Origin of the sequence: Chromobacterium sp. S0633 (assembly GCF_024158805.1) — a bacterium.
In the GTDB taxonomy this organism is placed as follows: Bacteria; Pseudomonadota; Gammaproteobacteria; order Burkholderiales; family Chromobacteriaceae; genus Chromobacterium.
Window position 1 is genome coordinate 55075 of record NZ_JAMZGH010000023.1, and the last position, 55417, is coordinate 110491.

Below are 55417 nucleotides of genomic sequence, written 5' to 3' on the forward strand. Positions count from 1 at the left end.
TCGCCGGCAAACACAGAGGAGCCGAGCATGGCGGGCGCGAAGCGCGCGCCTTCTTCATTGGTCCAGCAGGCGATCTCGAGCGGACGTCGCGTTTCGACATCATGGTCGTTCAGCGCGCGAATCACTTCCAAGGCGGCCAGCACGCCGTAGACGCCGTCAAAATTGCCGCCTTCCGGCTGGCTGTCCAGATGGCTGCCCATCATCACCGGCGCCAGTTCGGCGCAGCGTCCCCGGCGGCGGGCGAAGAGATTGCCGACGGCGTCGCTCTCCAGGCTCAGGCCGGCTTGCCGGCACCAAGTGGAGAACAGCCGCCGGGCGGCGACATCCTCGGCGCTGAGCGCCAGGCGGCAGACGCCGCCGCGGCCGGTGGCGCCGATTTGAGACATGGCAAGCAGGCTTTGCCATAGGCGGGCGGAGTCTATGTTCAGCATGGAGGGGCCCCTCAGGCTTGGTCTGCATGGAGGTGGCGCAGGCGGTCCAGCGCCACGACGGACAGCAGGGAGACGGCGGACATCAGTGAATAGAATATCGCCAGCGGCCACCATTCGCCGTGGTAGCGCTGGGCCAGCATGGTGCCTATCAAAGGCGTCAGACCGCCGGCGATGGCGCCGCAGACTTGGTAGGACAGGGAGATGGCGGTATAGCGCACCCGGGTTTCGAAGATACCGCTGACGAAGCCGGCGATCACCGAGTAAAAGCTGGCCATGCAAATCACGCAGATGGCGATGCCCATCACCATCAACCAGGCATTGCCGCTGGCCGCGCCTTGCTTGACCAGCACGAACATCGGATAGGGGGACAGGATGGCCAGCGCCGCGGCGATTTTCAGGAAGCGGGCGGCGCCGAATCTTTGGCCCAGCCAGGCGGCCAGCGGCTGGATGGCGAATTGAATGAAGGCGACGTAGAACAGACAGGCCAGAATCGCGGGTTTGGCCAGGCCCAGGTATTCGGTGGTGAACACGATCATGAAGGTGTTGGTGAAATAGACGCCGGCAATGCCTATGGTGTTGGCGCCTATGCACAACAGCAGCAAGGGCCAGGCCTTGCGCACCACCTCCAGCAGCGGCGCGGCGCTGGCGGCCCGCTGTTGGCGGCTGGTTTCAAACTCGGGGGATTCGTTCACGCCCAAGCGAATCAGCAGGCCGATCAGCAGCAGGCCGGCGCTGGCGAGGAAGGGCAGCCGCCAGCCGTAGTCCAGCATGGCCTGCGGCTCCATGGCGGTGACCCACTTGAAGGCCAGCAAGGACAGGATCAAGCCGGCCGGGCTGCCGAGTTGGGCAAAGGAGGCGAACAAGGTGCGGCGTTGGCGGCCGGCGTGTTCGCCGGCGATCAGCACCGCGCCGCCCCATTCTCCGCCTACGGCGACGCCTTGCAGCACCCGCAGCGCCACCAGCGCGACGGGCGCCCAAAGGCCGATCTGCTGGTAGGTGGGCAATAGGCCGATGCAGACGGTGGCGATGCCCATCAGCATCAGGGTGATGACCAGGGACTTTTTGCGGCCCAGCCTGTCTCCCAGGTGGCCGAAGACGATGCCGCCGAGGGGACGGGCGAAAAAGCCGACGGCGAAGGTGCCAAGCGCGGCCATGCGGCTGAGAAAGGGGTCGCCGGGAGGGAAGAACAACTGGCCGAACACCAGGGCGGCGGCGGTGCCGTAGATGTAGAAGTCGTACCATTCGATCATGGTGCCGACAAAGGCGGCCAGTCCGGCGCGCGCCGGTTGACGGGCGCCTGGGGCAAGCTGCCCGGATTTGCTATTACCTGAAATAATATTTTCCATGTCGGTGGTCCGCCCTTGGGAGAGGGTTGATCGTATTGCCGGCAAGGTGAATTTATTGCGCACAGAGCAGGTGTCGTCAAATCATCAATATGCATCCAGGCTATTACTGTGGTTCATATTTTTCCGGCGTCCTCGTCGTCGGCGGCGTCGAGAGGGAGGCTGTTGCTGGATGCCGCGCTGCCTTATAGTGCTTTCATCCATCCGCATTCAGGAGCCGCAGCATGCGCATTGCCGTTTTCGACGCCAAGAATTACGACCGCCACGCGCTGGAGGCCGCCAATCAAAGCCACCATCATCAATTGCAGTTTTTCGAACCGCGTCTGAATCTGGACACCGTGGGCCTGGTTCAGGACGTGGACGCGGTCTGCCCCTTCGTCAACGACAGGCTGGACGCGGCGGTGGTGGCCAAACTGGCGGCGGCGGGGGTGAAGCTGGTGACTTTGCGCTGCGCCGGCTACAACGGCGTGGATCTGGCGGCCTGCCGCCGGCACGGCATCGCGGTGACCCGGGTGCCGGCCTATTCGCCGCACGCGGTGGCCGAGCACGCCTTCGCCTTGCTGCTGGCAGTGGTGCGCCGCATCCACAAATCCTATACCCGGGTGCGGGAGATGGATTTTTCCTTGGATGGACTGGTGGGTTTCGATTTGCACGGCAAGACCATGGGCGTGTTGGGCGCCGGCCGCATCGGCCAGGCCACGATGTCCATCGCACGCGGCTTCGGCATGCGGGTGCTGGCTTACGATCTGTATCCCAACGCCGAGCTGGCGGCGAGCCTGGGCTGCGAGTTCGTGTCCTTGGAGGAGGTCTGGCGGCAGGCGGACGTGATCAGTCTGCATCTGCCGCTGACGGCGGAGAGCCGGCATGTGGTCAATCGTGAAACGCTGGCGCGGATGAAGCCGGGCGCGGTCTTGATCAATACCAGCCGCGGCGGCCTGATCGATACCGCCGCCTTGCTGGAGGCCTTGAAGGCCGGGCGCTTGTCCGGCGTGGGCCTGGACGTGTACGAGATGGAAGAGGGCGTGTTTTTCGAGAATCTGTCGGAAAGCGGGCTGCAGGACGATCAGCTGGCGCGGCTGCTGACTTTCCCCAATGTGCTGGTGACTTCGCACCAAGGCTTTCTGACGCGCGAGGCACTGATGAATATCGCCGACACCACTTTGGGCAATGCCGGCGCTTTCGAGCGGGGAGAGGCGCTGGTCAACGCCGTCTCCGCCTAGTTGGGGCTGCTAAGAAAACTGCACAGAGAAGCTGAGCCAAGGCGCGCCGACGCAGGCAGTAAGTCCTAGGACAAGAAGGCGCGACGTAGGGTCAGGGATGCTGTTAGCGGGTCTTAGCGTCTGTTTACGATTTCGCGAGCCAGAGCGAGACAAGGCGTTGAGGCTGAGAAAGCGGAATGTACGGGGGTACATGAGCATTTCGAAGGGGTTTTCAACGCCGTATCGCTGAAGCGCAGCAGACTTTAGAGGTTCTTAGGGCAGGTCGCGGCGGAACACCCAGTTGAGCTCGCTGGAGGCCGCCGCATCGAAGGCGTAGCCGGCGCTGTCGAAGTGCTTGAGCTGCTCCGGCTGGCTGACCTGATGCAGCGCGGCCCAGCGCGCCATCATGCCGCGCGCGCGCTTGGCGTAGAAGCTGATGATTTTGTACTGGCCGTTCTTGCGGTCCTGGAACACCGGGGTGATCAGGCTGCCGTTGAGCTTGGCCGGCTTCACCGCTTTGAAGTATTCCTCCGAGGCCAAGTTCACCAGCACCGGGTCTTTTCTTTGCTCCAGCACCGCGTTCAGCGCGTGGGTGACGGTGTCGCCCCAGAACTCGTACAGGTTTTTGCCGCGCGGGTTGCTCAGGCGGGTGCCCATCTCCAGCCGGTAGGGCTGCATCAGGTCCAGCGGCCGCAGCGCGCCGTAGAGGCCGGACAGGATGCGCAAATGGTTTTGCAGATAGCTCATCTGCCCCGGCTCCAGGCTGGCGGCGTTCAGGCCTTCGTAGACGTCGCCCTTGAAGGCCAGCACCGCCTGTTTGGCGTTGGCCGGGCTGAACGGCGCTTGCCAGTCGTGGTAGCGGCCCACGTTCAATTGAGCCAGCGCGTCGCTGATGCTCATCAGCTTGCCGATTTCCAGCGGGCTCTTGGCGCGCAGCACCTGAATCAGTTCGGCGCTGTGATGCAGAAAGTCCGGCTGGGTGTAGTGATCGGTGGCGGCGGGGGTGTCGAAGTCCAGCGTCTTGGCTGGGGAGATGACCATCAGCATGAGGTGAATCCTTATTGAGCAGCCGTCATTGTACTGGACTGCGCCGGGCTTGGCCCGTCGTCGTGACCGGCGGCGCGCTTGGCTCTAGAATGCAGGCCGGGATTTGAATCTATGATGGTCTGGCAAGGAGAGGACATGCGGGTATTGGTGCAAAGGGCGAGGCAGGCGTCGGTGACGGTGGAAGGGCGCGTGACCGGAGAGATCGGTCCCGGCCTGCTGTTGCTGGTGGGCATTGAGGAGGAAGACGGGGCGGAGGATATCGCCTGGCTGACGCGCAAGCTCAGCCAACTGCGGATCTTCAACGACGAGGCCGGCGTGATGAACCGCTCGGTGCTGGATTGCGGCGGCGAGGTGTTGGCGGTCAGCCAGTTCACCTTGTTCGCCAGCACCAAGAAGGGCAATCGGCCGTCGTATTCGCGCGCGGCGCGGCCGGAGCGCTCCAGCCCCCTGTTCGATCAATTTGTCGCCTCGATGGCGCAGGCCTTGGGCAAGCCGGTGCCCACCGGGGTGTTTGGCGCGGACATGCAGGTGGCGCTGGTCAACGATGGTCCGGTGACGATCTGGCTGGACAGCAAGACGATGGAGTGAGAGATGGAAGGCAGCCGCTGGCGCTCCTGGCGCATTCTGCTGACGCCGTATTATCTGGACCTGTACGCCCGGCAGGCGCATGTGCTGCGGGTGGCCGCGGCGTTTTTGGTGGGTTTGGCCTTGAACCTGCTGTTCGAGATACCGCATGGCAGTTGGATGCTGGTGACCATTCTGATCGTGCTGGGCAGCGTGCCGCACTGGGGCGGGGTGAGGCGCAAGGCCTTGCAGCGCATGGGCGGCTCTTTGCTGGGGGCGGCGGCCGGCCTGGTGGCCATGGCCTTGTATCGCCATTCGCCGCTGTCCTGCTATCTGTGGATGACGGCGCTGGTGATGCTCAGCGCCTGGTTCGCGCTGGGCAAGGGCGAATATCTGGCGCTGCTGGTGGGGCTGACCATGGTGATTGTCGCCGGCCTGGGCAACGAGCCGGTGGAGGCCGCGCTGTGGCGCGGCTTCAATGTGCTGGCCGGTTCCTTGCTGGGCTTGGTGGCCGCGGGCCTGTTTCCTTTGCGGGCGATAGACAGCTGGCGTTTTTTGCTGGCGGACAATTTGCGCGAAGCGGCCACCCTGTACAGCAAGATCGCGCGGCGGCGCGAGGTGGACGCCGGCTTGGCGCTGGAGCGTTTCAACAGCCGCTTGATCCGGATGCGGGCCTTGGTGGCGGCGGTGGTGCAGGAGTCCGGCCTGCCCGCGGCGGGTTTCGACGCCATCCAGCGGCGTCAGCGCGCACTGTGCAGCTTGCTGGACCGGATGGGCGAGGTGGCCCAGAACACGCCGGCCCTGAGCGACGGCGCCGAGCAGCGCCGCGCCATCGTGCGCACGCTGATGCGCGCCGCTCACGGCATGCGCTTCAATCAGCCGGCGATGCTGGCGGAGGTGCTGAGCGAGGCGGTCAGTCCGCTGGCGCTGGACAAGCCCTCGTATTGCCACTGGCTGACCGCGGAGTTCAATCTGGTCGCCGAGCATTTGCGCGAGGATTTGGCGTTGCTGCTGCCCAGCCTGATGCAGGTGCCGCCGCCCAGCCGCGGGGTGCTGCTGATGGTGTGGCACTGGCTGAGCAGCGCCAGCCAGGGGCGCAGCCGTTAGCGGCGGACATGAAAAAAGCCAGGGCTCGCCCTGGCTTTTTCTTGCGGCCCAAGTCCTTACAGGCCCTGGATGCGCACTTTCTGGCCCGGCTGCAGCCGGGTCAACTGGCGGGAATCGTTCCAGCGCTGGATGTCGTTGTGATTGACGCCGAAGCGGCGGGCGATGCTGAACAGGGTGTCGCCGCGCTGCACCACGTATTCCGCCGGCACGCTGCCGGTGGCGCGCTGGTTGATCTGCAGGCCGCTGACTTTCAGCAAGGCGTCTTGCTGAGCCTGGCTGGCGCGGCTGTCCGCCAGCAGGGTCACGCCCTTGTCCAGGGTTTTATTGACGTTGAGCACCTGGCCGACCAGAACGGTGTTGGAATCCAGCTGATTGGCCGTTTTCAAATCGTCCAGACTAAGGTTGAAGCGACGGGCGACGCTGTACAGGGTGTCGCCCGCGGCCACGGTGTAATTGCCGTCGGCGTCGGCCGTGGCCGTTGTCGCGGGCGCTGCCGCCACGAGGACGGTTTTGGCCGGGGCCGGCGGGGCTTCCGGCGCTGCCGCCAGGGCGGGAGCGGGCTGGACGGCGGCCGGCGGCGTCTGAACCTGAGCGACGGGGGTGGCTTGCGGGACGGCTTGGGCCGAGGCGACCATCACCGCCGGCGCGGCGCGCGGCGTTTCCGCCTGCGCCAACAGGGTGGCGCTGTCGCCGCTTTCCGGCAAGGCGGTGTCGGTGGCGTCCAGCGGACGGATGTCGCGCTGATCCTTGCTCATCGCCACCAGCACCGGCTGGCCGGCCTTGAGCGAGCTGCTGCTCAGATTGTTGGCGCTCATCAATTGGCCGGCGCTCATGCCGTGCTCGCTGGCGATCAGGCTGACGTTGGCGTCCGCGGGCGGAGTGTAGACTTCCCAAGTGAGCAGCGGCTTGTCCCACTTGGCCAGATTGGCTTGGAACTTGTCGGCCTTGGCCGCCGGGATCAGCATCTGGCGGCCGTTTTTGTGCGCGTATACCGGCAGGTTGAAGGCCGGGTTCAGTTCTTTGAATTCCCCGATGGACACGCCGGCCAGCTTGGCGGCGATGTCGATATTCATGTGCTTGCCGGTGGAAACCGCGACGAAATAAGGCTTGTTGGGGAATTTGTCCAGGCGCACGCCGAACTTGGCCGGATCGTTGAGGATGTTGCGCACCGCCAGCAACTTGGGCGCGTAGTTGCGCGTTTCGTTGGGCATGCGGATGTTTTCGTACGTCACTTCCTGACCGCTGGCCTGCAGCCGGGCGATGGCGCGGGAGACGTTGCCCTCGCCCCAGTTATAGGCGGCCAAGGCGATATTCCAGTCGCCAAACTGTCCGTACAGGTTTTCCAGATAGTCCAGCGCGGCGCGGGTGGCTTCCATCACGTCGCGGCGGCCGTCGTACCACCAAGTCTGTTCCAGACCGTAGTGGCGGCCGGTGGCCGGCATGAATTGCCACAGGCCGGAGGCGCCGACATGGGATTTCGCGGTGGGAACGAAGGCGCTTTCCACCAGCGGCAGCAGCGCCAGTTCGGTGGGCATGCCGCGGCGCTCCACCTCGTTCATGATGTGAAACAGATATTTTCTACTGCGGTCCAGCGTGCGGCGGAAGTATTCCGGCTTGCTGGCATAAAAGCGTTCCTGGCGGCGCACGATGTCGGCGTTCACTTCTGGCAGTTGGAAGCCTTCGCGCGCGCGCTCCCAGACATTGTCGCCGTTGCGAAGCAGGCTGGAGTTCAGCAGCATCATGTCCAGGCCGGAGGCCAGGCCCTCGTCCACGCCGACGGATTGGCGAAACGCCCCGTCCGCGTGCGCGGCGGAGGCAAATAAAAAAGCAAATGACAGCGAAAGTGCCAACGGGGTGAAGCGATTCATTTGGCGGGCCCGGAATTCTGATTTCGGCTGATGCTAAACAGCCAACATAGGGGTGTCAACCAAAAAACCAAATAACTTCATGTGCTTTGCTGACATATAGGCCATGCAGACTGTCCTGCGCCAGTTATTTTTAACAGTGGCGCTCAGGATTCAGTTCCTTGTCATGGTTTGAGGGGCCGTTCGCGGTAGGCCGCGCGTAGGCGATACGGCCTTGAAAACCGTTTTGAAATACGAATGGACCGCGACGCGCCTTCCGTTTTTCCCGTCGTTTTCCCTGCCGTTTTCGCCGTGTTTCGCCTTGGCTCGCAAGATTGTGAACAAATCCCTCAGAAGCGATTTTTCCACTCGCGCAGCGCGGAAAAGACCTCGACAACATCATTAAGCGGCTGGCCGCTCCAGTGCGCGGCGGACTGACGCACCGCCGGTTCATGCGCGCGCAGAAAGGGATTGCTGGCGCGTTCCAGGCTGATGGTGGAGGGCAGGGTGGGCAGGTTCTGCTCGCGCAGCTTCAGGTCTCGGCTCATGCGGATGGCCAGCACCGGGTTGCCCGGCTCCACCGTCAGCGCGAAGCGCAGATTGGCCAAGGTGTATTCATGGGCCGGATAGACCTTGGTGGCGTCCGGCAGCGCGGCCAGCTTGGCCAGCGAATCGTGCATTTGCCGCGGCGTGCCTTCGAACAGCCGGCCACAGCCGGCGCCGAACAGGGTGTCGCCGCAAAACAGCGCGTCGTCGATCACATAGGCCAGGTGGTTCAGCGTGTGGCCCGGAACTTCCAGCACCGCGGCCGCGCCGAAGGAGAGCTCGACGCGGGCGCCGTCCATCACCGGGCGGGAGACCGAGGCGATGTCGGCCGGGCCGTAGACGGCGGCGTCCGGCCAGCGCGCGGACAGCTCGGCCACGCCGCCGATGTGGTCGGCGTGGTGATGGGTGATCAGGATGGCTTCCAGTTGCAGTCCTTCCCGTTCCAGGAAGGCGGCCACCGGCGCGGCTTCGCCCGGGTCGACCACGACAGCGCGGCCGCTGTGATGCAAAACCCAGATATAATTGTCACTGAAGGCCCCTACCGGGCTGACGGTGTATTTGGCTGGCATAAGGCTTCTCTCGATGAAGAATTCGTTTAGCGACTGGCTGAGCTCCAGCGAATTGGGCTGTTATCTGCTGGAGCGCGAGCAGGCTTATTTCGACCGCGCCGTCGCCGACGTGTTCGGCTTTCATGCGGTGCAGCTGGGTTTGCCGGAAGTCGATTTCCTGCGCGCCAACCGCATTCCCTGGCAGTGCCGCGTTTCGGACTCCGGACCGGCGCAGATTCTGTGCGCTCCGGAGCAACTGCCGTTCGAAAGCCGCAGCCTGGACCTGCTGGTGATGCCGCATGTGCTGGATTTTACCACCGTGCCGCATCAGGTACTGCGCGAAGCCGAGCGCGTGCTGATGCCGGAGGGCCGCCTGATCCTCACCGGCTTCAATCCGGTGTCGCTGTGGGGCGTGCGCCGACTGGTCCAAGGGCGCGAGAACGCGCCGTGGAGCGGCAACTTCCTGTCGCTGGTGCGCATCAAGGACTGGCTGACCCTGCTGGAGCTGGAGCCCGCGAGCGGAGGCTTCATGGGCTACGCGCCGCCGTTCTCCCGCTGCGACTGGGTGCAGCGTTTCCGCTTCATGGAGCGGGCCGGGGACCGCTGGTGGCCGCTGGCCGCCGGCGTGTACGGCATCGAGGCGATCAAGCGCCAGCGCGGCATGCGCTTGATCCTGCCCAATTGGAAGCAGGGCAAGGCCAAGGCCGGCCTGGCGGTGGCCGCCGGCAACGAGCGCCATCACAGCCACCGGGAACCATGAAACAACACAGCAAGCGGGGCGCGAGCCCCGGCAATGACGAGACAGCATGACGACTGAAGACAAGGTAGAGATGTATACCGACGGCGCCTGCAAGGGCAATCCGGGACCGGGCGGCTGGGGCGCTTTGCTGCGCTTCAAGGGCAAGGAAAAGGAAGTGTGCGGCGGCGAGGCCAACACCACCAATAACCGCATGGAGTTGCTGGCGGTGATCAAGGGCCTGGCCACCTTGAACCGGCCGTGTCAGGTGGTGGTGTACACCGACTCCCAATACGTGCAAAAAGGCATTTCCGAATGGATCCACGGCTGGAAGGCGCGCGGCTGGAAGACCGCGGCCAAGGAGCCGGTGAAGAACGCCGATCTGTGGCAGCAACTGGACGCCGAGCGCAACCGCCATCTGCATGTGGAGTGGCGCTGGGTCAAAGGCCACGCCGGCCATGAGTTCAACGAAAGGGCCGATCAGCTGGCCAACCGCGGCGTAGAGCTGGCCTGAGCCGGCCGCGCCCGCCCTTCTTCTGGAGTCAGAGCGACGCCGCCGCCGGCGGCCGTCGCCAGGATAGCGCATGAGACAAATCATTCTCGATACCGAAACCACCGGTCTCGAACACGCCCAAGGCCATCGCATCATCGAATTCGCCGGCCTGGAAATGATCAACCGCAAGCTGACCGGCAAGCATCTGCATCTTTACATCCACCCGGAGCGAGACATCGATCCGGACGCCCAGCGCGTGCACGGCATCTCGCTGGAGTTCCTGGAAGGCAAGCCCAAGTTCCGCGAGGTGGCCGAGGAAATGGCCGACTTCCTGCGCGACGCGGAACTGATCATCCACAATGCGCCGTTTGACGTCGGCTTCCTCAACGCCGAATTCGAAAGAGTGGGCCTGCCGTCGATCAAGAACCTGTGCGCCAATGTGATTGACACCCTGCGCGAGGCGCGCGACCAGTTCCCCGGCAAGCGCAACAGCCTGGACGCCTTGTGCGACCGCTTCGAGATCGATCGCTCCAACCGCACCTTGCACGGCGCGCTGGTGGACTGCGAGCTGCTGTCCGAAGTCTATCTGTGGATGACCCGCGGCCAGGAAAGCCTGGTGATGGACATCGACGTCGATCTGCCCGGCGGCCAGCATGGCGCGATGGATTTCGAGCGCAAGCCGCTGATCGTCAAGCGCGCCAACGAGCGGGAGCTGGCCGATCATCAAAGTTATTTGAACGATCTGGACAAGTCGGTGAAGGGCAGCTGCCTGTGGCGAAGCCTGGAGACGCCGGCCGGAGAGGGCGCGTGAGCCGCTATCTGGCCTTGGTGCCGGCCGCCGGCCACGGCAGCCGCTTCGGCGCGCCCAGCCCCAAGCAATACCTGCAATTGAACGGCAGGCCGCTGATGTGGCACACGCTGCAGGCGCTGGCCGCGGTGCCCGCCGTGGAGACGGTGGCGGTGGTGATCTCTCCTTGCGACGAGTGGTTCGACGATTTCGACTGGGACATCCCCAAGCTGCAAGTGCTGCGCGCGGGCGGCGTCAGCCGCGCCGAGAGCGTGCGCAACGGCCTGGAGGCGCTGGACTGCGCCGACGACGACTGGGTGCTGGTGCACGACGCCGCGCGCTGCTGTCTGACTGCGGACGCGGTGGAGCGGCTGCTGGCCGAGGTGGGCGACGATCCTGTGGGCGGCCTGCTGGCCCTGCCGGTGCCGGACACCGTCAAGCGCGCCGACGCCGAACAGCGCGTGGCGGTCACCGTTTCCCGCGCCGGCCTGTGGCTGGCGCAAACTCCGCAGATGTTCCGCCGCGGCAAATTGCGGGAAGCGCTGCAAGGCGGGGATCTGGCGGATGTGACCGACGAAGCCTCCGCCATTGAGCGCTGCGGCGGCAAGCCGCGGCTGGTGGAGGGCGACGCCCAGAATTTCAAAGTGACTTATCCGCGCGATCTGGCCTTGGCGCGCGCGGTGCTGGCGGCAAGAAAGGATTGATATGTTTCGAGTTGGACAGGGCTACGACGTGCATCAGATGGTGGCCGGCCGGCCGTTGATCCTGGGCGGCGTGCGCATTCCGCACGATAAGGGCCTGTTGGGCCACTCCGACGCCGACGCCTTGCTGCACGCGATTACCGACGCCTTGCTGGGCGCGGCGGCGCTGGGCGACATCGGCCGCCATTTTCCGGACACCGATCCCGAATTCAAAGGCGCGGACAGCCGCGCGCTGCTGCGCGAAGCGGCCAAGCGCGTGCGCGCCGCCGGCTGGCGTCCGGTGAACGTGGACAGCACGCTGATCGCGCAGCAGCCCAAGCTGGCTCCGTACATCGACGCGATGCGCGCGGCCATCGCCGAAGACCTGGGCCTGGAGATCGGCGCGGTCAACGTCAAGGGCAAGACCAATGAAAAGCTCGGCTATCTGGGCCGCTGCGAGGCGATAGAGGCGCAAGCCGCCTGCCTGCTGATGCCCGTGTAAAACCGCGCCGAGATTCGCCGTTCGAGATTGATGACAGGTGTCCGGCGGCCCGCCCCGTGCCATAATCCGCCCGGCGCAATACCATCCCAACACAGGAGGCATTACCATGTTGACTCAGGACCAACTGAAGCTTGCCGTGGCCAAGAAGGCCATCGAATTCGTGCCGGACGACAGCATCGTCGGCGTCGGCACCGGCAGCACCGTCAATCTGTTCATTGAAGAGCTGGCCGCCATCAAGGGCCGCATCCGCGGCGCGGTGTCCAGCTCGGACGCCTCCACCGCCCGCCTCAAGGCCCACCACATCCCGGTGTTCGACCTGAACGAAGTGGACGCGCTGCCGGTGTACATCGACGGCGCCGATGAAATCAACCACCACCTGCACATGATCAAGGGCGGCGGCGCCGCGCTGACCCGCGAGAAAATCGTCGCCAGCGTGGCCGATCAATTCATCTGCATCGCCGACGAAAGCAAATACGTCGCCATGCTGGGCGGCTTCCCGCTGCCCATCGAGGTCATTCCGATGGCGCGCAGCTATGTGGCGCGCGAACTGGTCAAGCTGGGCGGCCACCCGGAACTGCGCCAGGGCGTGAGCACCGACAACGGCAACGTGATCCTGGACGTGCACGGCTTGAAGATTCAGAAGCCGGTGGAACTGGAAGAAATCATCAACCACCTGGCCGGCGTGGTCACCTGCGGCCTGTTCGCGCGCCGTCGCGCCGACGTGCTGGTGTTGGGGCGGCAAAGCGGCGTGGAAGAAATCCGTTAAGGGCCGTCCGCCTTCGAGCGGGCCGCCCGCAGGCGGGCAGATGAATTGTCACATCGGCGTCATCTGCCCGCATTAACATAGCGTTTTTTGACTGGTTTTGGTTTGGGGCAGACATGGCAGAGCATATTTCCAAACAGTTCGATATGGAGCTGGAAACCATCCGCACCCGCGTCCTGCAGATGGGCGGACTGGTGGAGCAGCAGATTTTGTCCGCGGTGGAAGCCCTGCTGGCCGGCGATATTGACAAGCTGGACAAGGTGATCGCCGAGGATGCGCTGGTCAATGCGATGGAAGTCACCATCGACGACGACTGCCTGCACATCATCGCCCGCCGCCAGCCGGCGGCCAGCGACTTGCGCATCGTGTTCACCGTGATCAAGGTGATCACCGATCTGGAGCGCATCGGCGACGAAGCCAAGAAGATTGCGCGCATGGGCAAGACCATCTACCAGTCCGAACGCTATCAGGTGCCGCGCTTCCGCGAGATCGAGAAAATGGCGGACGCGGCGCTGGGCATGCTGCGCCGCGCGCTGGACGCCTTCGCCCGCCTGGACACCAGCGCCGCGCTGGAACTGGCCGAAGCCGACCAGGAGCTGGACGAAGACTTCGCCGCCGAACTGCGTCAGCTGATCACCTTCATGATGGAAGACCCGCGCACCATCAGCATGTCCATCGACACCTTGTTCATCTCCAAGGCGATAGAGCGCATCGGCGATCACGCCACCAATATTTCCGAATACGTGGTTTACCTGGTCAAGGGCAAGGACATCCGCCACACCACGCTGGAAACCAAGAAGCGCGAAACCCTGGGCTGAGCCGGCCCGCGCCGGCCACGGCGACTTGACATGACGGTTTGCCTAAAATGGCGGTAACATTCGGTGTTACCGCCATTGTTGCGTCCGGCGTCCGTGCCAGTCCCCCGGCGATCCAACCTGATGATGAATCCCCCCGTTTCCGCCGGCGCCGCCGCGCGGGCGCGGGCCTTGATAAAGAGAGAAGGGGTGTCTTTGACACTGACCACGCCCCCAAACAACGTGCTCGCCACCATCGATATGGGCTCCAACAGCTTCCGCCTGCAAGTGTCGCGGGTGGTGGACGACCAGCTGTACGCGCTGGACGTGATGAAGGAGACCGTGCGCCTGGGCGCGGGCCTGACCGCCGACAAACAACTGGACCAGGAAACCCAGGACAAGGCCCTGGCCTGTCTCGCCCGCTTTGGCGAGCGCCTGCGCGGCTTCACCCCGGCGCAAGTGCGCGCGGTGGGCACCAACACCCTGCGCGTGGCCAAGAACGCGGCGGACTTCATCGCCAAGGCCGAGCCCTTGCTGGGCTTTCCCATCGAGGTGATCGCCGGCCGCGAAGAGGCGCGGCTGATCTATCTGGGCGCCGCCCATTCGCTGCCGGACACCAAGGAACGGCGCATGGTGGTGGACATCGGCGGCGGCTCCACCGAGTTCATCATCGGCAGCCATTACAAAGCCCTGGTCACCGAAAGCCTGCCCTTGGGCTGCGTCAGCTACACATTGCGCTATTTCGGCGACGGCAAGCTGACCCAGGCCAATTTCCGGGACGCCATCCTGGCCGCGCGCAACGAGATTCAGCGCATCGCCCACCAATACCAGCGCGAAGAATGGCAGCTGGCGGTGGGCACCTCCGGCACCGCGCGTTCCCTGCGCGACGTGCTGGAAATCAACGACTGGAGCACGGCCGACATCACCTTGTCCGGCATGGAAAAGCTCAAGGCGCTGCTGATCCGCCAGGGCGGCATCGCCGCCATCGACGTCAACGGCCTCAAGGCCGACCGCGCGCCGGTGCTGGCCGGTGGCCTCGCCATCATGATCGCGGTGTTCCAGGAACTGGCCATCGACAAGATGACGGTGGCCGAAGGCGCTTTGCGCGACGGCGTGCTATACGATCTATTGGGCCGCCAGCGTGAAAAGGACATGCGCGATACCACCGTCACCCAGTTCAAGCGCCGCTACCATGTGGACACCGCCCAGGCCGAGCGCGTCACCGCGCTGGCCGAGCGCCTGTACCGGATGGTGGCCGGCGAGGACGTGGACCAGGCCATGCTCAAGCGCCTGCTGTGGGCGGCCAAGCTGCACGAGATCGGGCTGACCATCTCGCACACCGCCTATCACAAGCACTCTTCCTACATCCTGCAGCACGCCGACATGCCCGGCTTCTCCAAGCGCGAACAGGCCACGCTGGCCGCCATCGTGCTGGGCCACCGCGGCGACATGGGCAAGATGCGGCAATACATGGAAGACTCCAGCCTGTGGCAGGCGGTGGTGTCGCTGCGGCTGGCGGTCTTGTTCCACCGCAGCCGCAACAGCATCGCGCTGCCGGAAATGCTGGACCTGCGCCAGCACGCCACCGGCTTCGCGCTGACGCTGAACAAGGTCTGGCTGAAAGGCAGCCCGCTGACGGCGAGCGGCTTCAAGCAGGAGATCGGCCAGTGGAAGAACGTCGGCTTCGTGCTCGACATCGTGCAAGTGTGATCCGCCCATGCGCCACGCCACGCTGAAAAAACGCATTCCCACGCTGGGCGAGGCGCCCGGTACCCTGCTGTCGGTGGGCGAGGCGAAATTGCCGGAGGCCTCGATCTCGCTGTTCGAATACGGCCCGGAGCAATTGCAGGAAACCGTGTTCCAGACCGTGGCCGAGGGCCTGGCCCACCAGCCCGGCGGCGGCGTCTTGTGGCTCAACGTCTACGGCCTGCACCAGCCCGAGGTGATGCGCGCCATCGGCCAGCGCTTCGGCCTGCATTCCCTGGTGCTGGAAGACATCATGAACGCGCGCCAGCGGCCCAAGGTGGAGGACTACGGCGATTATTTGTTCGTCGCCAGCCGGGTGTTCGACTACCACCAGCACAGTGAAAACGGCGCCGGGCGCTTGTTGTCCGATCAGATCTATCTGGTCATCGGCCGCCGTTTCGTGCTGAGCTTTCAGGAGCGGCCCACCGGCGTGTTCGAGGAGGTGCGGGAACGGCTGCGCCGCGGACGCGGCTTGCTGCGCCACAAGGACGCCGATTACCTGGGCTATTCCTTGCTGGACGCGATGATAGACGACTACTTCGGCGTGCTCACCGAGTTCAACGAAAAAGTGGAGCGCATGGACACCATGCTGCTGCGCGGACGCGATCAGGGCGTTTTGCTGCAGATCCAGAGGCTGAAGCGCGATTGCCTGAAGCTGCGCCGCGCGCTGATGCCGATGCGGGAAATGCTGATTTCGCTGAACCGCGGCGAGCATGGCTTTTTCAAGCCGGAGACCTTGGTCTATCTGCGCGACGCTTACGATCACACCATGCATGTGATCGAATCGCTGGAGATGTCGCGCGAGATGGTGGGCGACATGCTGGACCTCTACCTGTCCACCCAGTCCCATCGGCTCAACCTGCAAATGCGGGTGCTCACCGTCTTGACCATGATCTTCATGCCGCTGACGCTGATCGCCGGCATCTACGGCATGAACTTTGAATACATGCCGGAGCTGAAATGGCATTACGGCTATCACCTGGTGCTGGTGGCGATGCTGGGCATCGCCGGCGGGCTGGGGTGGTTGTTCTGGAAGCGGCGCTGGCTCTGAGAAGCGGTCCCGCCTAGGCCGGACCAGCCCAGCGTGTTCCCTGAGAAACGGCAGACGCCTGTACGGCGGCTGCCGTTTTTTTCCGCCCGCGCGTTGAGCGCTTGAAAAGCGCGGCGAGTCCTCTTTCGGCCCAGCTTGCCTTGGGCTTTTCTCCTTCCCCTGAGGGGGATTTATTTTTATATGGAGTTTCCCAATAAAAATCCATTAATTTCGCATATTAATATTATGCGATTTTAAGATGATTACCTCATGGTTAGCGTTTAATATAACCATATGACAATAAAATAGGATAAATCCTATATTTCATAAGTATTTGAAAACCTAAAATCCTCTTCAGATTGTTTGACAATCTTGGCATTGGCGTGTTTTCGCCATTCGAACGTCGCAGGCTTTGGTCTGCGGCTTTTTCAATCTGAGGGAGGTTTTGCATGAAATTGTTAAACAGCAAGCAAGGGAAATTCGTTGTGGCGGCGCTGGCCGCCTTTGCCGTCAGTCCGGTCTTTGCCGATACCCTTTCCGGCCAGATCGACTTTACCGGTCGAGTGATTTCCGATTCTTGCCGGCTCAGCTCACCCAATGGCGACGCCAACAGCATCAAGGTGGACATGGGCACGGTGTCGGTGGAGGACATCGGCACGCTGGCCAATCCCAAGTTCACCGGCGCCGGCAGCCGGCAGGTGAACTTCAACATCATTTGCAAAACCGCCAGCAAAGTGACGATGAAGCTGGCCGGCGCGGCGCCGGAAGTGATGAGCGGCAACAACATCCTGCGCGTCAACAACGGCACCTCGTCTCCGGGCTTTGCCCGGGGCGTCGGCATTGCGGTGTTCGACAGCGCCGCGGTGGCCAACCCCTCCGCTTACAACCTGACCAGCGGCGTTCTCTTGCAGGAGGACCAGCCGGGTCAGCCCGATGATATCCGTCGCGTCAGCTTCGCCGCCGCCTATGTCGGCTCCGGCGGGGCCATGTCGCCGGGCATCGCCAACGCCAGCCTGCCGTTTACCCTGAGCTACGACTAAAGCGCCGGCGCGGCGTCGTCAGGCGTCCGCGCCATGCCCGCGGCGCGGGACTGGCCGCGCCGCGGGCTCTCCTGAACAGGCTCTGCCAGGATGACGGCGCGCCGTCCTCCCTTTCCTCATCGCGTTCCCGGCCGCGTCAGCCGCCTTGGGACCATTGTTGGATATCTCGTGGCCTCACTCATGAAAATCATTCTGTTCCTCTCCCTGGCCTTGCTCATCAGTCCGGTTTGGGCCGGCATCGCGCTTAACGGCACCCGCGTCATCTTTGACGGCAATGACAAGGAGGCCTCCATCATCGTCAGCAATCTGGGCGAGGAGATCCTGGTCCAGTCCTGGCTGGAGTCGGCGGAAGGTCAGCCGGACGAACTGCCGTTCGCGGTGACGCCTCCGCTGGCGCGCTTGCTGCTTAAACAGCAGCAGTTGCTGCGGGTGTTGTACGAGGGCGCCGGTGCGGCGCCCGACCGGGAGTCGGTATTTTGGCTGAACGTGCAGGAAATCCCCCAGGCGGCGCGCGGAGACAATGTGCTGCAACTGGCGGTGCGCCAGCGCGTCAAGGTGTTCTTCCGGCCTCAGGGGCTGGGCAGCGACGCCGCCTTGCAAGCGCCGGAAGGCTTGCGCTGGAGCCTGCTCCAGGCCGACGGCAGGCCGGCCTTGCGCGTGGACAACCCCAGCCGCTATCACGTGACGGTGGTGGATTTGACGTTCAAGGCCGGCGCTGGAGCGCAGGAGCTGGCGAGCGCTTATATGGTGGTGCCGGGCGGCAGCGGGCAATGGCCGCTGAAACCGTCCGCCGCCGGCAGCGCGCAACTGCGCTACGGCATCATCAACGACTTCGGCGGGCTCGTGGAGTACGAGGTCGCGCTCGAAGCCGGCCGGGAAGGCCGCCCTCAGCAGCGCCCCCAGGAACCTTGACCATGTCGCTTCCATCTTCCTCAGCCATCTGCCGGATCCCCTCCGTATAAAGCCCAATCATGCGCATACGTCCAAATCGTCAGCCCTGGAATAAAACCTCGATCCGACGCCGTTCCGCGCTGAAGCCCGGCTGCCTGGCCCTGTTGATGGCGCTGGCGGAACTGGCCCGGGCGGAGGCGGCGGAAGGAGAGGCGCAGTCCGCGCCTGTCTTGCTGGCCTTCAACACCAACTTCATCAACGGCTCCAGCCGGATGCCGGATTTGAGCGCGGTGCTCAGCGCCGGCAACGCTTTGCTGCCCGGCAACTATCGCGTGGACGTGCTGGTCAACGGCAATCTGACCGGCCGCCGCGACGTGCTGTTTCTCCAGGCGGCCAGCGGCAAGGTGGAAGCCTGCATCGACGCCGGTTTGCTGCAGGCGGCCGGCGTGCAGCTGCAAAGCCTGACGCCGCCCTTGTCCGCGGACGATCCGGCCTGCCTGGACCTGCCGGCGCTGATGGACCTGGCGGCGGCGGACTACGACGCCAATCGGCTGCAACTGAGCTTGAGCATTCCCCAGGCCTTTCTCAGCCGCGGCGCGCGCGGTTATATCGACCCGGCGCTCTGGGACGCCGGCGTGGCCGCCGCCTACGTCAACTACCAGTTCAACGGCAATGAGAGCCGCAGCAGCGAGCCGGCCGGGGTCAACCGCCGCAACGCCTTCCTCGGCCTGCAAAACGGCGTCAATCTGGGCGCTTGGCGTTTGCGCAACGACAGCACCTTCAACTGGGCCGACGGCCAGTCCATGAGCGCGCGCAGCAACCGCAGCGTGTTGCAGCGCGACTTGATCGGCTGGAAAAGCCAGCTGGCGCTGGGCGAGCAATACGCAGACTCTACCTTGTTCGACAGCGTGCGCTTCCGAGGCGCGCAGCTGGCCAGCGACGACGCGATGCTGCCGGACGGCGAGCGCGGCTACGCGCCGGTGGTGCGCGGCCAGGCGCAGAGCAACGCGGTGGTGGAAGTCCGCCAGAACGGCTATACGCTGTACCGCGCCAATGTGCCGCCGGGGCCGTTCGAGCTGACCGATATTTTCCCGTCCGGCTCCAACGGCGATCTGGAAATCACCGTCACCGAGGCCGACGGCAGCAAGCGGGTGACGCAGCAGTCCTTCTCCAGCCTGCCTCTGATGCTGCGCAAGGGCCGTTGGCGCTACAGCGCCGCCTTCGGCGAGTATCAGGGCAGCCAGGACGTGCATCCCAGCTTCGCCGCCGGCACCCTGGTCTACGGCGCGGGCGACGACAGCACGGTGGCGGCGGGCTTCCAGCTCACATCGAATTTTCAGGCCGTCAACCTGGGCGTGGGCGCCAACACCCCGCTGGGCGCGCTGTCCTTGGACTTCACCCAGTCCAACAGCCGGGTCAGGGGCGCGCGGCGGCAAGGGCAGAGCTTGAGACTGCTTTACGCCAAAACCTTTACCCGCACCCTGACCAACCTGACGCTGGCCGCGTATCGCTATTCGACCTCCGGCTATCGCAGTTTCAACGACCACGCCAACGATCTCGCCGGCAATAGCCAGGGACAGTTCGGCCGCAGCCGCTCGCGTATCGATCTGAGCACCCAGCAGGACCTGGGCCGCGAGCGGCGTTTCGGCAGCCTGTATCTGAATCTGAGCCAGCAAAGCTACTGGGGACAGAACGGCAGCAGCGGCAGCGTGGGCCTGGGCTACGGCAACAACTGGAAACTGCTGGGCTACAACTTCACCTTGAGCCGGAGCCGCGACAGCCGGCCCGGCGGCGTCAGCAGCAACCAGGTGATGCTGACCTTTACTGTGCCGCTGGGGCCCAAGCCGCGCTCGCCGCGGATGTACGCCAACCTGAGCCACACCTCCGGCAACGGCTCCACGCTGCAAACCGGGGTCAGCGGCCATCTGGGCGAGAACACCAGCTATTCCGTGCAGCTTGGCCATGCCGGGCGCAACGGCAGCACCTCGGGCGGGCTCAGCGTCAACCACAACGCCGATTTCGTGCAATTGAGCGCGGCCTACAACGCGGCGCGTCATTACCAGTCCGCCAGCGTCGGCCTATCCGGCGCCATTGTCGCCCATGGCGGCGGCGTCAACCTGAGCCGTCCGGTGGGCGACACCTTCGCGCTCTTGCAAGTGGACGGCGTGACCGGACCGGCGCTGCGCACCGGCAACGGCGGCGAACTGGGGCGCAACGGCTACGCGGTGCAACCCTACGCGCAGCCCTACCGCGTCAACACCCTGAGCCTGGACACCCGGCAGCTGGGGGCCGACGTGGAACTGGACGACACGGTCAAGCTGGTGGTGCCGCGGCGCGGCGCCGTGGTCAAGGGCGTGTTCAAGGCCAGAAGCGGCCAGCGCGCCCAGTTCACCCTGCTGCGGCAGGACGGTGCTCCGGCGCCGTTTGGCGCCAGCGTGGAGGACGCCGACGGCAAACCGCTGGGCATCGTCGACCCCAGGGGCAAGGTGCTGGCCTTGCTGAAGCGGGAGACCGGCCGGCTGACGGTGAAATGGCGGGGAGGCCAGTGTACGGCCGATTACCGGCTGCCGCCGGCCAAGGCCGGCCGCTATTACCAGCGGCGGACTCTGAACTGCGGCTAGCCCGTAGGAGCGGGCCGACTTTGCAATATGATCGAGTGGAGCATCAGCGAATGAAGCACATCAAAATCCGGCGGAGCATCGGCGTCATGCTGCTGAGCTTCCTGCTTGGAGGCATGGCCAATGCGGGGCCTTGCGAGCCTACAGGCTCGGTTCCCCGGTTCAGTTTCGCGTTTAACCGGACTTTTACCTCGCCGGATGACAATGCGGCGGGGGCCTTGTACCCGAACGCCCATAGATGGGAGTTGGGCGATACTTATGTGGCGCGCTGCGCTTGTGCCGGGGCGGAGACACCTTTCAAGGTGTTCTACACCACCAGGACCGAGTTGCCCAAGGGAGAGCGCAGAACGGTCAATGGCGTGCCGTTGCAGTTCTATGTCTTGAACCGCAATCTGCAAGTGGGGGTGGAGGTCTTTCTCGCCGGGGAGGTTCGACAGTATAAAGCGGTGCCGTGGGACGGTTTGAGCAATGAGATGACTGGTCAGCGGCGCTGTAGAAACGGCGAGTCAATCGACTCGCGGCCCTTTGAGACGGGCAGCCGGGGGCGAGTGCATTTGCTGATCAGTCGCCCCTTTGTCGGCACTTTGAATGTGCCTGAATTCAAAGTGCTGGATGTGTTCGGGGTGCAAGGTTACGCCACTGCGCCGGGCAGCGTTCCCATGGTCAGCCTGTTCATGAGCATGGGCGTGACGGTGCCGCAGAACTGCAAGCTGGCCGCGGGGCAGCAAACCACCATCGATTTCGGCCCCTTGATCGCCGGGCAATTGGCCCGTTCCGGCGCGGCCAGGCAAAGCGCGGTGAGCCGCACTTTCCAGATTCAATGCACCAATATCTCCGCCGGGGTCAAGATCAATCTGGCGCTGGAAGGACGGCCGCACGGCCGGGACGCGCGCTATCTGGAAACCACGCATCAGAACGTGGCGGTGGCGATGGAGAGTGCCGGCAAGCTGGTGCCGCCCAGCTTGCCTGGCGGGACGCCGGCCGGTGGGCAATTGATTCCGATCGCGCTGGATTACGACAATCTGCGCGCCTTGTTCGGCTTGACCGCCTGGCCGGTGAAGATGGTGGAGAACCCGACGCCGGGCGGGTTCCAGGGCAGCGCCACTTTGAAGTTCGATTTCGAGTAGCGGCGGCGTTCAGGGCCGGCTCAGCTCCACCGACCACTCCGGTCCGGAGCCGATGCCGCGCTTGGCGGCGTAGTTGTCCATATTCAGCGCCAGCGACACGTCCAGCAGGCTGTTCAGATAGACCAGCGGCTGGCCGCTGGGCACTTCGCCGAAGGTGCGGCGATAAGGCGCCACCACCTCGTCCACCGGCTTGCCCTGCTTGAAGATACGCACTTTCACCGCGTCGCCGGGGCGGAAGCCCTGGGCTTCGAACAAGGTTTTGGGGATATTGGTCCACACATTACCGTATTGCGGGTCCAGCACCGGGATCATGCCCTTGAGCCGTCCATTGGCGGCTTCCGCGCGCTGATACGACAGCTTGACCACGGCGGCGGCCGGCAGCGGCGGGCCCACGTCCTCGAAACGGATTTTGCCGGCGGCCAGCCGCGCGCCGGTGTAGGCGTAGACGTCGCGGCCATGGAAGGTGTAGGAGTCGGCCGAACCTTGCAGGCGGTTGGTTTTTTCGTCGATGCGGCGCAGTTCGGCCACGCCGTCGCGTTCGGCGATCAAGGTCAGCAGGCCGTTGTTGGGATTGACGAAGTAGCGGCCGTCCCGGGTCTTCAGCACCACGGACTGGCGCTCGGTGCCGACGCCCGGGTCCACCACCGACACGAACACCGTGCCCTTGGGCCAGTAGTTGGCAGTCTGGTACAGCCGGTAGGCGCCGCTCCAGATATCGTAATCGGGGATCTCGTGGGTCAGGTCGGACAGCGTCAGCTTGGGGTCCACCGAGTAGGCGACGCCGCGCATCGCCGACACCGCGCCGTCCTTGAGGCCGAAGTCCGTCATCAGCACCAGCGGCGCGTCCGCGCGCGCCAGCCCGGCCAGCAGCAGGCCGGCGGCCAGCCAGAGGCGGGCGTGTTGGAATAGCTTCATTCTTTTTCTCCTAAGTGTTTTTGTTTCCAGGCGCCTGCCAGCGCCGGGCTTGCTTAGCATCTGTCCACGATCTCGCGAGCCAGAGCGAGACAAGGCGTTGCGGCTGAAGAAGCGGAATGTACATACGGTACATGAGCATTCTGAAGGCGGTTTCAACGCCCTTGTCTAAGCAATCCCGCCGACGCGCAGCAGATCGTAAACAGCTTCTTACACCTCGTCCGAGCGCAGCCTCTGCACGCCGGCGGCCAGCATCTGCGCCCAGGCGCTACTCAGCGAGCCGTTCAGATTGATGCCGCGGCAGGCGTCGTCCACCACCGTGGTTTCCAGGCCGGCGGCGCGCGCGTCCAGCGCGCTCCAGGCCACGCAGTAGTCGGTGGCGAGCCCGGCCAGCCATACCCGCTTGACGCCGCGCTCGGCCAGGTAGCCGGCCAGGCCGGTGGGGGTTTGGCGATCCGCTTCGACAAAGGCGGAATAGCTGTCCAGCATCGGGTTGCAGCCCTTGCGGATGATCAGTTGGGCCTGGCTGGTGTCCAGCTCGGGGTGGAATGCCGCGCCATGGCTGCCGGCCACGCAGTGATCCGGCCAAAGCGTCTGCTCGCCATACGGCAGTAGGATGCTGTCGAAAGGCTGCTTGCCGGCATGCCGGCTGGCGAAGGACACATGTTTGGCCGGATGCCAGTCCTGGGTCAGGACCACCCGGTTGAAGAACTGCATCATGTGGTTGATCAGCGGCACGATCTGATCGCCGTCGGCCACCGCCAGTTCGCCGCCGGGACAAAAACTGTTTTGCACGTCCACCACGATCAAGGCGCAATCGTCGCCGTAGCGTTTCAGGGGCATAGCGTTTTCCTGCAAGGGTTCTCAGCCTATCTTGTTACCACGCGGCCGCCGGCGTGGTAAAGCCCGCCACGGTGACAAGAGTGAAAAAATGGTTTGCCACAAATACCCTATGGGGGTATATAATTCGGCTCAGGAGGTCATCATGACAGCAAGCACCGTGGATTTGCCGATTGAGGGCATGAGTTGCGCGGCCTGCGCCGCCAGGATTGAAAAACAGTTGAACCGGCTGGACGGGGTGGAGGCGGCGGTCAACTTCGCCAGCGAATCGGCCAAGGTCTCGTTCGACCCGGTCAAAACCCCGCCGCAAACCTTGGTGGACACCATCGCCAAGACCGGTTTCGCCGTGCCGCGCCGGCAGGCGGAACTGGACATCCAGGGCATGACTTGCGCCGCCTGCGCCGGCCGCATCGAGAAGGTGCTGAACCGGTTGCCGGGCGTGTCCGCCCAGGTCAACTTCGCCAGCGAGAGCGCGCGCGTCGATTACGTGGCCGGGCTGGCCGACGAGGCGGCGCTGCTCGCCGCGGTCAGCCGCGCCGGCTACCAGGCCGCGGCCAAGGCCGGGCCGGGCGACGACACCCTGGCCGCCGAGCATGCGCGCCGCTACCGGCGCGAGCGGCTGTGGTTCGCGTTTTCCGCTCTGTTGACGCTGCCCTTCGTCATTGAAATGGCGGCGATGTTCAGCGGCGGCCACCATGGCTGGCTGCCGCGTTACTGGCAGCTGGCCTTGGCCACGCCGGTGCAGTTCGTGGTTGGCTGGCGTTTCTACAAGGGCGCCTGGGCGGCGCTGCGCGGCGGCGGCGCCAATATGGACGTGCTGGTGGCTCTGGGCACCAGCATGGCCTGGCTGTTGTCGGCGGCGGTGACGCTGCTGGGGCTGGAAGACCAGCATGTTTATTTTGAAGCCAGCGCCTCGGTGATCACCCTGGTGCTGCTGGGCAAGCTGCTGGAGGCGCGCGCCAAGGGCAAGACTTCGGCGGCGATCGAAGAGTTGATCCGGCTGGCGCCCAAGACCGCTCGCGTGGAGCGCGAGGACGGCCGGGTGGAAGAGGTGGCGGTCACCGCGCTGCGCCAGGGCGATGTGGTGGTGGTGCGCCACGGCGAAACCCTGCCGGTGGACGGCGAGGTGGTGGACGGCGCGGCGGCGCTGGACGAAAGCATGCTCACCGGTGAAAGCCTGCCGGTGGCCAAGCGGGTGGGCGACAGCGTCTACGCCGCCACCCGCAATCAGGACGGCATGCTTAAAGTGCGCGCCACCGGCGTGGGCGGCGACACCCAACTGGCCGAGATCGTGCGTCTGGTCAGCGCGGCCCAGGGCTCCAAGGCGCCGATCCAGCAATTGGCGGACGTGATTTCCGGCGTATTCGTGCCGGTGGTGGTGGGCATCAGCCTGCTGACCTTCGTCGTCACCGGCCTGTGGCTGCAGGACTGGTCGGCGGCGCTGATTCACGCGGTGGCGGTGTTGGTGATCGCCTGCCCGTGCGCCTTGGGCCTGGCCACGCCGACGGCGGTGATGGTGGGCGTGGGCAACGGCGCGCGGCGCGGCATTCTGTTCCGCAACGCCACCGCGCTGGAACTGGCCAGCCAGGTGGGGGTGTTGCTGGTGGACAAGACCGGCACGCTGACCGAGGGCAAGCCGCAAGTGAAACAAGTGCTGCCCTTGGCGGCGGACGCGGACCTGGTGCTGCAACTGGCCGCCAGCGTGGAGGCCGGTTCGGAACACCCGCTGGCGCGCGCCATCCTGCAGCAGGCGCAGCAGCAGGGCTTGCCCTTGCTGCCGGTCAGCGGCTTCGCCGCCCAGGTGGGGCAGGGGGTGCAGGCGGAGGTGGCCGGCCACGGCCTGGTGCGCGCCGGCGTGCCCGGCTGGCTGGGCGAGCAGGCGCTGTCCGCCGCCTTGCCCCTGCAGCAGGCGGGCAACACCGTGGTGGCGGTGGCGCGCGGCGAGGAACTGCTGGGCCTGTTGGCGATCGCCGACCGCATCCGGCCCAGTTCGGCCCAGGCGGTGGCGCAGTTGCAGGCCATGGGCATACGGGTGGCGATGCTGACCGGCGACAACCCGGCCACCGCCGCCGGCATCGCCGCGGAAGCGGGCATCCGCGATTACCGCGCCGAGGTGAAGCCGCAGGACAAGGCGGCGGAGGTGCGGCGCTGGCAGGCGCAGGGTTTCAAGGTGGCGATGATGGGCGACGGCGTCAACGACGCGCCGGCGCTGGCCGCCGCCGACGTCAGCCTGGCGATGGGCGCCGGCTCGGACGTGGCGATCGAGGCCGCCGACATCACGCTGATGCACGGCGACCTGATGCACGCGGTGGACGCGATCCGGCTGTCGCGCGCCAGCCTGCACAAAATCCGGCAGAATCTGCTGTTCGCCTTCATCTACAACGTGATGGGGATACCGCTGGCGGCGCTGGGCATGTTGAACCCGGTGATCGCCGGCGCGGCGATGGCGATGAGTTCGGTATCGGTGGTGAGTAATTCGCTGTTGTTGCGGCGCTGGAAATAAGGCGGCATCGGCGCTAGCGAAGTTTTGAATTTTTTCAGGAGAAAGCAATGTCCGAATTGATCATGAAAGTGGATGGCATGACCTGCCAGGGTTGCGTGAAAAGCGTTAGCGGCGTGCTCAGCGGCATGGCCGGCGTCAGCGAGGCCGAGGTCAGCCTGGAGGCCAAGCAGGCCAAGGTGGTGTACGACGCGGAGATCGTGTCGCCGGAGGAGTTGGCGGCGGCGGTGGAGGACGCGGGCTTCGACGTGACGCGCTGAGCCTTAAACGGCGACTTAGCGGAACAGGGCATGGCTTGCGAGCCATGCCCTATTTCATTGTGCTCCATGGTGGGGCGTTGACTGAGCACCTGCGATTTTCAGAGGGGTGGACGTCGGCGGGCTGACGGCAATGTATTGTTTTTCAATGATCTTGCCGGCTTGACGGTTTAGGGGTGGGTGCCAGCATCAAGCTATACTTGGCTGGCAGAGGTCAATGATGACTGTCGAGAAAACCATAGGGAAAATGAGGACATCGGCGGGCAATATCAGTTTTGATGAACTTGTGGCCGTGTGTGATGCCCTTTTCGGCGAAGGGCGGGTTAAGGGCAGCCATCATATCTACAAGATCCCAGGTGTGCCGGGCGGGGTTAATATTCAAGACAATGGCCGCGGCAAAGCGAAGGCCTATCAGGTTAAGCAGGTGCTGAAAGCGATTGAGAAGATTGAAGGAGCGTAAGATGGATTATCGACACTACTCGTACCGGGTCGTCTGGTCGTCGGAAGACGAGGAGTATGTTGGGCTCTGCGACGAGTTTCCCTTGCTGTCGCACCTTGACAGTACTCAGGACAAGGCCTTGCATGGCATCGTCGCGCTGGTGAAAGACGTGTACGAGCATATGAAGGAAGAGCGCCAGCCTCTGCCGGAGCGTTTGAGCGCTTGAATCGACGCAGCTTCTCCCTCGCCCGCCGGCGGGTTTGTTTTATCCGCCGTCCCTTGGCGCTTCGTTTTTACGATTCCTCCTCCCCCAGCACGCCGAACTCCACCGGCGTCTTCACGTAAAACACCTTGATACCGGCGGCGGCGAGCGCGGCCAGCAGTCGTTCGGCCTCGTCGGCGCTGAGCGCCAGCGTGACTTCCTCGGGCTGGTCCGCCAGTTCGAAGAAGTGAGCGGAATGCAGCCGGCGGTGGCGGCCGTAACCTTCGCTGGCGGCAAACAGCGTGGCGCCGCGGACGCCCATCCGCCGCGCCTGTTGCAGTATCCATTCCGCCAAGGGCAGGCCGTCGTGGCTGTGGCCCTGCTGAGTGAAGAAAGAGAGTTGATAGCCTTGCATGGCGCGGGCCTCCTGGCGGCTACAGTTCGATCACCATGCCTTCGCGCAGCGGGCAGACGCGCAGGCCGTTGGGGTATTCCGAGCGCAGCTGTTCCAGCAGGTGCTCGCGGCAGCCGGGGTCGATGTGGCTGATCCACAGGTGGGTGTTGGCCGGCAGCTGCGGCAGGAAGGGCAGCAGCAGCAAGGGCGTCATATGGCCTTGGCGCGCGGCCTCGCCCTGGCGTTCGTCGGTGTAGGTCAGTTCGCAGATCACGTCGGTCAGCGAGGGCACATTGGACACCCATTGCCAGAAAGCCGGGCAGGGGCCGCTGTCGCCGCTGAAGGCCAGCGCGCGCCAACTGCCTTCTATCAGCCAGCCCAGCGCCGGCACGCTGTGATTGGCCGGCAGCGCGGTGGCCAGGCCTTCGCCCAGCGGCAGCGCGTAGCCGGGTTCCACCGCCTGCAGCCGCAGCCAGGGCTGCTCGACGCTGGGCTGACGGGTGTAGTCCGGCCACAGCTCGCCGTTGAACAGGTGGGCGCGCAGCGCGTCCAGGGTTTCCTGCTGGCTGTAAACGGTGAGGCCGGGCCCGCGGCGGCTGGCGTGGACGTCGGCCAGCAGCGGCAGGCAGCCGCAGTGATCGGCGTGGCTGTGGGTGAGCAGCACCTGACGGATGGACAGCATTTCGTCCGGGCGCAGGCTGGTGACGCCGGTGCCGCAGTCTATCAGAGTGTCCTCGTCGATCAGGAAACTGGTGGTGTGGCCGGGATGGCCGATGCAGGCGGCGGCGCCGAGAATCTTGATGTGCATGGGTTTCTCCTGGTTGCGGCCGTTGACCGGCCTGGCCGGTCCGCCGCTGCAAACATGGAAACGATCCGCTGCCCGCCCCGCCTTGAGTGGGCGCCCGCGCCGTGAGGTCCGGCCGGCTTTAATCTATTCATTGTAGACAAGCCGGCGGACGCTTGCGCGGGACGGGATCAGCGCACGATGCCTACCGGGTAGAGGAAGCGGTTGCTGTCGGCGAACGGGGTCTGCTCATAGAACCAGTTAAGCCGGGCGTTGCGGTCCTTGGCGAACTTGGGGTCCTTGAGCCTGGCCTGGAAGGCCTGGCGCAGGGCCGGGCTTTCCGCCAGCATGCGCCGCGCCATCGGCTCCATCACATAGGCTTCCGGCGCTTCCGCCGAGGTGAGATTGGCGTTGAAGAAGCCCCAGTGCAGGAAGGAATCCGGGCTGGCGGGCTCCAGCAGCAGCATCGCCAGCGTGCCCAGCGGCTGTTGCGGGTCCACCACCACGGAGCCGGCCGGATAGGTGACTTTGCGCTGCAGCGGGCTGGGCTTGCCGTCTATCAGCAAGCGGCCTTCATAACCGGGGATCTTGTCGGCGGATTCGCGATCGGGCTCGAACGGGGTGCCCAGCTTGATGTCGTCCAGCCGATAGACGGTGACGTCCAGGGTTTCCGGCCGGCTCAGTTCGCGTAGCTGGATGCCGTGGGCGCGCAGGCGGGCGATCACCTCATGCCATTGCGCCGGCACCACATAGGCCTTGGGCCGCGCGGCGATCAGGTCCGGCACGGTCAGCGGGGTGATGGGCAGGCGGTAGTCGCGCGGCTGATTGCTCCAGCGCATGATTTTGTCGCCGGTGACGGGGGAGGGCACTTTGTCGAATTTGACGCCCTTGAAGTCCACCAGCTTGGGCTTGCCCTCGGCCTCCTTCCAGGTCAGCGTCACCGGGTCCGGCCGCGCGGCGCGGTCCTTGGCGATGGCGGCGCGCAGGCCGTCGTAATGTCGGGACACGCTGTCGAAGATGGCGCGGTAGAGCACGTAGTTGCCCAGCACTTGCTGCTTGTAGGGCTTGAGCGCGTGCAGTTCCACCAGGATGGCGGGGATGCCGCGCGCGTCGGCGTACTGGTTGGAGAAGCGCGCCAGGTCGCTGTAGTACGGGTAATAGCCCTTGTCGGGGTTCTCGTTGTCGTTCATCGAGATGCAGACATTGGGCTCGTGGCCGTAGCGGCGCAGTTCGCGGTAGACCTCGGGCGTCATCACCTGGTCCATCCAGCGGCTGGACGCGGGCGACCAGCCCTGGCCGTTATTGCAATAAGTGACGTCGTACTGGTAGTTGACGCCGTCGGTGCTGTGGGTGTCGATGAAGAAGTCCGGCTGGTAGTCGTCGAGCGCGCGCGCCACATTGCGGATTTCCGGGCTGTCCAGTTTGGTGAAATCGCGGTTCAGATTGAGGTTGCGGCCGTTGACGCGCCAACCGGTCTGTTCCGGCCCGTTCTGGTTGATGCGGCCGTATTTGCCGTAACGCATGTCGCCGTCCACGTTGACGGTGGGGACGAAGAGCAGGTTGACCTTGGACAGCAGCGCGTCGTCGCGGATCAGCAGGTCGCGGATCAGCATCAGTCCGGCGTCCTTGCCGTTGGCTTCGCCGGGGTGGATGCCGGCTTGCACATAGATCAGCGGCTTGCCGCTGGCGCGCAGGCCCTGCGGCGATTTATCGGCGGCGGCGGACACCACCGCCATCATCATGTCGCGGCCCTGGTCGGTTTTCTCCGTCATCGGGCTGAGCTTGAGCAGCGCCGGCTTGGCGGCGGCCAGCTTTTGCAGGTAGGCGATGGTTTCCGGATAGGCCGGCGTGTGCTTGAAGCCGCTGGCTTCCAGCGGGGTGGCCCAGGCGTCGTCCGCCTTGGCGGCGAAGCGCTGGCTGTCGCCCTGCCAGGGGATGTCCGGCGGCAACACCCGCTGGCGCGCGGCGGACAGGTATTGGCTGTCGTCTACATAGTCCGGCGCGGCCGGCATGGCGTGCGCGTGCGGGCTGAGGTGCAGGGCGGCGAAGGCGGAAACGATAGCGAAGCGTAGCGGCAAGTGCATGATGATGATCCTGATTGTCCGAGACCGAAATAGGCTACGCCCGGCGGCCCGGCGGACGCACGGGCTGTTGCGAGGCGGCTTGACGCGGATCAAGCGCTTGCTCGCCGCGTTTCCCGCCGGAGCGCATCCAGTTCAAATCCAAAAGCCGGAGCCCCGCGCTACAGGACTCCGGCTCCTACGCTGTTCTGCTCGATGAGGTCGGCTCCAGCGCCGGGGCAGTTTTCCCCGGGCTCAGGCCCGGGCCGGCAGGTTCCAGCGCTTGTCGCTCCAGCGGCCCAGCAACTGCAGGCCGCCGCAGACCAGGAAATAAGCCAGCGCGATGAAGGCGAAAATCTCCAGCGGGTAGACCTGCTCGCGGTTGTTGACCTGGGTGGCGACGAAGGTGAATTCGGCCACGCCCACCACATAGGCCAGCGAGCTGTCCTTGATCAGGGTGATCCACTGATTGACGAAGGAGGGCAGCATCATGCGCAGCGCCTGCGGCAGCACGATCAGCCGCAGCGTCTGCCAGCGGTCCAGCCCCAGCGACAGGCCGGCCGCCCATTGGCCGGGGCCGATGGCGGCGATGCCGGCCCGCACCGACTGGCTCAGATAGGCGGCGTTGATCAGCGCCAGCGCCAGCACCACGGTGAGCACGCCGGGAATGTCTACGCCAAACAGGATGGGCAGTAGGAAATAGCACCAGAAGATCAGCATCAGCACCGGGATGGCGCGCAGCAGCGCCACCAGCGCACCCAGCGCGCGGCGCGGGCCGGGCCCGCCCATCACCAGGGCGATGCCGCCGGCCAGGCCCAGCAGGCTGGCCAGCACGCCGGCGGCGGCGCTGATGGCCAGGGTCAGCAGCAGGCCGCCGGGCTCGCCGTTGGCCAGATTGCCCCACAGCAGATAATCGAGATTGTCCTGAATCACCGGCGGCATCATCGCGGCGCCCTCCATGCCGGCTCGCCGCGCTGGCTCAGCGCCTGGGTCAGCAACACCAGCAGCAGATAGGCGGCGGTGGCGACGGCGAAGGCCTGGAAGGCGAGCAGGGTTTCGGTTTCCACCTGACGCGAGGTGTAGGACAGCTCGGCCACGCCTATGGCCATCGCCAAGGAGGTGTTCTTCACCACCGCGGTGTATTGGCCGACCAAGGGCCGGCGCGCCAGCGCCCAGGCCTGCGGCAGCACCACCCAGCGGAATTCCTGCCAGCCGTTCATGCCCAGCGCGCGCGCGGCCTGGCGCTGGCCGGCGGCGACGCCGCGCAGCCCGGCCTGCAGTTCGCCGCAGATGAAGCTGGCGCTGTACAGGGTCAGGCCCACCAGCGCGGCCAGGAATTCGAAGGACGGCCACGGCAAGGCCAGACCGCCCGGCAAGGGCAGGCTGCGCGGGGTGTTCAGCCACAGCATGGCGGCTTCAGGCAGCAGGCCGGCCACGCCGAAATACCACAGCAGCAATTGCACCATCAGTGGAGTGTTGCGGTGCAAGCTGACCCAGAGGCCGACGCCGCGGCCGAGCGCGCGCCAGCGCGACTCCAGCGCCGCGGTCAGCAGCATGCCGAGCGCGGTGGCGGCGGCGCAGACCAGCAGGGCCAGCCAGCCGGTGAGCAGCGCGCCCTTGAGCAGCCAGCCCAGGTAGTGGGGCTCCAGCCAGTGGTGGCCGAGCCAGGAGGGGGGATTCATTGCTTGCTGTCCTGTATGGCGATTGCGCTCCGCCTTTCAGCGCCGGCGGCGTCTGAAATGGCGAAACCGCCGGGCGCGCCCGGCGGCTGGGGATACGGATGGGAAAACGCGGGTCTTAGCTGGCTTCGCCGATCTTGAAGTCCCTAGGCAGCGGCGCCTTGGTGGCCGGGCCGAACCACTGATTGTAGATCTTGGCGGCCTGGCCGGATTTTTCCAGTTCCAGCAGGCTGTCGTTCACCGCTTTCAGCAGACGCGCCTCGCCCTTGGGCAGGCCGATGGCCTGGTATTCGCGGGTCAGGGTGAACGGCGCCAGTTCGAACTTGGCCTTGTCCGGCGCATTGGCCAGCAAGGCGGCCAGCTTGGAGCCGTCCTGGCTGATGGCCTGGACGTTGCCGTTGCGCAGCGCGGTGAAGGCCAGCGGGGTGTCGTCGTAAGCCACCACGGTGGTTTTCGGGTATTTGTCGCGCAGATTCACTTCCTGGGTGGTGCCCTTGTCCACGCCCACGCGCAGGCCGGCCAGTTGTTCCGGCTTTTGCAGCGACCCCTTGCGGGCGATGAACTGCTGGCCGGAGGCGAAGTAGGGCAGGCTGAACGCCACTTGCTTTTTGCGCTCGTCGGTGACGGTGAAGTTGGCGGCCACCAGATCGGCCTTGCCGGACACCAAGAGCGGCACGCGGTTGGCCGGATTGGTGGGGATCAGGCTGAGTTTTACGCCCAGTTTCTTGGCGATGTGTTGGGCCACGTCCACGTCCAGGCCGGAAATCTGACTGGTCTTGGCGTCGAGGAAGCCGAAGGGCGGGTTGCTGTCGAAGGCGGCGACGCGCAGCACGCCGGCTTTCTTGATGTCGTCCAGACGGTCGGCCCAGGCGGCGGTGGCGGTGGCGCTCAAGGCGATGGCCAATGCGATGGCGTGTTTCATGATGATGCCCCTAGTCTGAAGACGCGCCGCGGGTTTCGATCGCGCCTGTTGGCGGCGCGGTTTCAGAAGATGCCGGCGCATCGTGATTCTGAGAAATTTCCTGCCATGGATAAACCCATGACATGCGATGAGCTGATGCTAAGGCATCTTGCAAATTCTTGGAAATTATTAAAAATTAGTCTTATATATTAATTTGTTTTGATTGTGTGATTTTCCTCATTGGAACAATGCCTTGTCCGCATTGAGGCCGCGGCGGCGGCGGGCCGGTATTTTTGTTCGAGGTAGGATTGCCAAACAATTTCCTTTGCCGCGCTTTTCTGCAATCGGCATAATCGCGTTTTCCGTGCGTTCCCCATTGGCGGACGCGTCGACGGATTTGCAACTTTTCTTGACGACTGTGATGACTGGCGCGAAAGCGCGTCGGGACGAAGCAGACGAGCCGAAGCCGAAATGCCCAGCATCTATCAACTCAAATCCCGTTTTCAGGACCTGCTGCGCCCCTTGCTGCGCGGTCTGGTTTCCCTTGGCGTCACCGCCAACCACGTCACGCTCGGTGCCATGCTGGCCTCCATCGCCTACGGCGGCTGGCTGGTCTGCCGGCCGGATCAGGCCTTGCCCTGGCTGCTGCTGCCCGTCTTCCTGTTCCTGCGCATGGCCTTGAACGCCATCGACGGCATGCTGGCGCGCGAGCACGGCCAGAAGTCGCGGCTGGGCGGCATTCTCAACGAGGTGGGCGACGTGGTGTCCGACGCGGCGCTCTATCTGCCCTTCGCCCTGCTGCTGGCCCAGCCTGCCTGGGCGGTGCTGGCGGTGTCGTTGGCCTTGCTGACCGAGTTCGTCGGCGTGCTGGGGCCCGGCCTGGGCGCAAGCCGGCGCTACGACGGGCCGATGGGCAAGAGCGACCGCGCCTTTGTTTACGGCGCCTTCGCGCTGCTGCTGGGCCTGTGGCCGCAGGCGGCGACCTGGGGCGGCTGGGTGTTTGGATTGAGCGCCGCCTTGATGGCGCTGACCTGCGTCAACCGGGCGCGGGCCATTTTGAAAGAGGGCGAAGATGTTTAAACCGCTGTTGCCGCAAGCATTGATCTGGGCGCTGGGCGCCGTATTCGCGCTGCTGGTGATCGCCAGCGTCGCCATCCGCGTGCTGGAGAGCCGCTCGCCGCAGAAGAACTGGCTGGAATTGAAGCTGCGCATCCGCACCTGGTGGTGGATCGTCGCCTGCTTCTCGCTGACCCTGCTGGGCAATGTGCCGCTGGCGCTGGTGGTGTTCGCGCTGATCAGCTTCCTGGCGCTGAAGGAATACCTGACGCTGTGCGCCACCCGCACCGCGGACCACGTGGTGCTGTTCTGGGCCTATCTGAGCATCCCGCTGCAGTATTACTGGCTGGGCGTTCACTGGTACGGCATGTTCATCATTTTCATCCCGGTCTACATCTTCCTGTTCCTGCCGATGCGCATGGTGCTGATCGGCGAGACCCAGGGCTTTCTCAAGGCCGCCGCCTCGCTGCAATGGGGCTTGATGATTTGCGTGTTTTGCCTGAGCCATATGGCCGCGGTGCTGACCCTGCCGCAGCTGACCCATATCGGCGAACCGGCCCAGGGCGCGATGCTGCTGTTCTACCTGGTGGCGCTGACCCAGCTCAACGACGTGGCGCAATACCTGTGGGGCAAGGCCTTCGGCCGGCGCAAGGTGGCGCCCAAGGTGTCGCCCAACAAGACGCTGGAGGGTTTCCTCGGCGGCGCGCTGACCACCTGCCTGCTGGGCTGGTTGCTGGGGCCGCTGCTGACGCCGTTCTCGCCGCTGCACGCGGCGCTGGCCGGCCTGCTGATCGGGGTGATGGGCTTTATCGGCGACATCGTGATTTCCGCGGTGAAGCGCGACATCGGGGTCAAGGACTCCGGCCGCCTGCTGCCCGGCCACGGCGGGGTGCTGGACCGGCTGGATTCGCTGACCTATACCGCGCCGCTGTTCTTCCACTATGTCCATTACTTGTACTTCTGAGCCGATGATGAGCCGATTGCTGCGCATTCTGTTCGTACTGCTGCTGGCCCGGCCGGTGGTGCGTCTGTGGCTGGGGGTGACGGTGCGCCACCAGGAACGACTGCCCTTGCGCGGCCCGGCCATCGTGGTGGCCAACCACAACAGCCACCTGGACATCCTGGCGCTGTACAGCCTGTTTCCGCTGGGCCGCATCCCCGAGGTGCAGCCGGCGGCGGCGGCGGACTACTTCCTGAAAAACCGCCTGTTCGCCTGGTTCGCCACCCAGGTGGTGGGCATCATCCCGGTGGTGCGCGGGGGCGTGGCCAAGGGTCTGGACCCGCTGGAAGGCTGCCGCGAGGCGCTGCGCCAGGGCCGTATCCTGATCCTGTTTCCGGAAGGCTCGCGCGGCGAGCCCGAGGTGCTGTCCGAGATCAAGTCCGGCATCTGGTATCTGAGCCGGGATTTCCCCGAGGTGCCGGTGGTGCCGGTCTATCTGCACGGCCTGGGCCGGGCGATGGGGCGCGGTCAATGGCTGCCGGTGCCCTTCTTCGTCGACATCGCCGTTGGTCGGCCGTTACAGTGGCTGGAAGAGAAAGCCGCTTTCCGCGACAGTATCCGCGAAGCCTTGTTGTACTTGAAGCAAAAAACGCTGCCCGCCGCGCCGGTGGAGCAGGAGGGCTGAGACGCCGCCGTCCGCCCCTTGGCGGGCTTGGGGGATATGCCCTATTGCGGCAGCCGGCCATGGCTGGCAATCTGAATGGGCGACGTTCGTGGACGTCGCCTGGCGAGGCAGGCTGGAACAATAAGAAGATTCGATGTGTGGGAAGAGGAGAAACGTGATGAGCAAGAAAGGATGGTATCTCGGCTCCTTGTGCATGGCCGCGGCCGCTTGCGCGGTGGCTTTGCTGGGCATGGCGTTGGCGGACGCCGGCTCGGCGGCGTGGCCGTTCGTCTTGGCCAAGGGGCTGGCTTTCGCCGCGCTGGCGATGTTTCTCTGCGGCCTGGCCGCGTGCAGGGAAGCTCGATAGACGTGGGATGAAGGCGCGAGACGACGGGGCGGCAGGCTTAGGCTTGCCGCCCCGTCCTCGTTTCAGCCCATGCGCCGGCGCAGCGCGCGGCTCAACTGTTCCACGCCCCAGGACAGCGCCACCATCGCCAGGATGACGGCCGCGGCGGCTTGTTGTTGGAACAGCGACAGCGCCAGATACAGCTGCTGGCCCAGGCCGCCGGCGCCGACGATGCCGAGCACGGTGGCGATGCGGATATTGTTTTCCCAGCGGTACAGCGTATAGGCCAGCCATTGGCTGGCGACCATGGGCAGCGGCCCGTAGCAGAAGGCGGCGATGCGGCCCGCGCCGGCGTTGAGCAGCGCCTGTTCCGCTTGCGGCGGCGCGTTTTCCAGCGTTTCCGCGAACAGACGGCCCAGCACGCCGGCGGTGTGCATCGCCAGCGCCAGCACCCCGGCGGCCGGCCCCAGGCCCAAGGCCAATACCGCCAGCGCCGCCCACAGCAGATCCGGAATGCCGCGCAGCATATTCAGCAGTAAGCGCGTCGCGCGCTTGGCGGCTGCGCCCAGCCGGCCGGCGGCGGGCAGCGCCAGCGGCATGGCCAGCAAGGCCGCCAGCACCGTGCCCAGCGCCGACATCGCCAAGGTTTCCACCACGCCTTGTCCCAATGGCCGCAAGTTTGGGGCGGAGAGGTCCGGCGGCAGGAATTCCATGGCGAAGCGCGGCAGGCCGCGCCAGTCGAAGCCGTTGGCGCGCCAATCCGGCCACAGCCAGCACAGGCTGAACGCGGCCAGCGCGCCGCCGGCCAGCAATAGGCGGCGTCCGCCGCCGTCGCGCTCCAGCGCGCGTCGCGACCAGCGGCTGACGCCCTCGCTCAAGCCCACCAGCAGCAGGAATACCAGGAGCAGGGCGCCGACCTCGCCGCCATTGAGCATTTTCAGGCTGCTGTCCAGCAATTGGCCGATGCCGCCGGCGCCGACGAAGCCCATCACCGCCGATGCGCGGATCGCGCATTCCCAGCGGTAAACGCTGTAGCTGATCAATTCCGGCAGGGCCTGAGGCCACAGCGCCCAGCACAGCCGTTGCCAGCGGCTGGCCCCGGCCGCCGCCAGCGCCTGGGCCGGCGCGCGCGGCTGGGATTCCAGGATCTCCGCGTAAACCTTGCCCAGCATGCCGCCATAGGCTAGGCCCAAGGCCAGCGCCGCCGGCAGGCTGCCCAGGCCGGCGGCGCGGACGAAGAGCAGCGCCCAGACGATGTCCGGCACGCCGCGCAGCCACACCATCAGCCCGCGCAGCAGGCTTTGCGCGGCAAGGACGGTGCGGCGCGGCCGGACCGCGGTGAGCTGGTGATCGTCCAGCGCGCGGCTGGTGGCGAAGGCCAGCGGCGCGCCCAGCAGCATGGCCAGGCACAGGCCGGCGCTGGCCACCGCCAGCGTGGTGGCGGTTTCCTTGGCCACTTCTTTCAGAAAGCCGCCGTCGTGGGCGGGCGGCAGAAAGCCGGCGGCGAAACGCGCCAGGCTGAGCCAGGTGTCGCCGTTGAACAGAGTGCTCAGCGTGAACTGGGTCAGCGGCAGCGTCGGCAGCAGCAAGGCCAGGGTCAGCAGCAGCCAGCCCAGCCGCGCGCGGGCGGCCGGGTCGCGCGGCGCGGGTCTCAGCATTGCAAGCCTCTGAGCGCGGCGGGCGCGGCCGGCTCCACCGCGGTCTCGGGCATCTCGCCGGCGTAGAGCTCGGCCAGCAGCTGGGTATGGACTTGCTCGCGCGGCAGATCGAAGGCGACGGAGCCGTCGCGCAGGCCGATGATGCGCGGGAAGTGCGCCAGCGCCAGCTGTACCGAGTGCAGGCTGGCCAGCAGGGTGGCGCGGCGGGCGCGGGCGTCCTCGCACAGCAGGCGTATGCTGTCGTCGGCCAGCCTGGGGTCCAGCGCCGACACCGGCTCGTCGGCCAGCATCAGGTCTGGCCGCTGGTACAGCGCGCGGGCGATGCCGACGCGCTGACGCTGTCCGCCGGACAGCTGATCGCAGCGCTGCCATAGTTTGTCGGCCAGGCCCAGCCGTTCCAGCTCGGCGGCGACGCCGGCGGCGTCGTCCGGCCACAGCAGGCGGCGCAAGGCCGCCAGTTCGCCGCCCTGGCCCAGCCGGCCGGCGGCCACTGCGTGGATCACGCGCTGGCGCGGCGGCAGCGGCGGCGTCTGGTAGACGCTGCCTATGCGCGCGCGCAGCGCGCGCAAGGCGCGGCGCGGCAAGCGCCAGGGATCGGCGTCCAGCAGCCGGACCGCGCCGCAGTCCGGGCGCAGGCCGGTGTTGGCCAGCAAGAGCAGGGTGCTTTTGCCGGCGCCGGACGGGCCGATCAGGGCCGCCTGTTCGCCGGCGGCAAGTTGCAGATCGATGCCGCGCAGGATGACGGCGCCGTCCAGGCTCAGGCCGACGCCGCGCAGCTCCAGGCTCATTTCAGCAGCCCGGCGGCCGCGGCGGCGGCTTCTATGCCCTTATAGTTGTCCGGCTTGGTGGGGATGAAGCGGCTGGCGCGTTGCAGATCCAGTACGGCTTTCTGATCCGGGTTCTTGGCGTCCAGCTTGAGGAAGGCCTGGCGGATCTTGTCCTGCAAGCCCTTGTCCATGCTGCCGCGCACCGTCCAGTTGTAGTCGTAGTAGGCCGGGGTGGTGGCGATCACGCGCACCTTGGCGGTATCCACCTTCTTGCTTTCCACCAGCTTCTGCCACACCGAGCTGTTCAACACGCCGGCCTCCACCTTGCCGGCGGCCACCCAGGCCACGGTGGCGTCGTGAGCGCCGGAATAGGCGACGTTCTTGAAGAAGCTTTCCGGCTTGAGGCCGTCCTTCTGCATGAAATAGCGCGGCATCAGGTGGCCGGAGGTGGAGGAGGCGGAACCGAAGGCGAAGCTGTCGCCCTTCAGCTCCTTCAGGCTCTTGGCCGGGCCGCTGGTGATGAAGGTGGAGGTGAACTTGCTGTCCTCCTCGCGCTGCACCAGCGGCACCACCTTGCCGCGCTGGCTGGCCTGCACATAGGTGAAGCCGCCCAGCCAGGCCATGTCCAGCTTGTCCGAGGTCAGCGCGGTGACCACGCCGGCGTAGTCCGACACCGGTACGAACTGCACCGGGATGCCCAGCTCTTTTTCCAGGTATTGGCCCAGCGGCGCGAACTTGCGCTGCAGCTCGGTGGGGGACTCGTCCGGGATGGCGGAGACCTTGAGCACGGTCGGGGCGGCGTTGGCCAGGGCGGCGGCGGCCAGCAGCGCGCCGGCCAGCGTCAGTTTGATGGCGGTCATGGCAGTGTTTTCCTCTATTGCGGACGAAAAGCCGCAAGGGCTGGCGCCGGCGGGCCGGCGATTCAAAAAGGCCAGTCATTAAGACTGGCCTTGAAGCGGCGGACTAAAAACCGCCGCGTATAGCAAGCATTCTAGCCTAGCCCGGCTCAGGCCGCCTTGCGCTTGCCGAACAGGTAGAGCAGCGCCAGGCCGATCACGATCATCGGCAGGCTCAGCCACTGGCCCATGCTGATCACGTCGGACTGGCCGAAGATGCCGGCGTCCGGAGTGCGGAAGTATTCGCTGCCGAAGCGCGCCAGGCCGTAGCCCATCAGGAACAGCGCAGACACCTGGCCGCGCGCGCGGGTCTTGGCGCTGAAGCACCACAGCAGCGCGAACAGCGCCAGGCCTTCCAGCGCGAACTCGTACAGCTGCGACGGGTGGCGCGGCAGGCCGCCGTATTTCAGCAGGGTCACCATCAGGTCGGACGATTGCTGCGCCTGGATCAGATCGTCCATCTTGGCCTGCGGAAACAGCATCGCCCACGGCAGTTGGGGATCGGCCACCCGCCCCCACAGCTCGCCGTTGATGAAGTTGCCGATGCGGCCGGCGGCCAGGCCCAGCGGCACCAGCGGCGCGATGAAGTCGGTGACTTCCCAGAAGCTGCGGCCGTGCTTGCGCGCAAACAGCGCCACGCCGATCAGCACGCCGATGAAACCGCCGTGGAAGGACATGCCGCCTTTCCACACCATCAGAATCTCCAGCGGATGACTAAAATAATAGCCGGGCTGGTAGAACAGCACCTCGCCCAGGCGGCCGCCCAGCACCACGCCGACGGCGCCGTACATCAGCAGATCGTCCAGCAGCTTGGAGGTGAGGAAAGCGTGGCCGCGCTTGATGCGGTAGTTGCCCAGGATCAGGAAGCTGGCGAAGCCCAGCAAGTACATCAGGCCGTACCAATGAATGGCCAACGGGCCCAGCTGGATGGCCACGGGGTCGAACTGCGGATGAATGATCATTTGTCAGCCGTGTGCGTTTGCGGTAAAAGAATGTGGACGGATTATATGGGAAAGCGTTCCCACGCGTCGCGCGGCCCACCCGCCGCCCGACGCATTTTTGCCTTGAGCTCCCCGGCACCCGGAGCCAGGCGGCCCGGCCTTAAAGCAGGCCAGGCCCGGAGCGCCTTTCCCCTCATGTAGAAATTAAGGAATCAGCAATGCCCCAATACCGCTCCCGCACTTCCACCGCCGGCCGCAATATGGCGGGTGCCCGCGCTCTATGGCGCGCCACCGGCATGAAGGACGACGACTTCGGCAAACCCATCATCGCCATCGCCAACAGCTTCACCCAGTTCGTGCCCGGCCACGTGCACCTGCACAATATGGGTCAACTGGTGGCGCGGGAAATCGAACGCGCCGGCGGCGTGGCCAAGGAATTCAACACCATCGCCATCGACGACGGCATCGCCATGGGCCACGGCGGCATGCTCTACAGCCTGCCCAGCCGGGACCTGATCGCCGACAGCGTGGAATACATGGTCAACGCCCACTGCGCCGACGCGCTGGTGTGCATCTCCAACTGCGACAAGATCACCCCCGGCATGCTGATGGCGGCCATGCGCCTGAACATCCCGGTGGTGTTCGTCTCCGGCGGCCCGATGGAAGCCGGCAAGGTGCAGTGGGGCAACGACATCCGCAAGCTGGACCTGGTGGACGCGATGGTGGAAGCCGCCAATAGCGCGGTGTCCAACGAGGACGTCGAACGCGTGGAGCGTTCCGCCTGTCCCACCTGCGGCTCCTGCTCCGGCATGTTCACCGCCAACTCCATGAACTGCCTGACCGAGGCGCTGGGCCTGTCCCTGCCCGGCAACGGCAGCCTGGTGGCCACGCACGCGGACCGCAAGGAATTGTTCCTGCGCGCCGGCCGCCTGATCGTGGATATCACCAAGCGACATTACGAACAGGACGACGCCAGCTTGCTGCCGCGAGCCATCGCCTCCAAGGCCGCGTTCGAGAACGCGATGAGCCTGGACGTGGCCATGGGCGGCTCCACCAATACCGTGCTGCACCTGCTGGCGGCGGCGCAGGAAGCCGGCGTGGACTTCAAGATGGCGGACATCGACCGCATTTCGCGCTCGGTGCCGTGTCTGGCCAAGGTGGCGCCGGCCACCCAGAAATACCATATGGAAGACGTGCACCGCGCCGGCGGCGTGGTGGCTATCCTGGCCGAGCTGGACCGCGCCGGCCTGATCCGCCGCGAAGTGCCCACCGTGCACAGCGCCACGCTGGGCGAAGCGCTGGAAGCCTGGGACATCTGCCGCCACGGCGAAGACAGCGAAGCGCGGCGCTTCTACCGCGCGGCGCCGGGCGGCGTGCCCACCACCATCGCCTTCTCGCAGTCCATGCGTTACCCGACGGTGGACGACGACCGCGCCGAGGGCTGCATCCGCGACCGCGAGCACGCTTACTCCCAGGACGGCGGCCTGGCCGTGCTGTCCGGCAATATCGCCGAGCGCGGCTGCATCGTCAAAACCGCCGGCGTCGACGACTCCATCCTCAAATTCAACGGCCGCGCCCGCATCTTCGAAAGCCAGGACGCGGCGGTGGAGGCCATCCTGGCCGACCGCATCGTGGCCGGCGACGTGGTGGTGATCCGCTACGAAGGCCCCAAGGGCGGCCCGGGCATGCAGGAAATGCTCTATCCCACCAGCTATCTGAAATCCAAGGGCCTGGGCAAGGAGTGCGCCTTGCTGACCGACGGCCGCTTCTCCGGCGGCACTTCCGGCCTGTCCATCGGCCATGTGTCGCCGGAAGCGGCCGAGGGCGGCGCCATCGGCCTGGTGGAAGAGGGCGACCGCATCGAGATCGACATCCCCGGCCGCTCCATCCGTCTGGCGATCAGCGACGAAACGCTGGCGGCGCGGCGCGCGGCGATGGAAGCCAAGGGCCGCGACGCCTGGAAACCGCTGGGCCGCGACCGCGTGGTCAGCCCGGCCTTGCGCGCCTACGCGGCGATGACCACCAGCGCCGACACCGGCGCGGTGCGCGACGTGACGCAAGTCGAACGCCGTTGATATTTGTCATATTTCCTTAACCGGTTTCCGGATAGGATTCGGGCCGTGCGGTTTTTTGCCGCGCGGCCCATTGTTTTTTGGGGCGCAGCAACCATCTGCTCCTCATTCGTCCGCCGCCGCTTTCCACTGGCGCGGCCCCGTCTCTCCCCTGCCTCCCGGTTTTCGGCGGCGTCTTAGTCTTGTTCATTTGTTTTCGAATCCAACAGTTCCTTCCCGCTTGTTTTCCTAAATTTTCACAAACGAAATCCGTTCTAATGCCATTAATCATATACTTGGTCTGTTTAAATCTAAATGGCATTGTTTGAGACTAAGATTCGGCTGGGGCGGGGCAGGGGCGAGATGGGGGCGAAGAAGAAAACGGAGACGCTGATCGGCGCCGGCAGGCAAGTTCCCTGGCTACATGGATTTTAATAATTCTATTGATTTAACAGAAGCTTAGCGTTTGCTTAGCATGGGGCGTCGCCGGGAAAAGGCAAAAAAAATGCGCGGTACCGTTAGGTCCGCGCCAAGTCTACAAAGGAGAAATAGAGGAGAAACTATCAAGAAGCAATTGCTGCATCTCAACGAGAACGAATTATCCAGATTGCGGTATCGAGTGTCAACATGTTGTTTTTCGCAAATGTGTGAAATTATAATTTTCTGTCGCGCATCTGGTACATCGCGGCCGATGCCGCCGCTGTCGCGGCGCACCATGGCTGTCACAGCTGTGCCAAAATAGCGGTTTTCCGATTGCCGCAGGATTCCCCTTCATGGACGCCGTACGCCACACCCTTCCCGATCCTCGCCAGTACCACCCGCAAGTGGCGCTGACCAATATGCTGATTCACAACGCCCAGTCGGCGTTGAACGCCAAGACCGAGTCCGATCGGGAAATGTGGTTCTCCGCGGTGCGCGACGCGATGGCCGAGATGCTGGCGCGCGGCGAACTGCTGTCTATCTCGGTGGCGCTGGCCATGGTGCCGTCTCAGCAATGCTATCAACTGGTGTGGGACGCGCTGCGCGACGCGGTGGAAAACACCGGCGGCGGCCGCGCCATCGTCTTCGCCATGCCGCTGGTGCTGGTGGCCGGCAGCAAGAACCAGACCACACTGCCGGGCGAGATCGCAGATGTGGCCGGCCTGAACCAATTGCTGCGCGAGCACGGCGTGTTCGCCGCCGATGCCGATGTCGCGCTGGGCGGCGCGCTGCTGCACCCGGACAGCGTGGTGGGATTGGACTCCGCCCAGCTCTATAAGCTGAACCGCGATCCGGCCCATGCGCGCGCGCTGCTGCCGCAACAGCCGGCGCCGGTCACGGTGAAGGAAGAGGGCGTGTTCCTGCGCTACCTGCTGGGCGTCGCGATCCAGCCGGAAGGCGCGGAGCCGCCGCTGCGCCTGGGCGGCGCGGTGGGCGCTTGGGGCATGCCGCTGATGAAATTCCTGGGCGAGCAATTGAAGACTGAGGGCGTGACGCTCTTCCCCATCGCCCGCCCGCCGATGCCGGCGATGCAGGCGATGGTGGCCGGCAACTACGCTCGCTTCGAGGTGGCGATGCAGGTATTCGCCAGCAGCCAGATCCGCAGACTGCGCGAACTGAACAAGGAGCCGGTGGCCATCCTGTCCGCCCACGACAACGGCGAACTGCACATCACCCTGTCCGCCGAAGGCGACGAGCGCAACTGGGAAGCCTTCGTCTGGCCGCTGGCGGCGCTGGACACTGTGCCGCTGATCGAGGAAAGCTTCCGTGAACTGATGGCGGAATGCCATGTGCGCGAAGTGCATGTGCTGGCCGAGCTGCATCCGGACAGCAAGGACGGCGTGCCGCTGTTCTTCACCGCCGACGATTTGTAAGCCTCGTCCCGCCTTGTCCGGTGATCACGCCTCGCCTCGAGCGGGGCTTTGTCATTGCGCTTATCGTTAGCCGCTAACGGCAATCCGCCCACGGCGCGATGGCCAGCCGCGCCGCCAGGTAGTCGATCAAGGCCTGCACCCGCGCCGGCCGGCTGCGGCCCGGCGGCGTCAGGATGTAGAGCGCGATCGGGTCCACCTGCCAATCCATCATCACGGTTTCCAGCTCGCCGGCCTGCAAGTCCCGCCAGGCCAGAAACTCCGGCTGCAAGGCCAGGCCCAGGCCGGTGCGCAGCGCCGGCGTCAGCGCCTCGGCGTTGTTGACCCGCAGCGACGTAGGCATTTCCAGCGCGAATTCGCCTTGCTCCGCGTGGCGGAAGCGCCAGAACTCGCCGCCGGGCGCGTTGCTGTACAACAGCGCGCGATGCGCGGACAGCTCGCGGGGATGGCTGGGCCGGCCGTGGCGTGCGAAATACGCCGGCGAGCCCACCAACAGAATGCGCACTGAGCACAGGCGACGCGCCAGCAGGCTGGAATCGGCCAGCGAGGCGATGCGCAGCGCCAGGTCCAGGCGCTTGGCCACCAGGTCCACCTGCTCGTCGCTGAAATGGAAATCCAGCTCCACTTCCGGATGCCGCGCCATGAACTCCGGCAGCAGCGGCGCCAGATGAGACAGCCCGAAGGACATCGGCGCGGTCACCCGCACCAGCCCGCGCAAGCTGGAGGATTGCTCGGCGATGTCGGCCTCCACCGCCTCGCCTTCCGCCAGGATGCGGCTGGCCCGCTCCAGCGCGGCGTGGCCGGCCTCGGTCAAGGACAGCCGCCGCGAGCTGCGGTGCAACAGCATGGTTTTCATCCGGGCTTCCAGGCGGGAAATCGCCTTGGACACCGTGGCCTGGGACAGCGTCAGTTCCGCGGCGGCGCGCGCGAAGGAGCCGCATTCCGCCACCTTGGCGAAAATCGCCCAGGCTTCCAGATCGGGCAGTCGTTTCATGGCTAGAGCAGGGGCTGAGTGGATGGATTCCAATTTTAGCGTTTAAAAAGCGCTATATCGCATTGATTGCATCAAAAATGGAAAGAATGCTATTCGATCCCTCGGCTTATCAGCCCCTGGCCCGCTGCGTATAGTGGCTGCATCGGACGCGTCGCCGCGCAGGCGGCGCCTCGCCACAATATCGGAGGACCATATGATCGAGCATCGTCCCTTCGCCGCCTTGGGCGGCGCCCATCATGGCTGGCTGGACGCCAAGCACCATTTCTCCTTTGCCGAATACCACGACCCGGCGCGCATGCACTGGGGCGCGCTGCGGGTCTGGAACGACGACGTCATCGCGCCGGGCGCCGGCTTCCCGCCGCATCCGCACGCGGACATGGAAATTGTCACCTATGTCCGCGAAGGCGCGATCAGCCACCGCGACAATCTGGGCAACCAGGGCCGCACCGAGGCCGGCGACGTGCAAGTGATGAGCGCCGGCCGCGGCATCGTGCATTCCGAATACAATCTGGAAGCCGTCGACACCCGCATCTTCCAGATCTGGATCATGCCGGAGCGGCGCGGCGGGGACCCGTCCTGGGGCAGCAAGCCCTTTCCCAAGGCGGACCGCTCCGGCGCCTTCGTCGCGCTGGCCAGCGGCATGGACGGCGACGATCAGGCCTTGCCCATCCGCGCCGACGCCCGCGTGTTGGGCGCCACCCTTAAAGCCGGCGAAAGCGCGGACTATCCGCTGGGCGCGGAACGCCGCGGCTACCTGGTGCTGGCCCGCGGCCGGGCGGAAGTCAACGGCGTGGCGCTGCAAGCCCGCGACGGCGCGGCGATTAAGGATGAAGCGTTGTTGCGCATTGTCGCCAGCGAGGACGCCGAGCTGATTCTGGTGGATAGCCGAGAGTGAGGGAATGAAAGACAAAGCGCCGGGTGTCCGGCGCTTTTTTCAAACCACGCGCAGTTTGCGCGTTGGCGGTTTCTTCGATGATGGTGGGTTGGATTCCACCTTGACTACAGTTCCTTTGGAACAAGCCTCACCGAGATCATGGCTTAGCTTAGCCAAGCTGTGGGCGGTGCTCTGGGACACATAGACCCGCTTCTTGGCATTGGGTGATTTAACGCTGTTTTTCATAGCCGATATACCCCGTATCCTCAAGCCCCGCGTTGTGGATGGCGCTAAAACCCAGTTCTTGTATGAGCAGGTGATTACAGTGACAAACTCTATCATAGAACCTGCCAAGCCCCAGAGCCGGCTTGTAAAAGTACTGCCTTGTTTCAGCTACAAGCCGACTATGGTAGACAACAATTTCAAGTAAATGTTGCCCAAAACTGAAAATTTGGCGGGGGTTGTCCAGGCGCCATGAGGCCGGCTCGTAGATATGGTCGCGGCTGATAGCGTCGGCTCGCATGAACTTTACCAACCGGCTTGTGCGCATATCGGGTTCAAAGTCATGCGCCCAAGTCCGGATAAAGTCACGTACCTCCTGCTCATCGTCTCCAGGCACTTCTCCCGCTAGGCTGGCAAAATACATTAGGTAGCGGTAGGCGCTAAAAACAAATGGCACGACTTCGAAGAAGCCATCGGCATGATGGGCTAAGGGGACACGGTAGATATTCCCCACCCACGCGGAGCGCTGATCCGGCGTGGGCGCACCTGCGAACCACTCCGTGGGCATGGCTTGGTTTTGCTCCAGCCAAAACATTCATCTTTCTCCACTGAGACGAACCATTGGAAGAGGGCGCTTGCCACAAGAGTGAGATGCAAGCAAGGTCGTAGCCCTTGCAAAGCGATCCATGGGCGCTTGGCATTGTTGCTTTATCCAATGCTGGGCTGCAAATCGCTGTGGCTTTGTCCCTTTATCGGTGGGGTGTGGGGGCGATGGAAGTGGCGCGCAGGGGCTTGTCGTTGCCTCTCGCAATTGCTTCACGTTAAGGATTTCGCTCCGGCATTTCGTGTAGAATGCCCGCATCGTTAACCCTTTGATGGATGAGTCAAAGATGTTCGCTGCTGACCAGACGATTGCCAAATTCGACCCCGAACTCGCCGCCGCCATTGCGGCCGAGTGTCAACGCCAGGAAGATCACATCGAGTTGATCGCCTCGGAAAACTACACCAGCCCCGCGGTGATGGAAGCCCAGGGCTCCCAACTGACCAATAAGTACGCCGAAGGCTACCCGGGCAAGCGCTTCTACGGCGGTTGCGAACACGTGGACGTGGTGGAACAGCTCGCCATCGACCGCGTCAAGCAGCTGTTCGGCGCGGAATACGCCAACGTGCAGCCGCACTCCGGCAGCCAGGCCAACCAGGCGGTGTACTTCTCCATCCTGAAGCCGGGCGACACCGTGATGGGCATGAACCTGGGCCACGGCGGCCACCTGACCCACGGCTCCCCGGCCAACCTGTCCGGCAAGATGTTCAACATCGTCGCCTACGGTCTGAACGACAAGGAAGAAATCGACTACGACGACATGGAACGCGTAGCGATGGAAACCAAGCCCAAGCTGATCATCGGCGGCGCTTCCGCTTACGCGCTGCGTTTCGACTTCGAGCGCATGGGTCAGATCGCCAAGAAATGCGGCGCTTACTTCATGGTGGACATGGCGCATTACGCCGGTCTGATCGCCGCCGGCGTTTACCCGAACCCGGTGCCGTTCGCCGACTTCGTGACCTCGACCACCCACAAGACCCTGCGCGGTCCGCGCGGCGGCATCATCCTGGCCAAGGCCGAGTTCGAGAAGAGCATCAACAGCAATGTGTTCCCGACCCTGCAAGGCGGCCCGCTGGAGCACGTGATCGCCGCCAAGGCCGTGGCCTTCAAGGAAGCGCTGCTGCCCGAGTTCAAGGTGTATCAGGAACAAGTGCTGAAGAACGCCGCCATCATGGCCAAGACCCTGGGCGAGCGCGGCGTGCGCATCGTATCCGGCCGCACCGAGAGCCATGTGTTCCTGGTGGACCTGCGCGCCAAGGGCCTGACCGGCAAGGCGGCCGACGCGCTGCTGGGCCGCGCTCACATCACCGTGAACAAGAACGCGATTCCGAACGACCCGGAAACCCCGTTCGTGACCTCCGGCATCCGCATCGGCTCCCCGGCCATCACCACCCGCGGCTTCAAGGAAGCCGAAGCCATCCAGGTGGCCAATCTGGTGGCGGACGTGCTGGACAACCCGAACGACGACGCGCTGATCGCCCGCGTGGCCGAGCAAGCCACCGCGCTGTGCCATCGTTTCCCGGTGTACTCCAAATAAGCCAAGCTGGTCTCGGCCGCTGAAAGACGCCCCCAGGGGCGTCTTTTTCATGGGCGGGCGATAGCGGCATTAACTTGACTGCGCATTGCTGATAACATCCCTACATTGGAACCCTTAGGATTAAGTCATGAAATGCGCGTTCTGCGGCAATGCCGATACTCAGGTAATCGACTCCCGCGTCAGTGAGGACGGCAGCAGCATCCGGCGGCGGCGGCGCTGCCCGGTGTGCGAGAAGCGTTTCACGACCTTTGAAACCGCCGACGTGCGCATGCCGCAGGTGGTGAAAACCGCCGGCCACCGTTCGGAATTCGACATCGAGAAAGTGCGCACCAGTTTCCTGCGCGCGCTGCACAAGCGCCCGGTGCCCACCGCCTTGGTGGACGAAGCGATAGACCGCATCTGTCACAAGCTGCTGCAATTGGGCGAGCGCGAAGTCTCCAGCCGCGAGATCGGCGAAATGGTGATGAACGAACTGGCGCGCCTGGACAAAGTGGCTTATGTGCGTTTCGCCTCGGTGTACCGCAGCTTTCAGGATGTGTCCGAGTTTTCCGACGCCATCAAGGAAATCCAGAAGTCTTCGCATTGACCGACCGGCGGGCGGCTGGAGTAGACTGCTCTATTCTTCCGTCATCGCGGGTGCCCTCCATGGTAGAACCCCTGCCTTCCAATGTTTCGCTGCGCGCGCCGGAGTTGTCCGACGCGCCGGCGCTGTTCGCGCTGATCAACGCCAACCGCGATGCGCTGCGGCCGTGGATGCCGTGGGAGCCCCTGACCCGCTCCGAGGCGGACTCCCGCGCTTTTCTGGAGTCCGCCGCCGTCGGCTGTCAGATCGGCAAGGCCTATACTTGGCTGGTATTGCGCGACGGCGCGCTGGCCGGCGTTTGCGATCTGCACGCCATCGACGATTTGAACCGCCACGCCTTCGTCGGCTATTGGCTGGACCGCCGCCAGGTGGGGCAGGGCGTGATGCAGGCGGCGCTGCGCCTGTTGCTGGCCGAAGCCTTCGGCCCCTTGGGCCTGCACCGGGTGGCGATAGACGCGGCGGCGGACAATCATCGCAGTTGCGCGGTGGCGGAGCGGCTGGGCTTCCGCTACGAAGGCGTGCTGCGCGAGTACTTGCTGTTGCAGGGCCGCTATTGCGACGCCAGGCAGTACAGCCTGCTGGCTCAAGAATGGAAGCAATGAATCATGAATTATTCCGCCGATGACCATCGTCACATGCAGCGCGCGTTGCGGCTGGCCGCCGCGGCCACCCGCCGCGCCGCGCCCAATCCGGGCGTGGGCTGCGTGCTGGTGCGCGACGGCGCGGTGATCGGCGAGGGCGCCACTCTGGAAGTGGGCGGCGATCACGCGGAAATCCAGGCGATCAAGGACTGTCTGGCGCGCGGCCTGTCCCCGCGCGGCGCCACCGCCTACGTCACGCTGGAGCCGTGCAGCCACCACGGCCGCACCCCGCCGTGCGCGCGGCGTCTGATCGACGAGGGCGTGGTCCGGGTGGCCGCGGCGATGGTGGACCCCTACCATGAAGTGGCCGGCCGCGGCCTGGCCATGCTGCGCGCCGCCGGCATCGCCGCCGACGCCGGGCTGATGGAAGCCGAGGCGCGGCAAGTGCATCGCGGTTTTCTGTCGCGCGTCGAGCGCGGCCGCCCCTGGGTCATGCTCAAGGCCGCCTCCACGCTGGACGGCAAGACCGCCTTGCTCAACGGCCGCAGCCAATGGATCACTGGCCCGGAGGCGCGGCGGGATGTGCATCGCCTGCGCGCCGAACACTGCGCGGTGCTCACCGGTAGCGGCACCGTGCTGGCCGACGATCCGCAACTGACGGTGCGGGAAGTCCCCTGCGAGCGCCAGCCGCTGCGGGTGGTGCTGGACAGCGATCTGCGCACGCGGCCGGAACAGCGCATCTATCAGGACGGCGCCACCTTGCTGGCCACCTGCGATCACCAGGCTGCGCGTTTGGAGCCTTACCGCGCCGGCGCGGAGCTTCTGACCCTGCCGCGGCTGGCCGACGGCCATGCCGATCTGCCGGCTTTGCTGGCGGCCTTGGCGCAACGCGGCGTCAATATGCTGATGGTGGAAGCCGGAGCCGGCCTCAACGGCGCGCTGCTGCGCGCCGGGCTGGTGGACGAGATCGTGCTCTACCTGGCGCCGTCGCTGGCCGGCGACGCCGCGCGCGGCCTGTTCGCCTGGCCGCCGCTGGAAGACCTGGCCGACAAGCAGCGGCTGAGCATACGCGACGCGCGCATGGTGGGCGCGGATTTGCGCCTGAGCCTGACGCCGGTCTTGGCGGCTGCTCAAGGTCCCGCGAACTAGGGCGAGACAAGGCGAGGATGGCCTCCACGCTTGGGAAAATGACCGCGTCGCCGCGAATCCCGTCTGGAGTCTGCAACATTTCTGTCCGAAAATAAGAGCAGTTCGCCCGCTGTGCGCATGACGCGTGACGGCGGGCGCGAACGCACGCTCAGGACGGGCCGCCAAGAACGGCTCGCTTTCGCATTCGGGGCAGTCGCGGCATCCGGGAGGGCTGGGGAAAGGGCATGAGCGATTTGAAGGCGGCGCTGGAAGCTTATATGCGATTGTTGGCGCGTCAGGGCGCGCCGGCTCAGGTGATCGACGAGAGGCGTCGCATTCTGGAACTGCTGCTGCCCTGGCTGGACGGCGTCGAGCGCAACGCGGAAGGCTTCCGCGGTCCTTGTGAACGCCTGCTGCAGGCCTGCTCGCCGGACGAGCAGGTGCTGGCGCTGACCTGTACCCGCGAGTTCTATTACTTCTGGCTGGGCGATACCAAGAAAGTGGTGGAGATCACCGCGCGCAGCGGTTTTTCGGTGCGCAATGTGCGGGTGTGGCTGGAGACGGATTGGGAAGGGCTGCTGACGCGGATGGAGCGCGACGGCTTCTCCCGCTTCCCGCCGTCGCTGGGCCTCTACCTGGGCAAGCTGTTCGAGGACGGCATGTCCGAGCCGGACATCCATCTGCGCGAGCGCCTGCTCAAATCCCTGCTCTATCTATTGGACGGCCAGCCCATCCAGGGCGACAGCTTCCGCATGATGGTGGACGCGGTGTTATTGCATCTGCGCGAGGCGGAGCTGAAAAACACCTTTTTGCTGCTGGTGCGCGAGTACTTCTATTACTGGCACCAATTCCCGCAAGCCCAGGCGCGCAACGCCGGCCAGCCGGCGGCTTGAGGCGAACCGACGGGCCCGCTATTTCATCCCCCAACGCTTCCGTTCCCGCGGCCTCAAGCCGGCTGCGCGGCTTCCAGCCTGGCCCGGCCCGGCAAGCCCGCGCGCCAGGCCGGCGGCGCTTCGGCGCTGGCCCAGTATTCCTCGATCTGGCTGATCAGCCCGTGTTCCAGCGTGAACAGGGAATTGGCGAAGAAGCGCGCCTCGCCGTGGTCCACCTGCGCCACCACGTGCCAGCGGCCGTCGGCCAGTAGATTGTCCTGCAGCAGGCGTATGCTCCAGCCCTCCGGATAAACGCGGTTGACGTGGACGATGGCGTCCGCGCCGCGGAAGCACTCGCCGCTGCAGTGCCACAGCATCACGGCGTCGTCGCGCAGCAGGCGGCGCGCGCGCTCCCAGTCGCGGTCCTGGTAGGCGAGAAAGAGTTGGGCGGCGATGGATGGCATGATTTTACCTCATGCTAGTCATGGAGTATTGATAATGTACAAAATCAAAATCCTTGTCAATACGCGGCTTTGGCGGATTTTGGGGCGGAAGTTGTCAGATCAAATAGTCTGATGGCATCATGCTTTGACAAGTGGAGCGTGTTTACGATCTCGCGAGCTGGGGCGAGACCAGGCGTTGCGGCTGAGAAAGCGGAAGGAGTAGCGCTAGATGAGCATTCTGCAGCGGTTCTCAACGCCGTATCGCCGACGCGCAGCAGATCGTAAATCGGTTCTTTATAGAGAGGAGACAAGATGACGCACACATCCGCCTACCAGGCTTTAACCCACACTTTCGCCCGCCTGCACCGCTTTAGCCACCTCGGCGCCATCGCCGGCTGGGACCAGGCGGCGATGATGCCGAGCAAGGGCAACGACGCCCGCGCCGCCGCGCTGGCGGAGCTGGGGGTGCTGACCCACGGCATCATCACCGCGCCGCAGCTGAAGGAGCAGCTGGACGCGGCGGAGCAGGAAAACCTGGACGAGCTGCAACGCGCCAATCTGCGCGAGATGCGCCGCGAATGGGCGCAGGCCAATCTGCTGCCGGCGGAGCTGGTGGAAGCCAAGACCCTGGCCGGCGCGCGCTGCGAGCACGCCTGGCGCAGCCAGCGCCCGGCCAATGACTGGAAGGGCTTTCTGGAAAACCTGCGCGAGGTGGTCAAACTGTCGCGCGAGGAGGGCCGCTTGCTGGCCGAGGCCAGCGGCGGCAGCCGTTACGACGCGCTGATGGACAAGTACGAGCCGGGGATGAAGAGCGCGGAGATCGAGCGCATTTTCACCGAGGTGAAGTCCTGGCTGCCGGGCCTGATCGAACGCGCGCGCGCCAAGCAGGCGTCGGAAACGGTGATCGAGCCGGTGGGGCCGTTCGCGGTGGCGCAGCAGCGCGCCTTGGGCGTGGAGGCGATGAAGCTGCTGCGCTTCGACTTCGACGGCGGCCGGCTGGATGTCAGCAGCCATCCCTTCTGCGGCGGGGTGCCGGAAGACGTGCGCATCACCACCCGCTACCGCGACGATGATTTTGTCCAGAGCCTGATGGGCATTGTTCACGAAACCGGCCACGCCCGTTACGAGCAGAACCTGCCCAAGGACTGGCTGGAGCAGCCGCTGGGCCGCGCGCGTTCCATGGGCATTCATGAGAGCCAGAGTCTGTCCTTCGAGATGCAGCTGGGCCGCAGCCCGGCCTTCCTGCAGTTGATCGCGCCGCTGATCCGCAGCCATTTCGGCGAGCAGCCGGCGTTTGCGCTGGAAAATCTGCAAGGCCTGTACAGCCGGGTGCAGCCGGGTTACATCCGCGTGGACGCCGACGAGCTGTGTTATCCGGCGCATGTGATTCTGCGTTTCGAGATCGAGCGCGCGCTGATGGACGGCGATATCGAGGCCGAGGACATCCCGGCGCTGTGGGACGAGAGGATGATGGCCTATCTGGGCGTGGACACCCGCGGCAATTACACCAACGGCTGCATGCAGGACATCCACTGGACCGACGGCGGCTTTGGCTATTTCCCCAGCTACACGCTGGGCGCGATGTATGCGGCGCAGTATTTCGCCAGCCTGCGCCGCGCCGAGCCGGAGCTGGACGCGCAGGTGGCGGCCGGCAATCTGGAGCCCATCTTCAACTGGCTGAACACCCATATCTGGAGCCAGGGCAGCCGCTGGAGCACGGACGAACTGGTGCGGCGCGCCACCGGCGAGACGCTGAACCCGGCGCATTTCAAGGCGCACCTGGAGCGGCGTTATCTAGGCGTTTGAGTTTGTGGAAGGCAGATGAAAAGCGCGGCTTGGCCGCGCTTTTTTTGGATCCGCTAGCCAAACCCCTGATCCTGCGTTGCGCCTCCTTGTCGTACGACTTGTACTGCCTGCGTCGGCGCGCCTTGGCTCAGGTTCTCTGCGAGGTTTTCTTAGAACGTGTTTACGATCTCGCGAGCTAAGGCGAGACAAGGCGAAAACGGCTGAGAAAGCGGAATGTACTCGTGGTACATGAGCATTTCGAAGCGGGTTTCAACGCCGTATTGCCGAAGCGCAGCGGAGCGTAAACAGGTTCTTAGCGGCTCTTATTGGGGCTGACTGAAAAACGCATGGACCGCCGCGGCCAGCGCTGCCGGCTGTTCCCATTGCAGCATGTGGCCGGCGTCGGCGATCACGGTTTCCTGGAGTTGGGCGAAACAGGCGCGCCGCTGCGTCATGCTGGCGGCCACGCTCTTGGCCAGCGGGTGGTCGTCGGTGTCGCCGCCCAGCGCCCACAGCACCGGCGCGCTGATCCGTTGCCAGCAAGCCATCGCTTCTTCCAGCCGGTACAGCACCGGGTTGACCATTTTGTGGCGCGGGTCGGCGCGGTAGTAGAGGCCGTCGTCGCGCTGGCGGGTCAGTTCGCGCGCCAGCCATTGGGCGCGTTCCGGCGTCAGCCTGGGGTTGCGTTCCAATAGTTTGGCGGCCACGGCGTCCAGCGACTGCAAATCGCCGAACTCCGGCGCGGCGCGGGTTTCGCGCAGCCAGCGCGCATAGCGGCCCGGCGCTTCCGCCGGCTTGGTGGCGGCCAGGCCGAAGCCTTCGGCCAGCACCAGCTTTTCTATGCGTTCGGGGCGGATGCCGGCGTAGATGCCGGCAATCATCGCGCCCATGCTGTGGCCCAGCAGCTTGACCGGCTGTTGCGGCGACAGCGCGTCCAGCAGCGCGTCGAGATCGGCCAGGTAGTCGGGGAAGTAGTAGCTGCCGTCGTTCCAGTCGCTGTCGCCAAAGCCGCGCCAGTCCGGCGCCGCCACTTGCCAGCTGTCCGGCAGCGCATCCACCAGGAATTGGAAGGTGGCCGAACTGTCCATCCAGCCGTGCAGCAGCACCAAGAGCGGCGCGTCGCGCGGGCCCCAGCGACGCAGATGATAGCGGTGGCGGTTGAGGGTCAGGGTTTCGGACTGGCTGAGGCGTTGAATCGGCATGGCGGCGCGAGCGGTGGGATGAAAGCCCCAGTCTACCCAGAAACACGGCGAACCGGGAGGTTCGCCGTGCGCATGGGAAGGGGCTTATTGATGGATGTCGGCGCGGTGCGTCTCCTTCAAGCCCAGCAGGCAGACCACGAAGCTGACGCTGTAGACGATGACCGGATACCACAGGCCGTAGAGGATGTCGCCGGTGTAGACCACCAGCGAGAAGGCCACGGTGGGGAACAGGCCGCCTATCCAGCCGTTGCCGATGTGGTAGGGCAGCGACATCGAGGTGTAGCGGATGCGGGTGGGGAACAATTCCACCATGGTGGCGGCCAGCGGACCGTAGACCATGGCGGCGATCAGGCTGAGCAGCACCAGCACGGCCACCACCATCGGGTAGTTGATCTTGTCCGGGTCGGCCTTGTCTGGATAGCCGGCCTGCTTCAGCGCGGCCAGCAACGCGGCCTTGTCGAAGCCGGTCAGCGTCTGTTCGCCCACCTTGATCTGGGTTTCGCCGCCGGCGGGCGCCGTCTGGCGCTGGTAGGGCACGCCGTTCTTGGCCAGCAGGGCCTTGGCTTGGTCGCAGCTGCTGCTGAGCTTGGCCTTGCCCACCGGATCGAACTGGAAGCGGCAG

General features: G+C 65.1%; 55 protein-coding genes (2 of these 55 running past the window's edge). 33 read left to right on the plus strand and 22 right to left on the minus strand.

The annotated features are described in order from the left end of the window. Positions 1-431, minus strand: partial view of a Zn-dependent hydrolase gene (locus NK214_RS14430; RefSeq protein ID WP_253314830.1) — the 5' portion only. 811 nt of this gene lie to the left of the window's left edge; the window shows 431 of its 1242 coding nt (coding positions 1-431); it begins with the start codon at positions 429-431; its stop codon lies beyond the left edge, outside the window. A gap of 11 nt (positions 432-442) precedes the next feature. Then, entirely contained in the window at positions 443-1777 is a 1335-nt protein-coding gene (locus NK214_RS14435; RefSeq protein ID WP_253314831.1) for an MFS transporter, read from the minus strand. Between the two features lie 221 nt (positions 1778-1998). Between NK214_RS14435 and NK214_RS14440 the strand changes: the two genes are divergently transcribed. Continuing rightward, a complete protein-coding gene (locus NK214_RS14440) occupies positions 1999-2994 on the plus strand; it encodes a 2-hydroxyacid dehydrogenase (protein ID WP_227104620.1) in 996 nt (331 codons plus the stop codon). 252 nt (positions 2995-3246) lie between these two features. Here NK214_RS14440 and yaaA read toward each other — a convergent pair whose 3' ends face one another. Next, positions 3247-4020, minus strand: a complete 774-nt coding sequence (gene yaaA, locus NK214_RS14445) for a peroxide stress protein YaaA (RefSeq protein WP_107798427.1) — start codon at positions 4018-4020, stop codon at positions 3247-3249. 135 nt (positions 4021-4155) lie between these two features. On the opposite strand from yaaA, the gene dtd reads away from it, so the two are divergent. Both dtd and NK214_RS14455 read left to right on the plus strand, forming a co-directional pair. Further along, entirely contained in the window at positions 4156-4608 is a 453-nt protein-coding gene (gene dtd, locus NK214_RS14450) for a D-aminoacyl-tRNA deacylase (protein ID WP_253314832.1), read from the plus strand. A gap of 3 nt (positions 4609-4611) precedes the next feature. Further along, entirely contained in the window at positions 4612-5691 is a 1080-nt protein-coding gene (locus NK214_RS14455; RefSeq protein ID WP_253314833.1) for an FUSC family protein, read from the plus strand. Between the two features lie 56 nt (positions 5692-5747). Here the strand turns inward: NK214_RS14455 and NK214_RS14460 are convergent, their stop codons facing one another. Together NK214_RS14460 and gloB are read right to left on the minus strand one after the other, a co-directional pair. Beyond that, entirely contained in the window at positions 5748-7559 is a 1812-nt protein-coding gene (locus NK214_RS14460; protein WP_253314834.1) for a LysM peptidoglycan-binding domain-containing protein, read from the minus strand. A 326-nt stretch (positions 7560-7885) separates the two neighbouring features. Further along, complete coding sequence (gene gloB / locus NK214_RS14465) at positions 7886-8650, minus strand: hydroxyacylglutathione hydrolase (protein ID WP_235087211.1); 765 nt, start codon at positions 8648-8650, stop codon at positions 7886-7888. Between the two features lie 13 nt (positions 8651-8663). On the opposite strand from gloB, the gene NK214_RS14470 reads away from it, so the two are divergent. From NK214_RS14470 to NK214_RS25170, 13 genes are all read left to right on the plus strand, one after another. After that, positions 8664-9389 (plus strand): class I SAM-dependent methyltransferase, encoded by a 726-nt coding sequence (locus tag NK214_RS14470; RefSeq protein ID WP_107798432.1) that lies wholly within the window; start codon positions 8664-8666, stop codon positions 9387-9389. A 46-nt stretch (positions 9390-9435) separates the two neighbouring features. Then, on the plus strand, positions 9436-9879 hold the full coding sequence (gene rnhA, locus NK214_RS14475; protein WP_081550245.1) for a ribonuclease HI: 444 nt from the start codon (positions 9436-9438) through the stop codon (positions 9877-9879). Between the two features lie 70 nt (positions 9880-9949). Then, complete coding sequence (gene dnaQ, locus NK214_RS14480; RefSeq protein WP_227104610.1) at positions 9950-10669, plus strand: DNA polymerase III subunit epsilon; 720 nt, start codon at positions 9950-9952, stop codon at positions 10667-10669. Beyond that, positions 10666-11349, plus strand: a complete 684-nt coding sequence (ispD, locus tag NK214_RS14485; RefSeq protein WP_107798434.1) for a 2-C-methyl-D-erythritol 4-phosphate cytidylyltransferase — start codon at positions 10666-10668, stop codon at positions 11347-11349. The genes dnaQ and ispD overlap by 4 nt, the downstream gene beginning before the upstream one ends. Before the next feature lies 1 nt (position 11350). Beyond that, a complete protein-coding gene (gene ispF / locus NK214_RS14490) occupies positions 11351-11827 on the plus strand; it encodes a 2-C-methyl-D-erythritol 2,4-cyclodiphosphate synthase (protein WP_107798435.1) in 477 nt (158 codons plus the stop codon). Between the two features lie 106 nt (positions 11828-11933). Continuing rightward, positions 11934-12593 (plus strand): ribose-5-phosphate isomerase RpiA, encoded by a 660-nt coding sequence (gene rpiA / locus NK214_RS14495; RefSeq protein ID WP_107798436.1) that lies wholly within the window; start codon positions 11934-11936, stop codon positions 12591-12593. 113 nt (positions 12594-12706) lie between these two features. Next, the gene (phoU, locus tag NK214_RS14500; protein ID WP_107798437.1) at positions 12707-13408 is read left to right on the plus strand and encodes a phosphate signaling complex protein PhoU; all 702 of its coding nucleotides are present in this window, start codon (positions 12707-12709) and stop codon (positions 13406-13408) included. A gap of 192 nt (positions 13409-13600) precedes the next feature. Continuing rightward, entirely contained in the window at positions 13601-15094 is a 1494-nt protein-coding gene (gene ppx, locus NK214_RS14505; protein WP_256477458.1) for an exopolyphosphatase, read from the plus strand. Positions 15095-15101: 7 nt separating this feature from the next. Further along, positions 15102-16181 carry a magnesium/cobalt transporter CorA gene (gene corA, locus NK214_RS14510; protein WP_048412489.1) on the plus strand — a complete coding sequence of 360 codons (1080 nt, stop codon included), beginning with the start codon at positions 15102-15104 and terminating at the stop codon, positions 16179-16181. 428 nt (positions 16182-16609) lie between these two features. Continuing rightward, the gene (locus tag NK214_RS14515; RefSeq protein ID WP_253314835.1) at positions 16610-17200 is read left to right on the plus strand and encodes a fimbrial protein; all 591 of its coding nucleotides are present in this window, start codon (positions 16610-16612) and stop codon (positions 17198-17200) included. 180 nt (positions 17201-17380) lie between these two features. After that, entirely contained in the window at positions 17381-18112 is a 732-nt protein-coding gene (locus NK214_RS14520; RefSeq protein WP_253314836.1) for a molecular chaperone, read from the plus strand. Between the two features lie 59 nt (positions 18113-18171). Then, positions 18172-20712: a fimbria/pilus outer membrane usher protein gene (locus NK214_RS14525; protein WP_253314837.1), complete on the plus strand. Its 2541-nt coding sequence runs from the start codon at positions 18172-18174 to the stop codon at positions 20710-20712. Positions 20713-21011: 299 nt separating this feature from the next. Continuing rightward, positions 21012-21836: a fimbrial protein gene (locus NK214_RS25170; protein ID WP_235087221.1), complete on the plus strand. Its 825-nt coding sequence runs from the start codon at positions 21012-21014 to the stop codon at positions 21834-21836. 9 nt (positions 21837-21845) lie between these two features. On the opposite strand, the gene NK214_RS14535 is transcribed toward NK214_RS25170, so the two are convergent. Together NK214_RS14535 and pncA are read right to left on the minus strand one after the other, a co-directional pair. After that, a complete protein-coding gene (locus tag NK214_RS14535; RefSeq protein ID WP_253314838.1) occupies positions 21846-22751 on the minus strand; it encodes an S-adenosyl-l-methionine hydroxide adenosyltransferase family protein in 906 nt (301 codons plus the stop codon). Positions 22752-22958: 207 nt separating this feature from the next. Then, positions 22959-23591 carry a bifunctional nicotinamidase/pyrazinamidase gene (gene pncA / locus NK214_RS14540; protein WP_253314839.1) on the minus strand — a complete coding sequence of 211 codons (633 nt, stop codon included), beginning with the start codon at positions 23589-23591 and terminating at the stop codon, positions 22959-22961. 142 nt (positions 23592-23733) lie between these two features. Between pncA and NK214_RS14545 the strand changes: the two genes are divergently transcribed. The 4 genes from NK214_RS14545 (at position 23734) to NK214_RS14560 (ending at position 27010) form a co-directional block, all read left to right on the plus strand. Further along, complete coding sequence (locus NK214_RS14545) at positions 23734-26091, plus strand: heavy metal translocating P-type ATPase (protein ID WP_253314840.1); 2358 nt, start codon at positions 23734-23736, stop codon at positions 26089-26091. Positions 26092-26138: 47 nt separating this feature from the next. Continuing rightward, positions 26139-26348, plus strand: a complete 210-nt coding sequence (locus NK214_RS14550; protein WP_019102750.1) for a heavy-metal-associated domain-containing protein — start codon at positions 26139-26141, stop codon at positions 26346-26348. Positions 26349-26562: 214 nt separating this feature from the next. After that, the gene (locus NK214_RS14555) at positions 26563-26805 is read left to right on the plus strand and encodes a type II toxin-antitoxin system HicA family toxin (RefSeq protein WP_253314841.1); all 243 of its coding nucleotides are present in this window, start codon (positions 26563-26565) and stop codon (positions 26803-26805) included. Between the two features lies 1 nt (position 26806). Beyond that, entirely contained in the window at positions 26807-27010 is a 204-nt protein-coding gene (locus tag NK214_RS14560) for a hypothetical protein (RefSeq protein ID WP_048409942.1), read from the plus strand. A gap of 67 nt (positions 27011-27077) precedes the next feature. Here the strand turns inward: NK214_RS14560 and NK214_RS14565 are convergent, their stop codons facing one another. The 6 genes from NK214_RS14565 to NK214_RS14590 form a co-directional block, all read right to left on the minus strand. Beyond that, positions 27078-27401 carry a DUF190 domain-containing protein gene (locus NK214_RS14565; RefSeq protein ID WP_253314842.1) on the minus strand — a complete coding sequence of 108 codons (324 nt, stop codon included), beginning with the start codon at positions 27399-27401 and terminating at the stop codon, positions 27078-27080. Positions 27402-27420: 19 nt separating this feature from the next. Next, a complete protein-coding gene (locus NK214_RS14570) occupies positions 27421-28188 on the minus strand; it encodes a 3',5'-cyclic-nucleotide phosphodiesterase (RefSeq protein ID WP_107798450.1) in 768 nt (255 codons plus the stop codon). 167 nt (positions 28189-28355) lie between these two features. Beyond that, complete coding sequence (locus tag NK214_RS14575) at positions 28356-30248, minus strand: M14 family metallopeptidase (RefSeq protein WP_253314843.1); 1893 nt, start codon at positions 30246-30248, stop codon at positions 28356-28358. Positions 30249-30479: 231 nt separating this feature from the next. After that, the gene (locus NK214_RS14580) at positions 30480-31184 is read right to left on the minus strand and encodes an amino acid ABC transporter permease (RefSeq protein ID WP_253314844.1); all 705 of its coding nucleotides are present in this window, start codon (positions 31182-31184) and stop codon (positions 30480-30482) included. After that, positions 31166-31906 (minus strand): ABC transporter permease subunit, encoded by a 741-nt coding sequence (locus tag NK214_RS14585; protein WP_253314845.1) that lies wholly within the window; start codon positions 31904-31906, stop codon positions 31166-31168. The genes NK214_RS14580 and NK214_RS14585 overlap by 19 nt, the downstream gene beginning before the upstream one ends. 115 nt (positions 31907-32021) lie before the next feature. After that, positions 32022-32825, minus strand: a complete 804-nt coding sequence (locus NK214_RS14590; protein ID WP_253314846.1) for an ABC transporter substrate-binding protein — start codon at positions 32823-32825, stop codon at positions 32022-32024. A 450-nt stretch (positions 32826-33275) separates the two neighbouring features. Here NK214_RS14590 and NK214_RS14595 point away from each other — a divergent pair, with 450 nt between their 5' ends. The 4 genes from NK214_RS14595 to NK214_RS14610 all read left to right on the plus strand — a co-directional run bounded on the left by NK214_RS14595 (position 33276) and on the right by NK214_RS14610 (position 35831). Beyond that, a complete protein-coding gene (locus NK214_RS14595) occupies positions 33276-33884 on the plus strand; it encodes a CDP-alcohol phosphatidyltransferase family protein (protein WP_253314847.1) in 609 nt (202 codons plus the stop codon). Then, the gene (locus tag NK214_RS14600; RefSeq protein WP_107798455.1) at positions 33877-34824 is read left to right on the plus strand and encodes a phosphatidate cytidylyltransferase; all 948 of its coding nucleotides are present in this window, start codon (positions 33877-33879) and stop codon (positions 34822-34824) included. Before NK214_RS14595 ends, NK214_RS14600 begins: the two co-directional genes overlap by 8 nt. 7 nt (positions 34825-34831) lie before the next feature. Next, the gene (locus NK214_RS14605) at positions 34832-35485 is read left to right on the plus strand and encodes a lysophospholipid acyltransferase family protein (RefSeq protein ID WP_253314848.1); all 654 of its coding nucleotides are present in this window, start codon (positions 34832-34834) and stop codon (positions 35483-35485) included. A 157-nt stretch (positions 35486-35642) separates the two neighbouring features. Further along, complete coding sequence (locus NK214_RS14610; protein WP_107798457.1) at positions 35643-35831, plus strand: hypothetical protein; 189 nt, start codon at positions 35643-35645, stop codon at positions 35829-35831. A gap of 62 nt (positions 35832-35893) precedes the next feature. On the opposite strand, the gene phnE is transcribed toward NK214_RS14610, so the two are convergent. From phnE to lgt, 4 genes are all read right to left on the minus strand, one after another. After that, positions 35894-37468 carry a phosphonate ABC transporter, permease protein PhnE gene (phnE, locus tag NK214_RS14615; RefSeq protein ID WP_253314849.1) on the minus strand — a complete coding sequence of 525 codons (1575 nt, stop codon included), beginning with the start codon at positions 37466-37468 and terminating at the stop codon, positions 35894-35896. Further along, a complete protein-coding gene (locus NK214_RS14620) occupies positions 37462-38256 on the minus strand; it encodes a phosphonate ABC transporter ATP-binding protein (protein WP_253314850.1) in 795 nt (264 codons plus the stop codon). Before NK214_RS14620 ends, phnE begins: the two co-directional genes overlap by 7 nt. Further along, a complete protein-coding gene (locus NK214_RS14625) occupies positions 38253-39095 on the minus strand; it encodes a putative selenate ABC transporter substrate-binding protein (protein WP_253314851.1) in 843 nt (280 codons plus the stop codon). The genes NK214_RS14620 and NK214_RS14625 overlap by 4 nt, the downstream gene beginning before the upstream one ends. Before the next feature lie 146 nt (positions 39096-39241). Further along, a complete protein-coding gene (lgt, locus tag NK214_RS14630; protein ID WP_253314852.1) occupies positions 39242-40093 on the minus strand; it encodes a prolipoprotein diacylglyceryl transferase in 852 nt (283 codons plus the stop codon). Between the two features lie 197 nt (positions 40094-40290). Between lgt and ilvD the strand changes: the two genes are divergently transcribed. Both ilvD and NK214_RS14640 read left to right on the plus strand, forming a co-directional pair. Beyond that, positions 40291-42147 (plus strand): dihydroxy-acid dehydratase, encoded by a 1857-nt coding sequence (ilvD, locus tag NK214_RS14635; protein ID WP_227104576.1) that lies wholly within the window; start codon positions 40291-40293, stop codon positions 42145-42147. 749 nt (positions 42148-42896) lie between these two features. Next, positions 42897-43976 carry a hypothetical protein gene (locus NK214_RS14640; RefSeq protein WP_253314853.1) on the plus strand — a complete coding sequence of 360 codons (1080 nt, stop codon included), beginning with the start codon at positions 42897-42899 and terminating at the stop codon, positions 43974-43976. Positions 43977-44049: 73 nt separating this feature from the next. Here NK214_RS14640 and NK214_RS14645 read toward each other — a convergent pair whose 3' ends face one another. Beyond that, complete coding sequence (locus tag NK214_RS14645; protein ID WP_253314854.1) at positions 44050-44967, minus strand: LysR family transcriptional regulator; 918 nt, start codon at positions 44965-44967, stop codon at positions 44050-44052. Between the two features lie 193 nt (positions 44968-45160). Between NK214_RS14645 and NK214_RS14650 the strand changes: the two genes are divergently transcribed. Beyond that, complete coding sequence (locus NK214_RS14650) at positions 45161-45862, plus strand: pirin family protein (protein WP_107798464.1); 702 nt, start codon at positions 45161-45163, stop codon at positions 45860-45862. Positions 45863-46070: 208 nt separating this feature from the next. On the opposite strand, the gene NK214_RS14655 is transcribed toward NK214_RS14650, so the two are convergent. Next, positions 46071-46658 (minus strand): hypothetical protein, encoded by a 588-nt coding sequence (locus NK214_RS14655; RefSeq protein WP_253314855.1) that lies wholly within the window; start codon positions 46656-46658, stop codon positions 46071-46073. A 295-nt stretch (positions 46659-46953) separates the two neighbouring features. On the opposite strand from NK214_RS14655, the gene glyA reads away from it, so the two are divergent. The 5 genes from glyA to NK214_RS14680 all read left to right on the plus strand — a co-directional run bounded on the left by glyA (position 46954) and on the right by NK214_RS14680 (position 51386). After that, the gene (gene glyA, locus NK214_RS14660) at positions 46954-48201 is read left to right on the plus strand and encodes a serine hydroxymethyltransferase (protein WP_081550486.1); all 1248 of its coding nucleotides are present in this window, start codon (positions 46954-46956) and stop codon (positions 48199-48201) included. A 127-nt stretch (positions 48202-48328) separates the two neighbouring features. Beyond that, on the plus strand, positions 48329-48787 hold the full coding sequence (nrdR, locus tag NK214_RS14665) for a transcriptional regulator NrdR (RefSeq protein ID WP_019100637.1): 459 nt from the start codon (positions 48329-48331) through the stop codon (positions 48785-48787). Positions 48788-48846: 59 nt separating this feature from the next. Beyond that, positions 48847-49386, plus strand: coding sequence for a GNAT family N-acetyltransferase (locus NK214_RS14670; protein WP_253314856.1), 540 nt, complete (start codon positions 48847-48849; stop codon positions 49384-49386). Positions 49387-49389: 3 nt separating this feature from the next. Beyond that, positions 49390-50514, plus strand: a complete 1125-nt coding sequence (ribD, locus tag NK214_RS14675; RefSeq protein WP_253314857.1) for a bifunctional diaminohydroxyphosphoribosylaminopyrimidine deaminase/5-amino-6-(5-phosphoribosylamino)uracil reductase RibD — start codon at positions 49390-49392, stop codon at positions 50512-50514. A 224-nt stretch (positions 50515-50738) separates the two neighbouring features. Beyond that, positions 50739-51386, plus strand: coding sequence for a hypothetical protein (locus tag NK214_RS14680; protein ID WP_107798468.1), 648 nt, complete (start codon positions 50739-50741; stop codon positions 51384-51386). Between the two features lie 53 nt (positions 51387-51439). Here NK214_RS14680 and NK214_RS14685 read toward each other — a convergent pair whose 3' ends face one another. Further along, positions 51440-51829: a nuclear transport factor 2 family protein gene (locus NK214_RS14685; protein ID WP_107798469.1), complete on the minus strand. Its 390-nt coding sequence runs from the start codon at positions 51827-51829 to the stop codon at positions 51440-51442. Positions 51830-52120: 291 nt separating this feature from the next. Between NK214_RS14685 and NK214_RS14690 the strand changes: the two genes are divergently transcribed. Beyond that, positions 52121-53614: a carboxypeptidase M32 gene (locus tag NK214_RS14690; protein ID WP_253314858.1), complete on the plus strand. Its 1494-nt coding sequence runs from the start codon at positions 52121-52123 to the stop codon at positions 53612-53614. Between the two features lie 302 nt (positions 53615-53916). On the opposite strand, the gene NK214_RS14695 is transcribed toward NK214_RS14690, so the two are convergent. Together NK214_RS14695 and NK214_RS14700 are read right to left on the minus strand one after the other, a co-directional pair. Continuing rightward, complete coding sequence (locus NK214_RS14695; RefSeq protein WP_253314859.1) at positions 53917-54795, minus strand: alpha/beta fold hydrolase; 879 nt, start codon at positions 54793-54795, stop codon at positions 53917-53919. Between the two features lie 84 nt (positions 54796-54879). Next, a protein-coding gene (locus NK214_RS14700) for an MFS transporter (RefSeq protein WP_253314860.1) crosses the window boundary here: on the minus strand, positions 54880-55417 show its end. The gene runs 1079 nt beyond the window's last position; the window shows 538 of its 1617 coding nt (coding positions 1080-1617); its start codon lies beyond the right edge, outside the window; its stop codon occupies positions 54880-54882.

Excerpts from the sequence above, each read along its gene's own strand:
- yaaA (WP_107798427.1), bottom strand. The coding sequence starts at position 4,020 with ATGCTGATGGTCATCTCCCCAGCCAAGACGCTGGACTTCGACACCCCC.
- NK214_RS14575 (WP_253314843.1), bottom strand. The coding sequence starts at position 30,248 with ATGCACTTGCCGCTACGCTTCGCTATCGTTTCCGCCTTCGCCGCCCTG.
- NK214_RS14695 (WP_253314859.1), bottom strand. The coding sequence starts at position 54,795 with ATGCCGATTCAACGCCTCAGCCAGTCCGAAACCCTGACCCTCAACCGC.
- NK214_RS14680 (WP_107798468.1), top strand. The coding sequence starts at position 50,739 with ATGAGCGATTTGAAGGCGGCGCTGGAAGCTTATATGCGATTGTTGGCG.
- dtd (WP_253314832.1), top strand. The coding sequence starts at position 4,156 with ATGCGGGTATTGGTGCAAAGGGCGAGGCAGGCGTCGGTGACGGTGGAA.
- NK214_RS14525 (WP_253314837.1), top strand. The coding sequence starts at position 18,172 with ATGCGCATACGTCCAAATCGTCAGCCCTGGAATAAAACCTCGATCCGA.
- NK214_RS14580 (WP_253314844.1), bottom strand. The coding sequence starts at position 31,184 with ATGGAGGGCGCCGCGATGATGCCGCCGGTGATTCAGGACAATCTCGAT.
- rpiA (WP_107798436.1), top strand. The coding sequence starts at position 11,934 with ATGTTGACTCAGGACCAACTGAAGCTTGCCGTGGCCAAGAAGGCCATC.
- NK214_RS14550 (WP_019102750.1), top strand. The coding sequence starts at position 26,139 with ATGTCCGAATTGATCATGAAAGTGGATGGCATGACCTGCCAGGGTTGC.
- gloB (WP_235087211.1), bottom strand. The coding sequence starts at position 8,650 with ATGCCAGCCAAATACACCGTCAGCCCGGTAGGGGCCTTCAGTGACAAT.
- NK214_RS14610 (WP_107798457.1), top strand. The coding sequence starts at position 35,643 with ATGAGCAAGAAAGGATGGTATCTCGGCTCCTTGTGCATGGCCGCGGCC.
- NK214_RS14520 (WP_253314836.1), top strand. The coding sequence starts at position 17,381 with ATGAAAATCATTCTGTTCCTCTCCCTGGCCTTGCTCATCAGTCCGGTT.
- NK214_RS14685 (WP_107798469.1), bottom strand. The coding sequence starts at position 51,829 with ATGCCATCCATCGCCGCCCAACTCTTTCTCGCCTACCAGGACCGCGAC.
- NK214_RS14585 (WP_253314845.1), bottom strand. The coding sequence starts at position 31,906 with ATGAATCCCCCCTCCTGGCTCGGCCACCACTGGCTGGAGCCCCACTAC.
- NK214_RS14690 (WP_253314858.1), top strand. The coding sequence starts at position 52,121 with ATGACGCACACATCCGCCTACCAGGCTTTAACCCACACTTTCGCCCGC.
- NK214_RS14570 (WP_107798450.1), bottom strand. The coding sequence starts at position 28,188 with ATGCACATCAAGATTCTCGGCGCCGCCGCCTGCATCGGCCATCCCGGC.
- NK214_RS14560 (WP_048409942.1), top strand. The coding sequence starts at position 26,807 with ATGGATTATCGACACTACTCGTACCGGGTCGTCTGGTCGTCGGAAGAC.
- NK214_RS14650 (WP_107798464.1), top strand. The coding sequence starts at position 45,161 with ATGATCGAGCATCGTCCCTTCGCCGCCTTGGGCGGCGCCCATCATGGC.
- ispF (WP_107798435.1), top strand. The coding sequence starts at position 11,351 with ATGTTTCGAGTTGGACAGGGCTACGACGTGCATCAGATGGTGGCCGGC.
- phoU (WP_107798437.1), top strand. The coding sequence starts at position 12,707 with ATGGCAGAGCATATTTCCAAACAGTTCGATATGGAGCTGGAAACCATC.
- NK214_RS14600 (WP_107798455.1), top strand. The coding sequence starts at position 33,877 with ATGTTTAAACCGCTGTTGCCGCAAGCATTGATCTGGGCGCTGGGCGCC.
- phnE (WP_253314849.1), bottom strand. The coding sequence starts at position 37,468 with ATGCTGAGACCCGCGCCGCGCGACCCGGCCGCCCGCGCGCGGCTGGGC.
- NK214_RS14460 (WP_253314834.1), bottom strand. The coding sequence starts at position 7,559 with ATGAATCGCTTCACCCCGTTGGCACTTTCGCTGTCATTTGCTTTTTTA.
- NK214_RS14655 (WP_253314855.1), bottom strand. The coding sequence starts at position 46,658 with ATGTTTTGGCTGGAGCAAAACCAAGCCATGCCCACGGAGTGGTTCGCA.
- NK214_RS14515 (WP_253314835.1), top strand. The coding sequence starts at position 16,610 with ATGAAATTGTTAAACAGCAAGCAAGGGAAATTCGTTGTGGCGGCGCTG.
- NK214_RS14640 (WP_253314853.1), top strand. The coding sequence starts at position 42,897 with ATGGACGCCGTACGCCACACCCTTCCCGATCCTCGCCAGTACCACCCG.
- NK214_RS14595 (WP_253314847.1), top strand. The coding sequence starts at position 33,276 with ATGCCCAGCATCTATCAACTCAAATCCCGTTTTCAGGACCTGCTGCGC.
- glyA (WP_081550486.1), top strand. The coding sequence starts at position 46,954 with ATGTTCGCTGCTGACCAGACGATTGCCAAATTCGACCCCGAACTCGCC.
- NK214_RS14625 (WP_253314851.1), bottom strand. The coding sequence starts at position 39,095 with ATGACCGCCATCAAACTGACGCTGGCCGGCGCGCTGCTGGCCGCCGCC.
- NK214_RS14555 (WP_253314841.1), top strand. The coding sequence starts at position 26,563 with ATGATGACTGTCGAGAAAACCATAGGGAAAATGAGGACATCGGCGGGC.
- NK214_RS14590 (WP_253314846.1), bottom strand. The coding sequence starts at position 32,825 with ATGAAACACGCCATCGCATTGGCCATCGCCTTGAGCGCCACCGCCACC.
- dnaQ (WP_227104610.1), top strand. The coding sequence starts at position 9,950 with ATGAGACAAATCATTCTCGATACCGAAACCACCGGTCTCGAACACGCC.
- ribD (WP_253314857.1), top strand. The coding sequence starts at position 49,390 with ATGAATTATTCCGCCGATGACCATCGTCACATGCAGCGCGCGTTGCGG.
- NK214_RS14620 (WP_253314850.1), bottom strand. The coding sequence starts at position 38,256 with ATGAGCCTGGAGCTGCGCGGCGTCGGCCTGAGCCTGGACGGCGCCGTC.
- nrdR (WP_019100637.1), top strand. The coding sequence starts at position 48,329 with ATGAAATGCGCGTTCTGCGGCAATGCCGATACTCAGGTAATCGACTCC.
- NK214_RS14670 (WP_253314856.1), top strand. The coding sequence starts at position 48,847 with ATGGTAGAACCCCTGCCTTCCAATGTTTCGCTGCGCGCGCCGGAGTTG.
- NK214_RS14440 (WP_227104620.1), top strand. The coding sequence starts at position 1,999 with ATGCGCATTGCCGTTTTCGACGCCAAGAATTACGACCGCCACGCGCTG.
- ilvD (WP_227104576.1), top strand. The coding sequence starts at position 40,291 with ATGCCCCAATACCGCTCCCGCACTTCCACCGCCGGCCGCAATATGGCG.
- rnhA (WP_081550245.1), top strand. The coding sequence starts at position 9,436 with ATGACGACTGAAGACAAGGTAGAGATGTATACCGACGGCGCCTGCAAG.
- NK214_RS14535 (WP_253314838.1), bottom strand. The coding sequence starts at position 22,751 with ATGAAGCTATTCCAACACGCCCGCCTCTGGCTGGCCGCCGGCCTGCTG.
- NK214_RS14645 (WP_253314854.1), bottom strand. The coding sequence starts at position 44,967 with ATGAAACGACTGCCCGATCTGGAAGCCTGGGCGATTTTCGCCAAGGTG.
- pncA (WP_253314839.1), bottom strand. The coding sequence starts at position 23,591 with ATGCCCCTGAAACGCTACGGCGACGATTGCGCCTTGATCGTGGTGGAC.
- NK214_RS14435 (WP_253314831.1), bottom strand. The coding sequence starts at position 1,777 with ATGGAAAATATTATTTCAGGTAATAGCAAATCCGGGCAGCTTGCCCCA.
- corA (WP_048412489.1), top strand. The coding sequence starts at position 15,102 with ATGCGCCACGCCACGCTGAAAAAACGCATTCCCACGCTGGGCGAGGCG.
- NK214_RS14565 (WP_253314842.1), bottom strand. The coding sequence starts at position 27,401 with ATGCAAGGCTATCAACTCTCTTTCTTCACTCAGCAGGGCCACAGCCAC.
- NK214_RS14470 (WP_107798432.1), top strand. The coding sequence starts at position 8,664 with ATGAAGAATTCGTTTAGCGACTGGCTGAGCTCCAGCGAATTGGGCTGT.
- NK214_RS14455 (WP_253314833.1), top strand. The coding sequence starts at position 4,612 with ATGGAAGGCAGCCGCTGGCGCTCCTGGCGCATTCTGCTGACGCCGTAT.
- lgt (WP_253314852.1), bottom strand. The coding sequence starts at position 40,093 with ATGATCATTCATCCGCAGTTCGACCCCGTGGCCATCCAGCTGGGCCCG.
- NK214_RS14605 (WP_253314848.1), top strand. The coding sequence starts at position 34,832 with ATGAGCCGATTGCTGCGCATTCTGTTCGTACTGCTGCTGGCCCGGCCG.
- NK214_RS14545 (WP_253314840.1), top strand. The coding sequence starts at position 23,734 with ATGACAGCAAGCACCGTGGATTTGCCGATTGAGGGCATGAGTTGCGCG.